Raw genomic sequence first — 54,232 nt, 5'->3', positions numbered from 1 at the left:
ACCCCCCCCCCCCCAAAACGCCCCCCCCCGCCCCCCGCCCGCCACTTTTCCTTGTCTCACGGTCACTTACGCTTGCGGATCTCCTCGGCGGCCTGCGGGACGATCTTGAACAGGTCGCCCACCACGCCGAAGTCGGCCAACTCGAAGATCGGGGCCTCGCCGTCCTTGTTGACAGCGACGATCGTCTTCGAGGTCTGCATGCCGGCCCGGTGCTGGATGGCGCCGGAGATGCCGAGCGCGACGTAGAGCTGCGGGGAGACCGTCTTGCCGGTCTGGCCCACCTGGAACTGGTGCGGGTAGAAGCCGGAGTCGACCGCCGCGCGGGACGCGCCGACGGCGCCGCCGAGCAGGTCGGCCAGCTCCTCCACCAGCTTGAAGTTGTCGGCGTTGCCGACACCACGGCCGCCGGAGACGACCACGCCGGCCTCGGTCAGCTCGGGGCGGGAGCCCTTCTGCTCGGCGACCCGCTCGACGACCTTGGCCAGCTTGTCGGTGTCGGTGACCGACACGGTGAGCTGCTCGATCGCCGGGCTCGCGGCGGCCGGGGCCGGGGTGACCGAGTTGGGCCGGACGGTGACCAGCGGCAGACCCTTGGTGACCTTGGACTTGACGATCGTGGAGCCGGCGAAGGCGACCTGGGTGGCGGTGCCGTCGGCGGCCAGGCCGACCACGTCGGTCAGGATGCCGTTGTCGAGCTTGACGGCGAGCCGGGCGGCGATCTCCTTGCCCTCCTGGGCGGACGCCAGCAGCACGGCGGCCGGCTGCACCCGCTTGACCAGCTCGGCCAGCACGGTGGCCTTGGGGGCCACCAGGTAGCCGTCGATCTCGTCACCCTCGGCGGCGTAGATCTTCTCCGCGCCGTACTCGCCCAGCTTGGCGCTCAGCGCCTCGGCGGCGCCGGCGCCACCGAGCACGACAGCGCTCGGGGTGCCCAGCTCACGGGCGAGGGTGAGCATCTCCAGGGTGACCTTCTTGACGCCGAATTCCTTGGTGGCTTCGACGACGACGAGAACCTCAGACATGTCCAGACCCGCTCTCACACGAACTTTTCGGTGGCGAGGAACTCGACCAGCTTGACGCCGCCCTCGCCCTCATCGGTGATCTTGGCGCCGCCGGAGCGCGGCGGACGCTTGGTGTGCTCGACGACGGCGCTGGTCGCACCGTCGAAGCCCACCTCGGTCGGTGCGACGCCGAGGTCGGCCAGGGAGAACGTCTGCACCGGCTTCTTCTTGGCCGCCATGATGCCCTTGAACGAGGGGTAGCGCGGCTCGTTGATGGTGTCCCACACGGAGACCACGGCCGGGGTGGAGGCGGTGACGACCTCGTAGCCCTCCTCGGTCTGCCGCTCGACGGTCAGCGTGGCGCCGTCGACGGTGAGCTTGCGGGCGCCGGTGAGCGCCGCGACGCCCAGCCGCTCGGCGATCATGTGCGGCATGACCTGCACCCGGCCGTCGGTGGACTCGGCGCCACAGATCACCAGGTCGGCGTTCAGCTGACCGAGGGCGGCGGCGAGCACCTTCGAGGTCGCCACGGCGCAGGAACCGTGCAGGGCGTCGTCCACCACATGCACGGCCTTGTCCGGGCCCATGGAGAGCGCCTTGCGGATCGACTCGGTCGCCCGGTCCGGACCCATGGTCAGGATGGTGACCTCGCCACCGTGCGCCTCCTTGATCTTCAGCGCCTCCTCGATGGCGTACTCGTCCATCTCGTTGATCACGTTGTTCGCCGAACCGCGGTCGACGGTGTTGTCGTCATTGCGCAGGTTGCGGTCCGCGCCCGAATCAGGCACCTGCTTGACGAGTACGACGATGTTCATCGCGCTTCGACGACCCTCCTGTGTGGTGTTGCGATTGGCTCGCCCGGTTGGGCCGCAGCCTCGCGCGTCGGTCGACGCCCGGTCAACCGCGGGCTGCTGTGCAGTTGCCCACGGCGCAATGTTACCTGCCAGTAGGTTGCGGCTACCGGGCACACAGAGTGACACAGCTCACCGACAGGCAGCGCGGTCAGGCCGGCTCGGCCAGCGCACCCCGGATCTGGTCGATGGCGGCGGCCTCCGCCGGGGCCACCCCGTCGTGCGCGCGGGCCACCCGGTCCGCCGCGGTCAACACCACCGAGCGGTACGCCTCGACGTCGGCCGGCGACTTCTCCCGCAGGATCCGCACCGCGCGGCCGAGCGCCGGCAACACCACCGACTCGATCTCCAGCTGGGAGTCCCGGGGCAGCCGGGGCAGCGGGCCGGTGGTCAGCGCCTCCTTGACCACCCCACTGGCATCGGCCAACGCGCCGGAGGCGGCGACGCTCTCCCGGATCACGCCCAGCATCCCCGGGTCGGCGTTCGAGACCAGGAAGACCGCGCCGAAGGCGCCCGTCTTGAGGGTCAGGCGCTCCTCGTCCGTCAACCGCTGCTCCATGATCACGGAGTGTAGACGTACGGGGTGGTGGTGGTGACCGGGACGAGGCCGAGTCGCTCCAGGATCGGCCGGCTGTCCTCGGAACAGTCGACCTGCAGCAGCGTCCGGCCTCGCTGGTCGGCCAGCCGGGCCCGGTAGGTGACCAGCGCCCGGTAGATGCCCCGGTGACGCCACTGCGGCAGGGTCGAGCCACCCCACAGGGTGGCGAAGCCGGTCTTCGCCGGGAAGCGCACCCAGCCGGCGCTCACCACCGTGCCGTCCGCCTCCGCCACCACGATGGTGATCGAGTGCGGGTCGGCGTCGATCTCCTTGGCCAGACCCCACACGAGGTGCGAGCGATCCTCCTGCCAGACCTCCTCCTCCATGGCGGCGATCCGCTCCAGGTCGGCGCGCGCGGTCACCTCACGAAGGCGTACCCCCTCGGGGATGACGGGCAGCGCGGCGGCCAGCGGCGCGACCGGCCCGACCACGACGGTCTCCCGGTCCTCCGGCACGAAGCCGGCGGCGCGCAGCCGGTCCGCCAGGTCCGCCGGTTCGTCGTGCCCGTTGAGCTTCCACTCGACCGACTGGCCGCGCTCGCGGAACAGCGCCACCTGCCGGGCGATCAGCTCGTCCAGCGCGTCGCCGGTCAACCCTCCCAGGTCGCGGTAGGTGAGGAACCCCCCGGCGTCGAGCCCGATGATCCGGACCAGCGGCCCGTCCCGCTCCACCGTCACCCCCGCCGGAACCGGGTCGGGGATATCCGGGCGGAGCTGGTTGTCGTAGGCGGTGCGCAGCGTGGTCACATCAAGATCCGTCACCACACCAGGCTAAGGCCCCGGGGAAGTGGATAATCTCCCAGCATGTGGGAGGTGATCAGGCGATGGTTCGACCCGGCCGAGGCGCGCGCCGTCGGTGAGACACCGGACTACCGGTTCTCGCTGGCCAACGAGCGAACCTTCCTGGCCTGGCTACGCACCAGCCTGGCGCTCGTCGGTGGCGGGCTGGCCGCCGCGCAGTTCCTGCCGCAGCTGCCGATGAGCCACCTGCGGGAGGTCATCGCGGTCGCGCTGCTGCTGCTCGGCGGCGCCGTCGCGATCCGCGCGGTGGACCACTGGGCGCGTACCGAACGGGCCATCCGGCTCGGCCAGGAGCTGCCCGCCTCCCGCTTCCCCGCCGTCCTCGCCCTCGCCGTGGGCGCCGGCGCGGTGCTGCTGGTCATCGCGGTGCTGGCGCGCGCGATCGGCGGACGGTGAGCGCCGGACGCGATCCCGGGCTGCAACCGGAGCGGACCCGGCTGGCCTGGCGGCGCACCCTGCTGACGCTGACCGTGGTGACCGCGCTCGCCGTCCGGTTGGCGTCGAACGGCGGCGGGTTCGGAGCGCTGATCGCCGGTGCGGCCGTCCTGGTCTGGGGCGGCGTGCTCGTGCTCTGCTGGCCCCGCGGCACCGGCACGGGGGCGGCCCGCACCGGCGGCCGGACGTTGCCGCTGGTCGCGCTGGGCACCGTCGGGCTCGCGCTGCTCGGCGTGCTGGCGACGGTTCGCGGACTGTGGTGACGCGACGCGGTGCGCCATGATGGGTGCATGGCCCGGCTGTACGTTCTCCTCTTCCTGGTGCAGATTGTCCTCGCCGTCTGCGCGCTGATCAGTTGCCTCTCCGCCGAGGAGGGTCAGATTCGCGCCCTGCCCCGGATCGCCTGGGTGCTGATCATCCTGTTCTTCCCCCTGGTCGGCTCGATCGCCTGGTTCGTCGCCGGCCGGGAGCCCGGCCCCGCGGCCCGCAGGGCGTGGCCGGCCGGCGGCGGCTCCACCGAACGGCAGCCGCGCCGCCCGCTCGCTCCCGACGACGACCCGGAGTTCCTCCGCTCCGTGCAGGACCGCGCGCGTCAGCAGGACCAGGAACTCTTCCGTCGCTGGGAGGAGGACCTGCGCCGGCGGGAGGACGACCTGCGCCGCCGCGACGGTGAGCCGCCCCGTGAGGGTGACCGGCCGGAGGTGTGAGACGCAGCCCGGCCGGTACGCCACTCAGACTCGACGTCTGAGGCCGCGTACGGCCAGCGGCGCGAAGATCACCGCGATCCCGGCGCCCCACAGCAGCGTCTGGAGCACCGGGCCGGCCACCGGCCCGCCGACCAGCAGACCCCGCAGCGCGTCGGCCACCACGGTCACCGGGTTGACCTCCACCCAGTTCTGCAACCAGCCCGGCATCCGGTCGGTCGGGACGAAGATGTTGCTGGTGAAGGTCAGCGGGAAGATCACCATGAAGCCGAAGATCTGCACCTTGTCCGGTTCGCTCACCAGCACCCCGACCAGCACCGAGATCCAGGACGCGGCCAGCGTGAACGCCAGCAGCAGCGCGAACGCCCCCACCACGCCGAGTACGCCGTTACCGACCCGGAAGCCGAGGATCGACCCGACGCCGAGCAGCAGCGCGATCGACCACGCCTGCTTGACGGTGTCGGCGAGGATCCGGCCGGCCAGCGGCGCCCACCGGGCGATGGGCAGCGCCCGCAGCCGGTCGAAGACGCCCTTGGTGAGGTCGTTGTTCAGCCCGAACCCCGTCGTCATCGTGGCGAAGAGCGCGTTCTGCACCATGATGCCGGGCAGCATGAAGGTGAGGTACTTGCCGGACGAGCCGGCGATGGCCGTGCCGAAGACGTAGGTGAACAGCAGCACGAACATCACCGGCTGGATGCTCAGGTCGAGCAGCTCCATCGGGTTGTGTTTGATCTGCACCAGGCTGCGCCAGGCCAGCGTGAAGGTGTGCCGCAGCCCGGCGGCGACGCTGAGTCGACGGGTCGGGGCGAGCGCGGGGCTGAGGGTCACGGCGCTCATGCCGGGGTCCTTTCCAGGTCGGTGTCGGCCGGGGCGTCCTCGGCCCGGTGGCCGGTGAGGGAGAGGAAGACCTCGTCCAGGCTCGCGCCGCGCAGCGCCAGCTCGGCGACCGGGATCTCGGCCGCGTCGAGGCGGCCCACCATGACGGGCAGCACGCGAGGGTCGTTCACCGCGACGGTGACCGCGCTCTGCGCGACCTCGGGGGTCACCCCGGCCACCTCGCCGGCGATGGCGACCACGGTGCCGAGATCGGCGACGTCGGCCGGGCGCACGGTGAGGGTCTGCCCGCCGATCTTCGCCTTCAGCTCCTCCGGCGTGCCCTGGGCGATTACCCGCCCGTGGTCGACCACGGCGATCTCGCCGGCGAGCTGGTCGGCCTCCTCCAGATACTGGGTGGTGAGCAGCACCGTCACCCCGTCCGCGACCAACGTGCGGACGATGTCCCACAGGTCGTTGCGGCTGCGCGGGTCCAGGCCCGTGGTCGGCTCGTCGAGGAACAGCACCTGCGGCCGGCCGACCAGGCTGGCGGCGAGGTCCAGTCGCCGCCGCATCCCGCCGGAGAACGTCTTCACGGCCCGATCGGCAGCATCGCTGAGCCCGAAGTCGTCGAGCAGTTGCCGGGCCCGCCGCTTGGCGTCGGCCCGGCTGAGGCCGAGCAACCGCCCGATCAGCAGCAGGTTCTCCGCGCCGGTCAGGGTCTCGTCGACCGAGGCGTACTGGCCGGTGAGGCCGATCAGCTGACGCACGCGGTGGGCGTCGCGGACCACGTCGAAGCCGCCCACCGTGGCATGTCCCTCGTCGGCGCGCAGCAGGGTGGCGAGCACCCGTACCGCAGTGGTCTTGCCGGCGCCGTTCGGCCCGAGCAGACCGAAGACCGTCCCTGTCGGGACCGCCAGGTCAACTCCGGCGAGGGCGGTGGTGGCGCCGAAACGCCGCACCAGACCCTCGGCGCGGATCGCGTGGTCCATCGCAACTCCTGTCGTCTGCGGGTGATGACACCACCATGGGCGACAGGTCTGACATCCCGCCGTTCCCGCGCTGACGTTACGTCGACCGACGCTGACATTCCGCGTATTTAACTGCGGGAAGACGCCGCACCGCCGCCGCCCGCGAGGGGCGACGGCGGCGGGTGCGACTCAGGCCAGGTTCGACGAGCGGGGGTACGCGTCGGTCGGGTCGGTGAGCACGTTGACGAGGTACGGCACTCCGGCGTCGAACGCCCGCTGCAGGGCCGGCTGAAGGTCGGCGGCCTTCGTGACCATCTCCCCCGCGCCGCCCAGCGCGCTGACCACCGTGTCGTAGCGCAGCTCGGGCTGGAGGTCGGCGGCGACGTCGTAGCCGTACATGGCCCGCATCGGGTGCTTCTCCAGCCCCCAGATGCCGTTGTTGCCGACGACGATCACCACCGGCAGCTTCTGCCGGACCAGCGACTCGACGTCCATCAGCGAGAACCCGGCCGCGCCGTCGCCCATCAGCACGCAGATCTGCCGGTCCGGGTGGCTGACCCGGGCGCCCATCGCGTAGCCCATGCCGGTACCCAGGCAGCCGTACGGGCCCGGGTCCAGCCAGGTGCCGGGCTGGGCCGGCTCCAGGTACCGACCGGCGTACGAGACGAAGTCGCCGCCGTCGCCGATGGTGATCGCGTCGCGGGCGAGCACCCGGCGCAGCTCGCCGTAGACGCGGGCCGGTCGGATCGGGTCGGTCTCGGCGGCCATCTCGGCGGCGTCGCGGGCGCGGGCCGCGTCCTCGGCGGTACGAAGGTCGGCGATCCATCCGCTGTGGTCGGCCCGGTCACCGGCGTGGTCGGCCAGCGCGGAGAGGATCAGGCGCAGGTCACCGGCGGGGGCGACGGCCGGCTGCACGTGCGTGGCGCGCTGACTGGGGGCGTCGACGATGTGCACGACCTTGGCGTCGCCGAAGTCGCCGAAGCTGAGCCGGAAGTCCAGCGGCGTACCGACCACCACGACGACGTCGGCGCCGGAGAGCGCGGCGCGGCGGGCCTTGGCGAAGGCGAGCGGGTGCTCCGGGGGCAGGGAGCCGCGGCCCATCCCGTTGGTGAAGACCGGCACCTGCAACGCCTCGGCGGCCTCGCGCAGGGCCGCCACCGCGTCGCCCGCGTACACGTCCGAGCCGGCGATGATGACCGGCCGCTGCGCGCCGGCGATCAGCGTCGCGGCCCGGCTGACCTCGTCCGGGTCCGGTTCGACGGCGTCGACGCCGGACGGCGCGGGCAGGTCGGTCTCGGTGACCGAGAAGACCGTCTCCAGCGGGAAGTCCAGGAAGACCGGGCCCCGGTGCGGGGTGAGCGCGGCGGTGAGGGCGGCGCCCACCGCACGCGGGATGTCGTCGGTGCTGAACACCGTCTCGGCGTGCTTGGTGACCGGGGCGACCAGCGGCAGGTGGTCCATCTCCTGGAGGCTGCCCGACCCCCACCGGAAGGCGGGTGCCCGGCCACCGAGCACCAGCACCGGGGACGCGTTGAAGAAGGCGCTGGTCATGCCCGAGATGCCGTTGGTGACACCGGGGCCGGCGGTGAGCACGGCGAGGCCGGGACGGCGCTGGAGCTTGGCCACCGCCTCGGCGGCGAAGACCGCGGACTGCTCGTGCCGGACGTCGTAGATCGGGAAGTCGGCCTTGTGCGCGGCGTCGTACAGCGGGAAGACGTGCCCGCCGGACAGCGTGAACATTTCCCGTACGCCGTGCGCGCGTAGTGCCGCGAGGGCCAGCTCTCCGCCGTGACCCTCGATCCGCTCCGTCATTCGCCGCTCCCCTTCGTCGCTCATGACCGAGGCCCCACGCTACTGGCCGGTAGGAACAATGTGAACCGTTCTCGGCTAATCGTCAGCGGCCGGTGAAGTCCGGCTTGCGCTTCTCGACGAACGCGGCCATGCCCTCGCGCCGGTCGTCGGTCGCGAACAGCGCCGCGAAGAGCTGACTCTCCCAGGCCAGACCGGAGTTCAGGTCCATGTCCAGGCCGCCGTCGACCGCCAGCTTCGCCGCGCGCAGCGCCTGCACCGGACCATTGAGGTACGGCGTGATGAGCGCGACCGCCGCGTCGTACACCTCGGCGGCCGGGGCGACCCGGTCGGCCAGGCCGATCCGCAGCGCCTCCTGGGCGTCCACCATCCGCCCGGACATGATCAGATCCTTCGCCCGCGCCGGCCCGACCAGGCGGGCCAGCCGCTGGGTGCCGCCCGCACCGGGGATGATGCCCAGCTTGATCTCCGGCTGGCCGAGCTTGGCGTCCTCGGCCACGACCCGCCAGTCGCAGGCCAGCGCCAGCTCGCAGCCCCCGCCGAGGGCGTACCCGGTGATCGCGGCGACCACCGGCTTGGGGATCCGCGCGATCGCGCCGAGCGCGCTGGACAGGGCAGCCGCCCGGTCGGCCATGTCCACGTAGGACATCTCGGCCATCTGCTTGATGTCCGCGCCCGCGGCGAAGACCTTCTCCCCGCCGTACACGATGACGGCACGGACCTCGGGGTCGGCGGTGGCCGCCGTGGCGGCGGCGCGCAACTCCTCCTGCACCTGGGTGTTGAGCGCGTTCATCGGCGGCCGCTCCAGCCGGATGGTGCCGATGCCGTCAGTGGTCTCCAGCCGAACGAACTCGCCCACGCTGCCCTCACTTCCTCGTCGAAGTCGCGTGCCAACCTTACGACCCGGCTCGTTGGGGTAAGTAGTGTGGTGTCAGCCCCGCGGGCGGGAGTCCAGCCATGATCACGTATTACGACGACAGGTCGGTGCAGGTCACCTCCACCGCCGTCCAGGTCGACGGCCGCAGCTACTCGCTGGCCGAGATCACCATGGTCTGGCACCGCCGGGGCAGCCGCTCCTGGCGGGTGCTGGTCGGGCGAGGCGCGCTCGGCGCCGCGCTGGCCGGCCCGCTGGTCGCGGCCGTGCTCGGCATCGGCCTGGCCGCCTGGCTGCACCGCTCCCCCACCGTGACGATCGCGATCGTCGGCGCCTCGGTGCTGGTCGGGCTGGCCGTCGGCCCGGTCGCCGACTTCCTCTTCGAACACCTGGACCGCTCGTACGCCAGGGGCAGCCGGCAGATGGAGATCTGGGCCCGCTGGCGGGGCCAGCCGGTGCGGTTGCTGCACACCGGCGACGCGCTGCGCTTCGGGCAGATCTACCGGGCGGTGCAGCGCGCGATGGAGCACACCCAGCCCGCCCGCCGCTAGCCCGCCTCGCCACCCCGCCCATCGCGGATCTTGGACAGTTTCCGTCAACCGCTGACGGAAACTGTCCAAGATCTCGTTCGGGATCGCGGCCGTTGTCGCCGCCGCGCAGGCGCGCGGGTTGCCTGTCGGTGGTTAGGCTTAGTGATGACCCTCTATTACCGGGACGACGCGGTGCAGGTGACCTCCGAGTCGATCCGGGCGGGCGGTCAGGTGATCGCCCTGCCCGACGTGACGTTCGTCTGGCACGAACGAGGGCAGAAGACCCTCGCCGTACGCGGCCGGGTGCTGGGTCGCGGTGTGCTGGTCCTGCTGCTGTCGCTGCCGCCCCTCGTCGCGCTGGTCTGCGTCGTCTCGCTGGCCTGGTCGGCACAGGATCGGGGCAACTGGCAGCTGGCGCTGATCATCCTGGCCGCCTGTGCGGTGGGGGCGCTGGCACTGGCCCCGTTCCTGGAGATTCCCCTCGGCTGGCTGGACCGCTCGTACGAGCGCGGCAGCCACGTGCACGAGCTGTGGGTGCAGCACCACGGTCAGGAGCACATGCTGCTGCGCACGCCGGACGCGCTACGGTTCGGGCAGATCTACCGGGCCGTGCAACGCGCCGTCGAACAGCAGGGGGACCATCGATGACCACCCGTCGCGGCGAGGCCGTCGCGCTCGCCGGGCTGCTCGCCACGGCCGGCGTCACCCACCTGCTGCGCCCCGGCTTCTACGACCCGATCGTGCCGCGTGCGCTGCCCGGGCCGGCCCGCTTCTGGACTTACGCCAGCGGGATCGCCGAGCTGACGGTGGCGGCGGCGGTGGCGCACCCCGCCACCCGACGGGCCGGCGGTCGGGCCGCCGCCGCGCTGTTCGTCGCCGTGCTGCCGGCCAACGTGAAGATGGCGGTGGACTGGCGGCACCGGCGGCCGTCGAAACGGGCCATCGCCTACGGCCGGGTGCCGATGCAGGTGCCACTGATCTGGTGGGCGCTGCGCGTCGCCCGCGCCGGCCGCTAGACCCCTCGCCGGGCGGAGCATCTGGTCAGCGCAACGGCAGGGTGGTGGCGATCGGCCAGCCCACCAGGACGGCGCCCACGAGGGCCGGCAGCCAGCGCGGGGTCGCGTACCGGCGCAGCACCGCCGCCCACAGCACGTGCCAGCCGAGCAGCACGGCGAACAACGGCACCACCAGCAGCACGAACCCGGGTGCCGGGCCGAGCACCGCCGACGTGCTCAACACGAGCACGGTGATCGCGACGACCAGCAGGCGACGCCAGGTCCGGCCGGCCGCGACCTGCTCGACGCCCAGCAGGAACAGCAGGCACGCGGCGATCACGACCGGGAGCAGCCACCAGCGGGCACCGACCGGCAGCGCCGAGGTCAGTCCGAGGTGGATCGGCAGCGCCACGGCGAGAATCGCGTACGCCGTCAGCGCCAGCGCCGCGACCGCGGTCCGTGCCGGCGTACGACGACCGGTCCCGTCGACGGCCACGCCGGGCGCTCGCGTCGCGGCGGGCAGCCAGCGTTGGCCACCGCCCACCAGTACCCCGCTGACCAGCAGGAAGCCCGTGACGTAACCGCCGACCGCGAGCGGGAGACGGTTGGTCGGCAGGACGGCCGCGACGGCCGCCGCGAGACCGCTCGCGAGGACGACCAGCCCGAGCAGGGCGAGACCACGCAGTGGCGCCCCGCCTCCCGCCGACGCCGTTCCTCCGCCGGCCCGCCGGCCCAGGAGCAGGGCCGCCAACGGGACGACGCCGACGGCGAACGCGAACACCAGCAGCGCCGCCCCGGCGAGCCGGACGAGCGGTCGGGGCGACGCGGCCCCGTCGACGCTGGGCAGCCAGTCGGCGATCTCCTCGTGGGTACGCGGGGCGAAGAGCACCGAGATGTGCTCCACACCGGGCACCACCACCGCTGGCCGTCGGCCCACCGCCGCCCCGCGCCGCACGGCGTCGTCGGCCGCGCGCCGGAACGCGGGGAACTCCGCGCCGCCGACGATGAGCAACAGCTCCGCCGGGTGGCCCGGAGGCAGTTCGCCGGCGTCGGGCAGCGAGATCGCCACCGTCCGGGCGATATCCGGGTGCCCGGCCGCGTACCGCGTCACCGCGCCCGCGCCCATCGAGTGTCCCACCAGCATGATCTGGGCCGGGTCCACATCCGGCTGGGCGCGCAGGTATCCGACCGCGGCGTCCAGGTCGGCGGCGAGCGTCGCGGGTGGCATGTCGGGGCCGAGTCGGGCCGGATTCGCGCCGTGCCCGGCGAAGTCGAACAGCAGCGCCACCGCTCCCCGGCGGGCCACGGTGTCGGCTATCGGGCGCATCAGCCGCGCCGAGCCGGCGAATCCGTGCGCGATCACCACGCCGGGCCGCCGCGCGTCAGGTGTCGGCGGGCCGGCGCGTACCTCGGTCATCGGCACGCCGCCGACGGTGACCTGCCGCACGGAGAGGCCGACGTCCGCGCGGACCAGCACCGCCGTGCCGAGCGCGGCGGCCATCGCCGCGAGCACGGCGAGCAGGACGGCCGCCCGGGTGCTCGGCGGGTGGTGCGGCGAGGGGGCCGACATGCCGGCACCCTACCGCCGCAGGCCGCGCCGACGGTCGCCCGCGAGCGGTTGTGGCGGGGCCGACGCACACTTGGTCCCATGGCGATTCCCCTCCCCACACCGACCGCCGTGGTCGGCCTGACCCGCTCCGCCCTCGACCAGGCGCTCGGCTCGGCAGCCTCGTTCGCCGCCGTGCCCGCCCGCGCGTTCGCGGTGCTGGACGGGGTGGAAGCGCTGCTGGCCAGGATCAACGGCGTGGTGGATCGGATCGAGACGACCCTGGACCGGACCGATGCGGTGCTCACCGACGCCGAGGCGGCGGTCCGCGAGGTCGCGGTGATCAGCGCCGCCGCGACCACCGCCATCGACACCGCCAGCGAGGTGGCGACGGCCGCCGCCGTGGTGGTCACCGAGGCCGAGAAGGTCGCGCACGTCGCCGGCACGGTGGTCACCGAGGCCGAGGCGGTGGCCGGCAGCGCCGCGGTCACCGTGGGCACCGCCGCGCAGGCGGCGACCACGGCGGCGGAGTTGCTGGCGGCGTACGAGCCGGCGCTGCGGCGGGCCGCGCCGATGACCGGGAGGTTCGTCGAGGAGCTGAGCCACGAGGAGATCACCGCGGCGATCCACCTGATCGACGAGTTGCCCAAGCTCAAGGAGCACCTGACCGCCGACATCCTGCCCATCCTCGCGACGCTGGACCGGGTCGGGCCCGACCTGCACGACCTGTTGGACGTCACCCGTGATCTCAAGCTCGCCGTGGCGGGCATCCCCGGCCTCGGCATGCTGCGGCGACGCGGCGAGAAGCTCAGCGACGAACCCGCCGGCTGAACCCACGCCCGGTCAGGGCAGGCCGGTAGCCGGATCAGCAGTCGCAGGTGATCGTCGCCCTCGGTGCGGTCAGATCGTCGACGGGACGCCGGGTCAGCCCGTTCTCCGTCTCCACCGGCAGCCCCTCCCGTACCCAGTACTCGAACCCGCCGAGCATCTCCTTGACCGGAATACCGAGCCGGGCGAACTCCAGCGCCGCCCGGGTCGCCCCGTTGCAGCCCGGCCCCCAGCAGTAGGTGACCACCGCCGTACCGGCGGGGATCAGGTCGGGCGCCCGGGCGGCGATCTCGGCGGTGGGCAGGTGCACCGCTCCCGGCAGGTGCCCCTGTGCCCAGCCGGTCACCCCCCGGGAGTCGACCACCACGAGCCCGGGGGTACGGGCGGCCAGGTCGGCGTGCACGTCACTGACATCGGTCTGGACGCTGAGTCGGGCGAGAAAGTGGGCGGCTGCGGCGTCCGGAGCGGCTGGCGGGACGGCGAAGGTGAAGGTCATGACACTGATCGTGGCCGTGCCCGGCGGCCGGGACGAGTGGCGGGAACGACGTCCTGCGCTAACATCCCGCCATGCCGAACAGCGCGCGCCGGCTGCCGACGCCGCGACAGCCGGCCGCCGGTCACCGCGTCGCCGTGCTCGCGTACCCGGGAATGTCGGTGTTCGAGACCGGCATCGTCACCGAGGTGTTCGGGCTGCCCCGCCCCGAGTTCGACGTCGACTGGTACGACCTGGTGATCTGCGCCGAGAAGCCGGGGCCGGTCCCGGTGGTCGGCGGAGTCAGCCTGCACACCCCGTACGGCCTGGCGGAGCTGGCGGCGGCGCGGACGGTGATCGTGCCCGGCGTGCCGGACGTGACCGCCGACCCGTCGCCCGCGCTGGTGGCCGCGCTGCGCAGGGCGCACACGCGCGGTGCCCGGATCATGTCGATCTGCTCGGGCGCGTTCGCGCTGGCCGGTGCCGGGCTGCTGGACGGTCGGCGGGCCACCACCCACTGGCGGTACGCGGAGCTGCTGGCGCGGCGGTACCCGCGCGTCGAGGTGGACCCGGACGTGCTCTACCTCGATGACGGCGACCTGCTCACCAGCGCCGGCAGTGCCGCCGGACTCGATCTCAGCGTGCACGTGGTGCGGCGTGACCATGGCGCGGCCATCGCCAACGCGGTCGCCCGCCGGTTGGTGATCCCTCCGCACCGCGACGGCGGACAGGCCCAGTTCGTCGAGGCGCCGGTGACCGCCGACCCGGGCGACGACCGGATCGCCGCCAGCATCGAGTGGGCGCTCGCGCACCTCGCCGAGCCGCTGAGCATCGCCCGGCTCGCCGGGCGGGCACACATGTCACCGCGCACCTATCTGCGGCACTTCACCCGAGCCACCGGGACCAGCCCGATCCGGTGGCTCATCGACCAGCGGGTCCGGGCCAGTCTGGCGCTGCTGGAGGAGACCGAAGCCCCGATCGAGCAGATCGCCGGCGCGGTGGGCTTCGACACCCCGGTCACCTACCGCCACCACTTCGGGCGGATCATGCTGACGTCACCGTCGGCGTACCGGCGGGCCTTCCGGACGGGAGCCGGCCGGCCGGCGTGACGTGGCCGGCGCGTCGACATCGCGGTGCTCGACGACGGGTCAGCCCGGGGCGTACAGCGCGTCGATCTCGGCGCGTTGCGGCAGTGCCACCGAGGCGCCGAGCTTGCGTACGCAGGCCGCGCCGGCCGCCGCCGCCCAGCGCACCGCGTCGACGACGTCCCGCCCCTCGCCCCAGCCGACCGCCAGCGCGGCCGTGAACGCGTCGCCGGCCGCTGTGGAGTCGACCACGTCGACCCGGACCGCGGGCACGTGCACCTCGGCGCCGTTGCGGTCGACGTACCAGGCGCCCGCGTCACCGAGGGTGAGCACGGCGCGGGGCACCAGGTCGAGCAGCGCACGGGGCTCCTCCCGGCCCCGACCGGTGAACGCCTGCGCCTCGCCCTCGTTGACGACCAGCAGGTCCACCGCCCCGAGCAGCTCCGGTGGGAGGTCCCGGGCCGGTGCGGCGTTGAGGATCACCCGGGTGCCGGCGGCCTGGGCGGCCAGCGCGGCGGCGGTCACCGTCTGCACCGGGATCTCCAGCTGGGCGACCAGGACGTCCGCCCCGCGTACCGTCGCCAGTTCCTCGTCGGTGAGGCCGACCAGCGCGTCGTTCGCGCCGGGGGTGACCAGGATGGCGTTCTCCCCCTGCGCGTTGACCATCACGAGCGCCACACCGGAGGTGCCGTAGACCACCCGCAGGTGGCCGGTGTCCACGCCGGCCGCCGTGATCCGGGCCCGCAGCGTCACGCCGAACGCGTCGGAGCCGATCGCGCCCAGGAAGGCGCAGGAGGCGCCGGCCCGGACCGCGGCGATGGCCTGGTTGGCGCCCTTGCCACCGGGCACCATCACGAATTCGGTGCCGAGCATGGTCTCGCCCGGTCGGGGCAGCGACGGCGCCATCGCGACCAGGTCCATGTTGGCGCTGCCGACCACCGCCACCCGGGTCTGCGACACGGTCACCCGCTCAGGCGGCGCGCGCGGTGTAGCGGTCGCCGGACCGCTCGACCACCAGCGGCAGACCGAAGGTCTTGGAGAGGTTGTCGCCGGTCACCGTCTCGGCGAGCAGACCCTGGGCGACGACGGCGCCCTCGCGCAGCAGCAGCGCGTGGGTGAACCCGGGCGGGATCTCCTCAACGTGGTGGGTGACGAGCACCATGGCGGGGGCGTCCGGGTCGTACGCCAGCTCGGCCAGCCGGGTGACCAGGTCCTCGCGGCCACCCAGGTCGAGCCCGGCGGTGGGCTCGTCGAGCAGCAGCAGCTCCGGATCGGTCATGAGTGCCCGGGCGATCTGGACGCGCTTGCGTTCGCCCTCGGAGAGGGTGCCGTAGCGGCGCTCGGCGAGGTTGCCGACGCCGAGCTGGCTGAGCAACGCCCGCGCCCGCGCCTCGTCGCCGCGGTCGTAGCTCTCCCGCCAGCGCCCGACCACCGACCAGGCGGCGGTCACCACCACGTCGCTTACCTGTTCGTCGGCGGGCACCCGCTCGGCGAGCGCGGCGGTGGAGAGCCCGATGCGGGTACGCAGCTCGTTGACGTCGGTGCGGCCGATCCGCTCACCGAGCACGTGCGCGACGCCGGTGGTGGGGTGCAGCCGGCCGGCGGCCAGGTTGAGCAGGGTGGTCTTGCCCGCGCCGTTGGGGCCGAGCACCACCCAGCGCTCGTCCAGCTCGACCCGCCAGGTCAGGTCCTGCAGCAGGGCGGTGCCGGAGCGGCGTACGCCGACGCTGTCGAGGCTGACCACCAGATCCGGGTCCACGGGTGCGGCGGCAGGCGCGGCGCCGGCAGCGCCGGGGATCAGGTCACCAGTCACCCGACCATCCAACCACGCAGCGCCGGGGCGCCCCCCATGGGCGGCGCCCCGGCCATAGGGTGAGGCACCGTGTCGTTGATCACCACAACCGGAGGACGACCCATGCCCGATCGACGTACGGAGCCGCGCGGATGAGCGCGGTCATCGAGATCGAGGGTCTGCGCAAGACCTTCCGCAGCGTGCGCCACGGCAGAAGGGTGGCGGTCGACGGGTTCGACCTGCTGGTCGAGGCCGGGCAGATCCACGGCTTCCTGGGGCCCAACGGCTCCGGCAAGACGACCACGCTGCGCGCCCTGCTCGGGCTGGTGCGGGCCGACGGCGGGCGGATGACGGTGTTCGGCGAGCCGTCGCCCGAGCTGCTGCCCCGGGTGGCCGGTCGGGTCGGCGCGATCGTGGAGAGTCCGCAGTTCTTCGGCAACTTCACTGGGCGCCGCACGCTGCGGCTGCTGGCGCGCGCCGGTGGGGTGTCGATCTCCCGCGTGGACGAGGCGCTGGAGCTGGTGGGCCTGCGCGACCGCGGCGACGAGCGGGTGAAGGGTTACTCGCTGGGCATGAAGCAGCGCCTCGCGGTGGCGTCCGCCCTGCTGAAGGATCCGCAGCTGCTCATCCTGGACGAGCCGGCGAACGGCCTCGACCCGGCGGGCATCCGCGAGATGCGCGACCTGATGCGGTCGCTCGCGGCGGCCGGGGTGACCGTGCTGGTGTCCAGCCACATCCTGGGCGAGATCCAACTGATCTGCGACCACGTCACGATCATCTCGCGCGGGCAGCGGGTGGCGGCCGGCCGGGTGGACGAGGTGCTGGCGGGTCACGACCGGCACGAGTTCCTGGTCCGGGTGGCCGAGCCGGTCCGTGCCGCCGAGCTGCTGCACGCGGCGGAGCTGACGGCTGCCGTCGAGGGTGACGCGCTGGTGGTGAGCGGGGCGACCGATCCGACGGTCATCAGCCGGGTGCTGGGCGAGCAGGGGCTGTGGGTGAGCGAGCTGACGCCGCTCCGGCCCGATCTGGAGAGCGTCTTCCTGGAGCTGACCGGCGCCGGCGAGCATCCGTCGGTGCCCCGCCAGGTCGACGACTGGGCGCCGCCGTCCGGCGCCGACGGCGCCGTGATCGATCTCGACGTACGGGGAGTGGACGCGTGAACCTGGTCCGGGCCGAATTGGAGCGGCTGTTCGCGCGCCGCTTCGTGCAGCTCATGGTCGTCCTGCTGGCGCTGGCGTTCGCCGTCACCGCAGCGACCACCCTGGCCGGCTCGCACCGGCCGACCGCCGACGAGCTCAGCTCGGCGCGGGCGCAGGCCATCGCGGCGCGGCGGAACATGGAGGCCACCCACCAGCAGTGCCTGGCCCGGCAGGACGCCGGGATCTCGCCCGACGACACGGGCGACTACTTCCCGGACGACTGCTCGGAGCTGGACCCCATCCGGCAGGACCGGTTGCCGATCGCGGCCGACTACCTGCCCGGGGTGTTCAGCTTCGCCCAGCAGGCCCGCCCGCTGCTGTATTTCCTCATCGCGTTCCTGGTGCTGTTCGGGTTTCTGGTGGGCGCCTCGTACATCGGGGCGGACCTGAACTCCGGTGGGGTGGTGAACCTGCTGCTGTGGCGGCCGCGTCGGCTGACGGTGCTCGCCACGAAGCTGGGCACCCTGCTCGGGACGGTGTTGGCGCTGGCCGTGGCGGCGTCGCTGGTCTACCTGGCCACCTTCTGGGTGATCGGGCAGACCGCCGGGCTGGCCGGTCAGCTCGGTGACGACTTCTGGCGCTCGCTGGCGGCCGTGCACGGCCGCGGCCTGGTGCTGGTGCTGTTGGCCACCGCCGTGGGCTTCGCGATCGCGACGCTGGGCCGGCACACCTCGGCGGCGCTCGGCGCGGCCGCCGCGTACGCGGTGGTCTGGGAGCTGGGCGCCCGGCTGGTGCTGGAGATCGTCGATGCCCGACGGCCGGACCAGCTGATGCTGTCCAGCCACATCGGAGCGTGGCTCAACGGCGAGGCCCGTTTCTGGGACGCGCAGCGCTGTCGGGGCAACAGCGGCAACGGCTACTGCGAGGGCTTCTACAGCCTGACCTGGGGGCCCGCGCTTGTGGTGCTGCTCGTGATCACCGGCGGGTTGACCGTGGCGGCGTTCGCCGTGTTCCGTCGCCGCGACCTGATCTAAAGGGGCCGGGCCGGGTCACCCGCACCGCGCCGGGTGACCCGGCGGCTCGCCGCGCGGGGCCCGGCGACAGCCGGCAAGAGCTTGCAGCTCGACGGGCTGCGGTGAAATATTCCTTCACATGACCGCCCCAGCGGGCTCAGCCGACGGTGGAGCCGAACACCTCGTCGCGAACGGCGTCCAAGGCGGTGCGCAGCGCGCCGCGCAGGATCGGCTCCTCGGTGAGGCCGGTGGGCACCACCCGTGGCCGGACCAGGGTGATCGCCGCGACCTCCCGCTGCACCCGGTCGGCGAGCGCCGCCCCGCCCGCCTGGCCAACCTCCCCGGCCAGCACGACCAACGGCGGGTCGAGCACCACGCAGGTGCTGGCCACGCCGAGCGCGAGCCGACGGGCCAGCTCGTCGAGCATCGGGCCGCCCGCAGCGCCGTCGGCGACGGCCGCGCGGACGGCCTCGGCGGCGTCGGTGTCCGGGTAGCCGTGCTCGCGGGCCACCGCGCGGACCGAGTCGCCGCCGATCACCTGCTGGAAGGCCGGCTTGGCACGCCGCGAGACGTCGCGCGGGATCGGCGCGCCGGGCACCGGCAGGTAGCCGATCTCGCCGGCCGCGCCGCTGCTGCCGTGGTGCAGGCGACCACCCAGCATGATCGCCAGGCCGACGCCGGCGCCCACCCAGACGAGGACGAAGTCGGCCACGCCCTGTGCCGCGCCGGACTGCGCCTCGGCCACCGCGGCCAGGTTGACGTCGTTCTCGAAGACCACAGGCGTGTGCAAATCGTCGCGCAGCGCGGCGAGCAGACCGCTGTGCCAGCGCGGCAGGTTGAAGGCGAAGGTGATGTCGCCGGTGTGCGGATCGACCAGGCCCGGCGTGCCGAGCACGATCCGGCGGACGCTGCTGAGCTGCGCCTGAGCGCTGCTGGCGGCCTGCACCACGGCGTTGTGCACCACGCCCACCGGATCGTCGGTGTCCCGCGTCGACTGCTCCACGCGGCCGATGACGGCGCCGGTGATGTCGGCGCAGGCGGCCACCACGCGGTCCGGCCCGACGTCCACCCCGACGACGTGGGCGCTGCTCGGACGCACCGCATAGAGCTGGGCGTTCGGCCCTCGCCCGCCGGCCTGCTCGCCGACCCGGCTGACCAGGCCGCGCTCCTCCAGCCGCTCGACGAGTTGCGAGGCGGTGACCTTGGACAGCCCGGTCAGCTCGCCGAGCCGGGCCCGGGTGAGCGGCCCACGCTCCAGGAGCAGTTCCAACGCCGCGCGGTCGTTGAGCGCCCGCAACAGGCGGGGGGTGCCGGGCAGCCGGGTCGCACTCATGCCACGTCCTCTAGTTTTAGTAAACTTTGCTAACTGTAAACCGACCTGCGAACGGGTAGCCGTAGCGTAACGGCCACCCCGAGGCAGAGTGCTCGGCCGACCCGGCAGGGCGACGACCACCGCCGGTACGACGTTCGTGCCCGGGGGACCGAAGGGGGAGATCACGTGGGGCTCGATCCAGGACTGCGTCGGCTCGCGCTGGGCACGCTGCTCGCCGCGTACCCGGGACCGGTCCCGCCGGACTGGGCGGTCGACCTGGTGGCCGACGGGCTGGCCGGGCACACCCTGTTCGGCACGAACGTGCACGACCCCGCGCAGGTGGCGGCGGGCACCGCCGCGCTGCGCGCCGGCCGGGCGGACGTGCTGATCGCCATCGACGAGGAGGGTGGCGACGTAACCCGGCTGGCACATGCCACCGGCAGCCCGTACCCCGGCAACGCCGCACTCGGCGCGGTCGGCGACGTGGCGCTGACCCGACAGGTCTACCAGTCGATCGGCGCCGACCTGGCCGCGCTCGGCATCACCGTCAACCTCGCCCCCACCGTCGACGTGAACACCGCCGACGACAACCCCGTGATCGGCACCCGCTCCTTCGGCGCCGACCCCGTGCGGGTGGCCGCCCACTCGGCCGCCGCCGTGATCGGCCTGCAGTCCGCCGGCGTCGCGGCCTGCGCCAAGCACTTTCCCGGCCACGGCGCCACCAGCACCGACTCCCACCACGAACTCCCCACTGTGGACGTACCGCTGGAGTTGCTACGCCAGCGCGACCTGCCGCCGTTCGCCGCGGTCGTCGCCGCCGGGGCGCGTGCCGTGATGACCGCGCACATCCGGGTGCCGGCGCTGACCGGGGACGACCCGGCCACCTTCAGCCGGGCCGTCCTGGTCGACCTGCTGCGTACCGAGTACGGCTTCACCGGCACCGTGATCACCGACGCGCTGGAGATGAAGGGTGCCGCGGTGGCCGCCGGAGGTGTCGGGCCGGCTGCGGTCCGGGCCCTGGCGGCCGGCGCCGACCTGCTCTGTATCGGCGCGAAGGTCGACGCCGCGCTGGTCGAGCGGGTGGCCGCCGAGATCGTCGAGGCGACCGCCGACGGTCGACTGCCGATCGCCCGGGTCGAGGAGGCCGCCGGCCGCGCCGCCGCGCTCGCCGCCTGGACCCGGGCCGCCGGCGGGTCACCGACCGCCGCGGACTCCGATCTGGGGTACGCGGTGGCACGCCGGGCGGTGCAGGTGGAGGGGGTGCTCACCGGCCTGGATGAGCCGCTGGTGGTGCAGTTGCACACCGAGTCCACCATCGCCGAGGGACGGGTGCCGTGGGGCCTCGGCCCGCACCTCGACGGCAGGCGGGAAATCCGGGTGATCGCCAGCGAGACCGACCCGGCCACGCTGCGCGGGTTGGCCGGGGATCGTCCCATCGTGCTGGTCGGACGGCACCTGCACCGGCTGTCCGGCGGCCCGGAACTGATCGCCGACCTGGCGGCCCAGCACCCGGTGACCGTGGTGGAGATGGGCTGGCCGGCCCAGTGGCGCCCAGTGGGCGTACGCGCCTTCGTCACCACCTACGGCGCGAGCCACGCCAACGGCCGCGCGGCGGCCGAGGCCCTCGGCCTGGCTCACTGAGCCTCGACGCCGTCCGGTCGGGCTCCAGGGCTCGACCGGACGGCGCGCGCCCAGCGCCGCGCCACAGTGTCCACAGTCACTGATCGCCACTTCTTGAACATGTTCAATACCCGCTCTAGGCTGACGTCGTCGGTAGTTGAACACGTTCAAGGAAGGCGTCCACATGGACATCAAGGTCTGGATGTACGTGATCTACCTCGCGGTCAGCGTCGGCCTGACCATCTGGGTGGCGCGGGCGCTGTCCCGCAACGGGCAGGTCTTCCTGGAGGAGGTGTTCGCCGACGAACGACTCGCCCGAGCGGTCAACAGCCTCCTGGTGGTCGGCTTCTATCTGCTCAACCTCGGCTACGTCACGGTGGCCATGAAGCACCCCGACCCGGTGCTCACCACAAGTGAGGCCATGGAGGAGCTGTCCCTCAAGATCGGCCTGGTGCTGCTGGTGCTCGGCGCGCTGCACTTCTTCAACGTCTTCGCACTGGGCCGCTACCGGCGCAACCGACTCCGCCAGCTCGCCACGCACCCGCCCATCGCACCGATCGGCCGGCTCCCCATGCCGCCCGCACCGCACGGCGCACACCCGACCGCGCCCTACCCGGTCGGAGCGCAGCCGGTCGGGCCCTACCCGACCGGACCCCAGCCGGTGGCACCACAGCCGGTGGGACCACAGCCGGGCACCGCACAGGCCCGCCCGGCGCAGCCCGGCGCCGACGGGCCGGGGACCAACCCCGTGACCCGATGACCGCCGGACCGGTCGGCGGGCCCGCCGGGCCTCCGGATCCCACCGCGTTCTCCGGCGGTGGGGTCCGGGGGTTCACCGTCCTGTTCGACGCGAACTGCCCGATCTGCCGGGCCGCCCGCCGGTGGCTCGCGTCCCGCGCCCAGCTCGTACCCCTGGAGTTCGTGCCGGCCGGCTCGACCGAGGCCCGGCGGCGCTTCCCCGGCCTGGACCACGACGCGACGCTGCGTGACCTGACCGTCGTGGCCGACACCGGCGAGGTGTACGCGGGCGACGGCGCCTGGTTCGCCTGCCTCTGGGCGTTGGCCGACCACCGGTCGGCGGCCGAGCGGCTGTCCCGGCCGCATCTGCTGCCGCTGGCCCGGCAGGTGGTGGCGACCGCCTCCGCGATCCGGGAGCGGGTTCGCGATCCGTGGGCCGAGCCGATGGACGAACCGGCGGGATACCGTGACCCCGATGACCGAGCAACCTGCGCCGACGACCACTGCGGGTGAACCTGCGACCGCCCGGGGCGAGCAGACCCGGCAGCTGATCCGGGACACCGCGATGCGACTGTTCCGCGAGCGCGGCTACGCCCAGACCACGATGCGGGCGATCGCGCAGGAAGCCGGCGTCGCGGTGGGCAACGCCTACTACTACTTCGGCTCGAAGGACCACCTGATCCAGGAGTTCTACGCCCAGTCCCAGGTCGAGCACCGGGCGAAGGCCCAACCGGTGCTCGACCGGAAGGAGGCGTTCGCCGACCGGCTGGCCGGGGTGCTGCATGCCGGGATCGACGTGCTGACCCCGTCACACGCGTTCGCGGCGACCTTCTTCAAGACCGCGGCCGAGCCAACCTCTCCGCTCAGTCCCTTCTCCGCCGAGTCGTCCGGCCCCCGGCAGGCGGCGATCGACCTGTTCGCCGAGGTGCTGACCGGCTCGACCGCCAAGGTCGACGCGGAGTTGCGCCCGCAGCTGCCCGAGCTGCTCTGGCTGGCGTACATGGGCGTCGTCCTCTACTGGGTGCACGACCGGTCACCCGGTCAGGTCAAGACCCGGCAGTTGATCGACGGCGTGGTGCCGCTGATCGACCGGCTGGTCGCGTTGTCGCGGCTGCGGGTGCTCCGCCCGGTGACCCGACAGGTGCTCGACCTCATCCGCACGCTGCGTCACTGACCGGTTCACACCCGCGACCCGGCTCCGCCGCAGGTCAAGTCCGCTATTCGACACTCCGACCCAACAGCTCGCACCTTGCACCGGGCAGATTCGATACGTAGCGTGATCGACATCGGATCGACCCGTCAGCGACGCGGCCGATCGCCCGAGAACCGGGGCCTGGGGGCAGGTTGCGGACCGTGGATCCGGCCCGGGATCCACGGTCCGCGCACTGAGACCGGCGCCCGACGGCTGCCCGTCTCACCGCGGATAGACCCCGTACGCCCGCCAGCCCCGGTCCGGGAAGCCCGCCGCCTCCGCGACCCGGGCCGAGGCGTGGTTGTCCTTCTCGTGCAGGTACGTCGGCACCGCGCCCTCGTCCAGGACCCGCCGTGCCGCCTGCGCCACCAGCCGACGCGCGAGGCCCCGACCCCGAGCGGCCGGCGCGGTGCCGATGGCCAGTTCGTGCCCGTACGCGTCGTGGCGTTTTATCCCGGCTCCGGCGAGGTAGGTGCCGTCCACGTCGCGGACCACGAGCACCGGCCGGTCGAACAGCCGCAGCCAGGCCGGCAGGCCAGGGGCGGTCGACTCGGTCCACTCCCCCACGTCGGGCAGTGGCGCGGGAGCCAGACTCCAGCGGAACGGGCCGTCGTGCACACAGAAGGTGGGCAGTCCGACGGCCTCCGGCAGCGCCGCGAGCATGCGCTCCGGAGCGCGCTTGACCAACGCCCGGATCGCCGCCACCCGGTCCGGCGCGACGGAGAGCACCGCGCTCCGACCGGTGTCGACGGCGAGGGCCGGACGCAGCCGGCCGTCCCAGGCCGGCTGGAGCCGGCGATGCGAGGCGACCACATGCAGCCCCGGGCCGGCCGGCCACTGGCCGAGCCAGGAGGCCAGGTGCAGCTGCAGCAGCCGGTTGAGCATGCGTACCTCCCGTCACCGGACACGTCGTGGATCACCGTACGCGCAGCGGCCCGACCGGGCGGGCCTTCCCGTCGGGGCCGGATGGCCCGGGGTCACGAATGCGCCGGGCGCCGTGCTGCCCGAGATGCGGGAACCGGGTAGCGAGATCGACCGTCATAGGTATTTCCATACATGGACACCTTTCTTTGGGACGGTATGGTCATGCCGATTCAGCCGAACGACCGCTTCCACCAGGACCCCACGCGACTCTGGCGAGCAGCGGAGGCCGCCGGAGCCCTTCCGGCCCAACCGCGCTACCGGGTGACCCGCACGACGGGCGCCCTGTCCTGGGCGAAACTGAACAAGCTGCCGGCCGGCAGCTCCAGCCGGCACGGCCTCAACACCCGCTGAGGCGCCGGCCAGGCCCGGACTGCGCCGAAGGCGGCCTCTGCCGGTGGTCGGGGACGACACACCGCAGGAGGACCAGCGGCGGTATTCGCACACCTGTCGGGTAATTTCTTCCAGGTCCGGCACCCCGGCCTACGACAGGAGAAGCTCCGCGCATGGGCAAGAAGACGATCCAGGTCTCCGACTTCACCGGCACCGTTCTGCAGCAGGACGACGAGGTGGTTCGTGTCGTCGTCCTGGAGCACCCGGACCTGGTCGCCGGGCCCGTGCAGCTCGACGCCACCCCGGGCGAGGTGGAGAGCATCGACGACGCCGCGCTGGACGTGGCGGTGGTGGAGATCCACGACCGGCACGGCGGCGGCGAGCCTCGACGGGTGGTCCTCACCGCCAGCGAGTTCGACGCGATGGCCACCGACGTCCCGATGGCGCAGTTGCTGAAGACGGCCGAGCGGGTCCGCCCGCCCAAGGCCCGCAAGAGCGTCGAGAAGATCGACTACGGCACGCTGGAGCACGCCGGCAGGCCGCACCGGGGCCGGGTCACCGAGGAGGAGGCCCGACTGGTCCGCGAGCAGCTCGACGAGGTCAACAAGCGACTCGCCGACGCGGGCGTACGCCAGATCGACCCGACCGATCCGGAGCACGCCCTGCGTTACGGCTTCCCCGAGGCGTCCTGACCCCGGGTTCTCACTTCTTACCGACGGCGGCGGCGAGGGCGGCGGACAGGTCGGCCTCGACCGCCGCCTTGTCCAGGCCGAGGTTGGTGAGCACGCCGGCGCCGTCCTCCTGCTCCAGCAGGGCGAGCAGGATGTGCTCGGTGCCGATGTAGTTGTGCCCGAGGCGCAGCGCCTCCCGGAAGGTCAGCTCCAACGCCTTCTTGCCGCGCGCGTCGTACGGGATGAGTTCCGGAACCTGCTCCGCCCGCGGTGAGAGGACGGCACCGACCGCCTCCCGCACCGCCTCGGGGGTGGCGCCCCGACCAGCCATCACCCTGGCGGCAAGACCCTCCGGCTCGGCCAGCAGGCCCAGCACCAGGTGCTCGGGGCCGATCTCGGCGTTACCGCTGGCACGGGCCTCCTCCTGCGAGGCCACCACCACGTTGCGGGCCCGGGGGGTGAACCGTGCGAAGCCGGCGTTCGGGTCGAGCGCCGCCGCCTCGGTGGAGCCCTTCGCGACGAAGCGCTTCTGCGCGGCCTGCTTGCTGACCCCCATGCTGCGGCCGATGTCGGTCCAGGAGGCGCCGGAGCGCCGGGCCTGATCGACGAAGTGCCCGATCAGGTGGTCGGCGACCTCACCGAGGTGATCGGCGGCGATCACCGCGTCGGTGAGCTGGTCGAGCGCGTCGGTGTGCGCCTTCTTGATCGCCTGGATCAGGTCGTCGAGCTTGACTTGGCTGTTCATCTGGAAAGGCTCGGTCATGCGTCAACCATAGGTTGACGCCCCCTCCCCGTCAACCCTGAGTTGACGACGAATGTGAACGACGACGACCCCTGCGGGGCCGCGGTCGGCCGCCGCACAGACGGGTGTCCCGAGCTGCCACGGGGCGCGTATACGGTGGGCGCGGTTTCACGAAAGGAGGGCGGTCATGCGGCTGCACGTGGGATGCGCGATGTGGACCCACCGGTCGTGGCCTGGTCGCCTGCTGCCGCCAGCGGAGCGCCTGCGGCACTATGCGAGCTGGTGCGACGCCGTCGAGGGCAACACGACGTTCTACGCGACACCGGCCCGGGACACCGTCGCGTCCTGGGCGGCGCAGACCGATCCCAGCTTTCGGTTCGTCCTCAAACTTCCCAAGGTCGTCACGCACGAACGCCGGCTCACCGATGTCGGCGACCCGCTGCGCGCCTTCCTGGACGCGATCGAGCCCCTCGGCCCACGCGCCCACGCTCTCTGGATCCAGCTGCCGGGGTCGTTCTCGCCCGCCGACGTGCCCGCCCTCGATCGGTTCCTCGGCCAACTCCCGCGCTCCCACCGGTACGCCGTGGAGGTCCGCCATCCCGCGTTCTTCACCGACCCGCACGCGATCCGGCTGCTCGAGGCGACCCTCACCGCGGCCTCGGCCGAATGGATCCCCTTCGACACCACCGCGTTCTTCACCAGTCCGCCGACCAGCGACGCGGAACGCGACGCCTGGACCAAGAAGCCACGGGTGCCGCTGCGGTCGGTCGCGCTGACCGACCGCCCGATCGTCCGTTACCTGGGCCGCGACGACAGCGCCCGGACGGTCCAGGGGTGGCAACGCTGGGTCGAGGTCACCGCCGACTGGCTGCGCGAGGGCCGCTCCCCCACCGTGTTCGTCCACACGCCGGACAACGCCGACGCGCCGCGGCTCGCCCGCCGCTTTCACGACGAGGTACGCGCCCGCGTGCCCGGCCTCGCCGCACTGCCCGCACCGATACCGGTCGAACCACTGACCCTCTTCTGACGGGTACGCCCGCGGTCACCCCTTTCCGTCGAGGAGGGCGTTGAGGTGGTGGGCCGTGCTGATCAGCGAGAGGTGGCTGAACGCCTGCGGGAAGTTACCGATCTGCTCACCGGTGGGCGCGATCTCCTCCGAGTAGAGCCCCAGCGGCGTGCTGTACGTCAGCATCTTCTCGAACGTCAGCTGGGCGTCGTCGAGCCGGCCGGACTGGGCGAGGGCCTGGACGTACCAGAAGGTGCACATGCTGAAGGTGCCCTCGGAGCCGGCGAGCCCGTCGGGCGAGGCGTTCGGGTCGTAGCGGTAGACGAGGCTGTCCGAGACCAGCTCGTTGTCTATCGCCCGCAACGTCGACAGCCACATCGGATCGTTCGGCGCGATGAAGCCCACCCCGGGCATCGCGAGCAGCGAGGCGTCGGTGATGTCGGTGCGGTAGTGCTGCACGAAGGCCTGTCGTTCCGGATGGAATCCCCGAGCGATGACCTGCTCGTAGACGGCGTTGCGTTCGTCCGCCCAGCGGGTGATGCTCGCGGGACGCCCACGTGCGTGCGCGATGCGGATCGCGCGGTCGAACGCGAGCCAGCACATCATCCGCCCGTAGGTGAAGTCCTGCCGCCCGGAGCGGGTCTCCCAGATGCCGTCCTCGGGCTGGTCCCAGTGGTCGCAGAGCCAGTCCATCAGGCCGGCCGTCTTGCGCCACCCGTCGTACGACGTCATCAACCCGCTCTGGTCGGCGAGATGCAGCGAGTTGAGCGCCTCGCCGTAGATGTCCAGTTGCACCTGGCCCGCCGCGCCGTTGCCGATCCGCACCGGCGCCGAGCCGCGGTATCCCTCCAGGTGGCCCAGCACCTCCTCGGGGAGGTCCGGCGAGCCGTCGATGCGGTACATGATCTGCAGAGGCACGTTGCCGTCGCGGGCGTCCCGGATGCGCGCTTCGAGCCAGGTCAGATACTTTTGGGCCTCCTCGGTGAAACCGACGCTGAGCAGCGCGTGGACCGAGAACGAGGCATCACGGATCCAGGTGTAGCGGTAGTCCCAGTTCCGTGGTCCACCGATCTGCTCCGGCAACCCCGCCGTCGGGGCGGCGACCACGGCGCCCGTCGGGGCGTACGTCATGAGCTTGAGCGTCATCGCCGACCTGTCGACCATCTCCCGCCAGCGGCCGGTGTAGGAGGAACGGCCCACCCACCGACGCCAGTGGTCCCGTGTCTCGGCCAGCAGTTCGCACGCCTCCTGCGTGCTGAGGGCCCGGGGTGGGTGGGGGCAGGCCGTCTCCAGGACGACTCCGCCGATGTCGCCGACGTGCAGCTCGTTGCGAAAGCAGACGCCCTCGGTGTCGCGCTGGATCGTCCGCTTGTCGACGAGCCGATCCGCGTCCGAGAAGGGGGCCAGGGTGAGGCTGAGGGTCGAGCTGCGGAAGACGTCGCCCTCCGGGTACACCTCCAGTTCGTACGGATCCCGCCCGTAGTTGAACCGCGGCCGGCAGTCGAAGCGGAACGGCATGTGTCCCCGGACCATCCGGATCAGCCGGATCAACCGGTGCCGGTCGGTGGCCTGCTCGCCCGTGACGGGCATGAAGTCCAACAGCTCCCCCACCCCGTCGGCGCTGTGGAAACGGGTGATCAGGATCGGCGTGCCGGGTAGGTAGAGCTGTTTGCTCGAATACTCGATGCCGTCGGGTGAGAGCTGGAAGTGGCCACCTTTTCGACGGTCCAGCAGGGCGGCGAAGACGCTCGGCGAGTCGAAGCGCGGCGCGCAGAACCAGTCGATCGTGCCGTCCTTGCTGATCAGCGCGGCGGTCTGCAGGTCACCGATCAGGCCGTGCTCCTCCACCCCCGGGTACGTCGTCTCCACGTTGGCTCCCGCCGCTCGTCGGGCTGACGGCGGCGACTACCCGGGATACCGCGCGCTACACGGCTGGCCGCCTCCGTGTCGGGACGAAGCTGTCGGTGCCCGCCGATAGCGTGACCACCGGACGACATCGACGAGAGGACACCAGGTGAGCCTGCGCGGATTCGCCACCCTGAACATCTGGGCCGACGACGTGGCGGCGGCCACCGACTTGTACGCCCGATTCCTGGGCCAGGAGGCGTACTTCTCGCGGCCCGGCCCCGACGGGCGTCCGGCCTACACCGAGTTCCGCCTCGGCGACTACCAGGCGGAGCTGGGCATCATCGACCGCAGGTACGCCCCGCCCGACGCGACGGCCGGGCCCGGTGGCGCTGTGATGCACTGGCACGTCGACGACCTCGACGCCACCGTGGAACGGCTCCTCGCGATGGGTGCCACGGAATACCAGCCGATCACGCCCCACGGGGACGCGGGGTTCGTCACCGCGGCGGTGGTGGACCCATTCGGCAACGTGCTGGGTGTCATGACCAACCCGCACTACCTCGACATTCTCGCGTCTTCCAGGCCGGCCTGAGGCGGTTGTCGACGTCTGCTGTACTCGACAGCGAGGATTCCCCCTCGGCGAAGGAGGCCCACTGGCATGTCCACCTCCGAGTTCAGCCCCGACGCTCTGCGTACGCTGATCCGCGCCGGCGCCTGGATCGACCGCCCGGACACCAAGAAGGCCGCCGTACACCTGCTGACCTTCACCAAGCTGCCGGAGCAACCAGGCTTCGCCGAACTGGTCGAGGTCGTACAGATCCCCGAGTACGACGACGGTCACGACATCCAGGTGGCGGTCATCCGCGACTGGCCGGCGCTGCTCGCGCTACCGGCGGTCGAGCAACTCTCCGACGACGACCAGCGGCTGGTCGCCCTTGCCGGCAGCCTCGCCACCGGGCAACCGGTCGACCTGGCCGCCAACGCCGCCGTCAAGGGCCACGAGCACGCGGCGAAGGTCGCCGAGGCGATGGTGATCGCCGCCGGCTACCACCTGAAGTACACGGTCAACCCGACCGAGCGGCTCACCACGAGGTTCACCAAAGCCTGAGTAAGCGCTCAGTGTCGGCGCTGCGGCAGGACGAGCAGCGTCACGGAGTTCGCCGGGTACGTCGCGCTGACGCCGCCCCCGGCCACCCGGAGATCCTCACCCCGGACGATCGAGGTGAGATCGGCCGGGCCGTAGGTGAACCGCTGCGCCCTGTCCCCGCCCTGGAATCCGGAGAGCGCCAACCGTGAGGTCAGATCGCCGCCCGTCTTGTTGACCACCATGACGGTGAGTGCCTTGTCGGACGAGCGTTGCGCGGCGTAGACCGAGAGCTGCCCCTGGTCGCCGCTGACCGCCGACACGCTCACGTCGCCGAACCTGCTCCCGGCCCCGTCGTAGTTCCGGTACATCCGGAACGCGTACGCGCCGGGGTCGGTCGGCTTAGGTTCGCCCCAGATGGTGGCCAGGTCCAGACCCTCGCGCCCGAAGATGCCGAGTACGTCGGCCTGCGCGAGCGCGCCGTTGATGTCGTCCAGGGCGCCCCAGTTGTATTCGGTGATGGCGACCTTGGTGCCGGGGTAGTACTGCGCGACCCATGCCTTCATCTGGCGGATGAACTGCAACGGCGGAGCGTTCACCCCGCCGGGGCCGATCCACGACTCGTCGACGTACGTCGGATCCCACAGCGACCGGGTCGACCGCAGCCGCAGCGCGTTGGCGTCCGCGTCCTTGCCGCCACTGATCTGCGGGTAGTAGTGCTGATCGAAGTAGTCGAGGAAACGCTTCCCACCGTGGGCGTCGCTGAAGTCCTTCATGTTCTTCAGATACCACTGGGACAGGTTGAGCCCGCCGTGCGCCGCCGCGTCGGCACCCGGCGCGCATCCGTCCACACCGGACGCCACCCACTCGCAGTAGCCCCAGCCGGACGGGCCGAGCACCGCCGCGCGCGGGTCAGCGGCCTTGATCGCCGCGGCGGTCGCCGTGCCCTTGCCGCCCAACTCGTCGTAGCTCACCGGGTCGGGATGCACATCGCGGTGGGTGGAGTTCCACAGCACCGGCTCGTTGTCGAGTTCGTAGATCGGCACGCCGCCGCGTGACGCCGGGCCGAACTGGTTCACCAGATGGGACACCATCTCGCCGGCGAACCACGCGTCGGCCGGGATCGAGGTGTCCGTGGGGACCGCCCCGGTCAGGTTCGCGTCGGCGTGCCGGCCGTTGCCACAATTGGGGTCCCACTGGTCGAACGAGTCCTGCTCGGGGAAGCGGGTGGCCGGGAAGCCGCAGGCGAACGGGTGTGACGAGGGCGAGTCCTTCGCCACCCATCCGATCAACGGCACGGTGACCACCTGCCTGGTCCCGTGGTCCCGGTTTCGCTGGACGAACGCCTCGACCGTGTTGTCGGGCCCGGCCACGATGTTCTCGAAGTACCAGTCGCTGCCGGTGTTGTAGGTGTGGTTCTTGAAGTTGTAGCGGCTGCTCGCGTTACCGCCCCAGCGCGCCACCGGGGTGCCGAGTTCGGCGACGAGCGCGGGGTCGCCGCCGTTCATGCCGTAGATGTCGGGGCTGATCTTGTGGCGGGCGGCGGACACGTCCACGGTCAGGGCGAGCCCGGCGGCGGCCGCCGCCGGGCCGGCGACGGCCTGGGTGGTCAGCAGCCCCGCCACGAGAGAACCGACCACACCGATCGCCGTGGCCGGACGTGGCTTGCGCCGTCGTTGCACACCCATCAGAAACTCCTGCCGCCGATCAGCCCGGGACGGACCGAACCCGCACATATATTACTGCCCGTCTATATTAAATCAATCCATTGACGTCGATAGTTGCAGTTCTATTCGTCCCCGTGGCCGCGACCGTCGGGTGCTCTACGGGTACGCGACGTTCGGCAGCAGGTCGTCGTCGCGCCCGGTCTGGGGCAGTCCGGCAGCAGCCGCGATGACCTCGACGGCCTCGTCCAGCCCTGTGGTCTCGGGGAGGACGAGTTCGTCGGGCCAGCCCAGGACGTCGTGGGCGGCGTACCAGCCGCTCATGTGCTCGGCGGTGAACTCACTGACCTGCGGACGGGTGAGATGTCGGCGCAGCGTCTCGGCCAGGGACACGTCGAGGTAGCAGAACAGTGACCGGCCGCGGTGGCCGTCCCGCAGTGCGGTCAGCATGCTCCGATAGCGGCTGGCGTGCATGATGCCCTCCATCACCACGTGGTAGCCGTGGTCCAGTGCGAACCGAACGGTCTGCCCGATCAGCGCGGGTGCCGCACGGCCGGGTGTGTCCCGCTCGCGCAGCACGATACGGCGCAGGTAGTCCTGCTCCACCAGGGCGCAGCCCCGACCGTGCCGGCGTCGAAGCTCCCGGGCGATGCTGCTCTTCCCCGAGCCGGAATTGCCCCGGATGCAGACGAGGATCGTGGCCGGGCTGCCGGTGGGTTCAGCGACCACGATGCCTCCTCGGCTTCAATCGCCGCGGACGGTGAGGTCGTAGCCAGCGGCGGCAGAGAAGCACGTCATGTCACTCCCGGATCCCCATCTCGGCCACCAAACCCCTGTCGAGGCGGTACACCTGCGTGACGGTGTGGTCGGCGAGTTCGCTCTGGTCTTGTCGTGGACCACCTGACCGGAAGGCGAACAGTCCACCCAACGACCTGTTCACCTCATCTCGGCAATTCGGCTTGATCATGGCTAGAGCGGGCTGGCCCATCGGCGACGGATACTCATAACGGTTGCACAGCGCGTGTGCACAGTGATCCGTTGGACCCCCGCTAGCTTGGCGGCACCCGCCATCCAAGAACTTGGCCTGTCAAGTGGCTGCGGCTGGTTGCTTCTGCGCATAGGTGAGGCTCTGCCGGTATTCCAGTGCCTCGGGGGTCTCCTCGTACTGAAGTAGGCTGCCAGCCAACTTCAGCAGGTGCTCCTTGGCCTCTTCGGGAGTGGCGTAGAAAAACTCGCGGCGGTGGTTGACCAGGTTGACACGTCGGTCGGCCAAACGAGCGTGCATCTGCGCCTCGATGCCGACAGCGTCCTCGGAGAAGAACAGGGCGTGGACGTCAAAGTTGAAGGGCACCGAGGCGTCACTGAGTTCGCGCACCCGGTCCAGCGGATCCAAGCGACGGGTCATGCCGACCTTGACCATCTTCTCGCCGAACGCACCGAGATTGGAGATCACATACACGTAGCCAGCCCTGACGTTGGCGGCCCGCCGGTCGACATCCTGGAGCGCAGTGTCAATCTGGCTCAACCGATCCTGCATCTGGGCTGCCCCATCGATATCACCCTTGGCCTGAAGGACCGTCATGGCATTGGCGTAGTGCTGGCGTTCCTTGTCCAGCCGAGCGCGTTCGCGCTCGATCTCCTGCTGAGCACGTCGCTCTTCCCGGAGCCGAGCCTTCTCCTCGCGTTCTCTCTCCTTCTCCTCAGCCAGTTTCTCCTGGTAGTCGGCGGTGAGTTCAAGCTCCTCCACCCGCAGCCGGTGGTACCCCTCGGCGATACGAATGTCCATCGTCTTGCCGAGCTTGGCGATGGTCGCAGCCACCTTCCCCAGCCGCTCGACGGCCGAGGCGAGCTTGTACGGCTTCAACCCCCGTACCAGGTTGTCCGCCTCGGCGTTGTAGGCGCGAAGCATGAGCTTGGAGAAATCCCGAATCATAGCCCGGCCCTCGGCAGCCGAGCCGTTGACCGTCCACCCGGTGGCGGCCTTGACCGCGCCCCCGTCCTTCCTGGTCATCGCCTTGATCCGCTCCTGAAGGCGGCTTAGCTGGCTCTGGTAGGCGACCGCGTCCGACAGGGGGTGCCGGTACTGATATACACCTGCCTCCTGGAGTAGCGCAGTCTCCTCGGTGACCACGATCTGCTGCCGGAGACCACCCAAGTGCCGATCGAGTTCGGCCTTTTGTGCTTCACCCTTCGCAGCCTGGTCGGCGACCTCGCGGCCAAGTCGAGCCCGATGCTGCTCAAGCTCGATCGCAGACAGCACGCCAAGCCGTGACATCTCTGCCCGCAGACCGGTCAGCTCCACCGTTACCTGGTCCAACTCGCGGCGAAGATGCTCATTCTCCGCAGCGAGTTCGCGTGCCTTGCCACGGGCACCGAACAGGGGAATCTCGGGAGTTTCGGTGCGCTGCTGGGAGACGACGACAGGGGCCGCAGCAACCTGCCGAGCGACCGCAACAGGCGCTGCCGCAGCCGGAGCTGACGAGTCGGGGATCCATAATTGCCACCCGGATGGAGGAGGACCCCACGCGGGATCCGGCTTCCAGCCCGATGGCGGGATCCATCCAACAGGTGGAGCCGGCCAGTTCGGTGGTGCATTGAAGCGGTATCCCATCATTACCCCCAAGGCTTCACCACGGCCCGACGAAGGTAGCGCCGCAGTCCTCAAGGCAAAATCGACAACTCGGATCGGCAGTTCCAGCCATCCAGGCGGCCACCATTAACCGACCGGGGACTTCAGTCCGGTTACCGACAGGAACGAGCGTCGGCGACTCTTCCGTCTCAGGCGGGCCTGTGGCTAGAGACGGCCCGACGCGTGGAGGGCTCGCAGCCCACCGATGAGGACCTGAGTGTCAAAGCACGGGCGGCCACAAGCAAGGAGCCGCGATCATGGGCAACGTCACCCCCCGTAAACTCCAAAGAGCCATTTGAAGGCGAGAGACTAGCGACGGGTTCGCTCGTTCGGCGCACTGCAATGTCCGATAGTCCGATTATTCTGACACGTGCAGCGACATAGCGTTGCCCACACTCCAGTGACGACGCGAGGTTACTCATGGGCTTCTACCTACGGACCACTCTCAAGGCGGGTCCGTTTCGGTTCAACCTGTCACCATCGGGCGTCGGTGTCTCCGCCGGCGTCCCCGGCTTTCGGGTCGGCACCGGACCTCGCGGCAACTACATCCGCGTCGCAGGTCTCGGTACGACCTACTTCGGCAGCCCGGCACCTATCCCGACCTCGCCTGGCCCACAACCGTCGAGGCCACCCGTAGCTCGAACTGACGAAATTGTTATGCAGGAGTTGTCTGGTACTCCGGTGCAACATCTAGTCGCAGCACATCCCGCCGATTTGATCAATCAGATCCAGACTGCGGCCCAACGGCGATTACTGTGGCCGTGGATCGCCGCCGCCGTCGCGATGTTGGCGTTGATCTCCGCGCCGTACGGCCTCGCACTGCTCGTGCCTGGCCTGCCCGCCGTGTGGTGGTTTAGGCAACGAGATATCGCGCGCCGGTCAGTCGTCGTCTTCTACCAGGTTGACGACGCACCCGCAGTAAAGTACGAACGCTTCGCCGCGAGCAACGGTTTTGTGAGCCGCATCCAGCGTGTTTGGCATGTCGAAGCCGAGGGCGCCCTGAGTACTCCGTACCAGCGGAAAGTTAATGCCGGGGCCGGAGCGCTGATACGCCGTAGCACGGGTTCTCTGGACTTGGCCGGCCCGCCCGTGCTCGTGACGAACATCGCCGTCCCGAGCCTGCACGGTAAAGAACACTCTATCTACTTTCTTCCGGACCGGCTGATCGTCCGCCACGGCAGACGGTACGCCGACCTCCCCTATGCCGCAGTAAATGCCCATGCGCAGCCACAGCGCTTCATCGAGTCGGAAGCTCCACCGGCCGATGCTCAATGCGTCGGGACAACCTGGCAGTACACCAACAAGTCGGGCGGTCCGGATCGCCGCTTCAAGCACAATAGACAACTACCGATCATGCTGTACGGACGACTCACCCTCACCAGTTCGGACGGGCTGCTGACGGTCTGGGACTTCTCTCAGCCTGACGTCGCGGCATCATTGGCCGAAGCGCTCAACCGAATGCGGTAATCGCTGGTGCCGAAGCGGTCGATGACTCGGCCAGTGATGTTCCAGATCCCGCGAAGCACGGTCAAGGCAGCGAACACCATCATCAGGTGCGCCTCCGTCCCCTGGTACTCGAACTGAGCGTGTGAACAAGCGGCATGAGCTGGCCAGTGCCACGCGGGGGATGGTCGGGTTCCTCGGGCGACCGTCAGGCGTCGGTTCCGCGCGCCAGAGCCTGTCGGTCGGGTACGAGGAAGTGTTTGTTGGTGCGCCGCCAGGGACTCGAACCCCGAACCCGCGGATTAAGAGTCCGCTGCTCTGCCAGTTGAGCTAGCGGCGCTCGCTGACAACGACGAGCACGCTAACACGCCTCTGATCCGGCCCTCGGACCCGCCCGGGGCCGGACGTGGCGCGCTCAATGTGCGGGGTTCGGCGTGTGCGGCAGTTTGCCGAGTTGGCGCCAGTCCGTCTCCGCGACGTCGACGCCGTAGTGCTTCGCAGCGGCGAGGATGTTCTGGAACGCCAGGTCGCGCTCCTTGTCGGTGACGCCCTGCACCTGGTCGAAGCGGGCGATGGCGTTCCGGACGTGGCTCGCGTCGGTCATCGGCTCCTTGCGCTTGTCGGGGAACGCGAAAACGCTCTCCGGCAACTCCCGCTTGTCCTTCTCCGACAGGCCGCCGTGCTTCTCGTAAGGCTTCCAGGTTGTCGTCATCACCCACCATTACCCACTTGTTGTCCGGTAGCACATGCTGCCTCGAGGAGGGGTGGGCGGGGACGCGGACGGCCCGGGGCCGTGCCGTCATCGGCCCGGCCCCGGTGTGGTCGGTCGGTCAGCTCCGCAGGCTCCACTGCTGGTTCGGGCCACCGTTGCACGACCAGAGGATGATCTTCGTGCCGTTGGCGCTGGCGGCGCCGTTGGCATCAAGGCAGAGCCCGGACTGGCCGTTCGTGATGGTGCCGTTGGCGTTGACGTTCCACTGCTGGTTGAGCCCGCCGTGGCAGTCCCAGATGATGACCTGGGTGCCGTTGGCCGTACCGGCCCCGGAGGCGTCCAGGCACTTGTTGCCGTACACCATCAGTTGCTTGCTGGCGGTGGAGGTCCACCGCTGGTTCGTGCCCCCGCCGCAGTCCCACAGCTGCACCTGGGTGCCGTTGGTGGTGGAGGAGTTGGGGACCTCGACGCAGCGGCCGGACTGGCCGCCCACGAGCTGCCCGCCCTGCTGGCTGCCGCCGCCGCTCTGCTGCCGAACGATCGAGGTCGATTCGGCCGATCGGTTGCCCTGTGCGTCGACGACGTAGAGCCGGTACTCGCCCTGACTCGTCGGCACGGCGATGGACGTGGCGGTGCCGGAAGCCCTGGTCATCGTCGGCCCGGCGGTGAAGGTGGTCGTGCCGTACGGAGCCAGCCAGACCGACTTGGTGGCGTCGCCGGTGCTCCGGATCGGGATCGACGCCGTGGCACTGGTGACGAACGTGCTGGCCGGCAGCACGTAGTTCGGTGCGGAGAAACTGCTCGCCGGGATGATGTCCCGGTAGGCGTCCTCCAGGCCGGAGTTGGCCGCGATGCCGTACGCCGCCGCCGGCCAGACGTAGTCGGAGGACACGATGATGTCGCCGATCGTGCTGTTCGGCAGGTTCTTGTTCGAGACCTTGTTGATCGGGCCGTAGATCTGCGTGATGGACAGATCGTGCTTCCGCCCGAAGTCGTCCGAGTTGATCATCCAGGTGACGTTCTTGTCGATGCTCAGGACGTTGTCCCGGAAGGTGATGTACGCCGACCCCTCGTCCGGGTGCAGTCCGTACTTGTGGCCCGAGGGCACGCCCTGGAGGTAGTTGTTGGTGATCGTGGTCCCGGGCTGGCTGCCCAGCGTGTAGATCGGCGCCGTGTCGCTGAGGCGCTGGACCGTGTCGATGATGTGGTTGTAGCTGATGGTGTTGTTCCGCGCCGTCGTGGTCGGCCGGTTGGGCACGATCGAGCCCGATGACCCGTCGAAGTTCCACCAGCCCCAGCCCATCGTGATGCCCGACCAGGGGGCCTTCTCGATCCGGTTGCGCGAGATGGTGAGGGTGTCGGCGAAGTACGCCGAGATGGGGCTGTGCCCGTTGAACAGGACGGCGCTGTCGTAGATGTAGTTGTTCTTGATGTCGATGTTCTTCGGCAGCCCCTCGACCTGCGGGGAGTATTTCTCCCGGTTGGTCGACGTGCCGTCTCCGATGTAGACGTGCTGGGGATGGCCGACGTTGACGGCCGACCCCGCGATGTCGTTGGTGTAGTTCCCGATCAACTGCGTGCCCTGCACGTCGTTGACCATGCTGATGCCGTCGGCGCCGGTGTGTTGGATCCGGTTGCGTTGCAGGAGGATGCCGTCGGCGTTCTGCACCTGGACGATGCCGGGAGTGACGTCCACGTTGCGGTAGTAGTAGACGTGGAAGTTGCCCTTGGCGTACACCTGGGCGCCGAGGTTGCCCTGCTGCGCCTGCTTGAAGGACGAGCCGGCGACGTTGAACAGGTTCCAGTCGGAGTGTTGCACCGTCAGGCCGGAGAACGTGATGTTGCGCGCGTGGCTGCTCGTCGAGGTGCCGGCGACCCGCAGCAGGGTGGTGACGTTGTTCGGCGCGTAGACCGCGGCGGTCGACATGTTCTCGGCGCTGGCCTTGTAGTAGTAGACCGTCTTGGCGCCCTTGTCGAAGTAGAACTCACCGGGCGTGTCCAGGAACTCGTACGCGTTCATGACCTTGTGGCTGCCACCCACCTGGGCGTTGCCGTTGAACGCGCCCTGCGCGATGGCCGCGCCCGGTTGCTGGAACAGGGCCACCCGGTTCGCGCCGTCGGAACTCGTGGTCACCTGGCGGACTCCCACGATGGCCGTGGTCCAGGTCGTTCCCGTCTCGATCTCCAGGTCGTCCTGGTTGCGGGCGATGGCCGGGAAGTCGTTCAGGTTGTACTTGGCACCGTCGCACTGCGAGCCCGACTCCCACGCCCAGGCGGCCTGGCCGGCCGTGATGGTGTAGGTGCCGTAGCACCCGCCCGAGCTGATCGTCTTCGACGCCATGTACGCCCGCTTGTCGTTGACGTAGAGCGCCCGCAGCTTGGTGGAGCGGTCCAGCGGCGCCTTCCAGATGTTGCCGCTGTGCTGGGTCCAGCCGGTCACCTGGACGCCACCGTCCAGGACCGGGGTCTCGCCGGGATAGGCGGCGTAACTGATCCGGTACCCGTTGGTGCCGGAGTCGCTGGCGCCGAACTCGACGGTGCTGGTGACGGGATATCTGCCGCCGCGCAGGTACACGTTGATGTCGCCGGTCATGTTCGCGTTCACAGTGCGAACGGCGTCCCGTGCGCGTTGCACCGTCTTGAACGGAGACGCCAGCGTGCCGGCGTTGGAGTCGTTACCGTCCGGGGCGACGTAGTAGGTCTCCTGAACCGCGGCCGAGGCGGGCGATTGACTGATCACCACGGCCGGCAGCGTGGCGGCGACGAGCGCCGCCGCGAGCAGTGCCGTGCGGGTGGTGGTGGTTACGGCTGATCTCACGTGCTGTCCTTTCTCACTTGTCGTCGATGTGGTGCGTGATACGTGCATCGAGCGACAAGCAGGGAACAGCGACGCCACCAAGGATCGGCGGGGGGCGGGTGGTGCAGCCCGACCGCACTCTTTTGCCAATCGCTACGAAGTCTCTCGCGGAGCGTATGTCAGACGTGTGACGAATGCAATACAAGATTGGGTCTCATCTATGTTTAAATGCCTATGAAAGTTGCAAAAGACGCGGGTAAGACGAGGTGCGGTCGGGCATCATCCGATGAATCGGGCCGGGGTGCACCAGCACCCCGGCCCGAGCCGATCGGTGGCTGCTCAGCAGCGCGCCGCTCGGCGTGTCGTGTCGCCCAGCCGCCAACGATCACGAAGCACCGGGCGCATTCGTCACCGCAGCGAGAAGTCCACCACCCGCAGCGCGGAGTCGAACACCAGGTACACGTCGTGGGTGCCGGCGGTCCGGGCCACCTCGGCGCTGACGTTCACGTACCGGTAGTCGTCGCCGGTGCTGGGCACGGTGGCCGTACCGAGCAGCCGGCCGGTGGGCGAGCCCAGCCGGACCTGGATCGTTCCGGCGCCCGCCGCCGCCCTGGCGACCTTCGCCGTGAACGTGTGAGCGCCGGGGCGCAGCGCGGAACCGGCGAAGGAGATCCATTGACCGGCGGCGGTGGCACCGACAGCCGTACCCTGTGCCTTCGTCTCGTCGACGAGCCGGACCCCCGCGTACCGGTCGAAGTTCTCGGCCCGGGTGGTCCGCGAGAGGTCCCGGGCCGGGATCGTCTCACCGCGCACCGCGACCGCCGTCCGGGCCCGAATGTCCTCGGCGTTCGCGCCGACCAGCAGGTCGTACGTGGACGACTCGACCACCCACCGGCTGCGGGTGACGTCCCAGTTCGCCAGGTCGGCGACGGGCAGCCGGAGCGTCACGGCCCGGGTCTGCCCCGGTGCGAGCTGCACCCGCTGGAACGCCTTGAGCGCCCGGATCGGGGTCTTCAACCGGGAGGTGCGCTGGTGGGTGTAGAGCTGGACGACCTCGGACCCGGCTCGGCTGCCGGTGTTGGTCACGTCGACGCTGACAGTGATGGTGCCGTCGGCCGCGACCGAGCGGGCGTCGGTGCGGGGCTGGCCGTACCGGAACCGGGTGTACGACAGCCCGTGGCCGAACGGGTAGAGCGGCTTCGCGGTGCCGTAGAGGTAGGTCTGCCCGGACGAGATGATGTCGTAGTCCAGCAGGTCCGGCGGTAGTTGCCGATCCGAGCGGTACCAGGTCTGGGTGAGCCTGCCGGACGGGTTGCGGTCACCGAACAGGACGTCGGCGACGGCGTGCCCGGTCTCGGCGCCCGCGTGGGTGGTCCAGACGATGGCCGGGACGTGCTCCTGCTCCCATCCGATGGTGACCGGGTAGCTGGTCTGCAGCACCAGCACGGTGTGCGGGTTGGCCTTGGTCACGGCCTTGACCAGCGCTTCCTGGCCGGCGCTCAACGCCATCGAGGTGCGGTCGTGCGCCTCGCGCCCGTTGATGAACGGGTTGCTGCCGACGACCAGGACGGCGGTGTCGGCCGCCTTGGCCGCCGCGACGGCACGGTCGACCCCGCTACTGATCACCTCACGCTGGAAGTGGGTTGCGTCCGCCGCCGAGGACGCCCCGAGCTTGAGGGCACCGTCGTCGCCGACCGTGACGTAGGTGTTGACGCCGAACCAGCTCTCCGTCGTTTCGTAGCCGGCGTAGCGCAACGCGACCGTCCCGTCGGCCTGCGGCTCCAGCGTGAACTGCTGCTGGACGTACCAGCCGTTCGGCTGCTCGTCGCGGGTGATGAAGGGCCCCCAGTTATAGCCGAGGTAGCGGCCGTTGGCGGCGTTGCGCAGCGTCACCACACCCTGGCCCCAGTCCACCGCGTCGAACTGGGCGGCGAGCGAGGCGGTGGCACCGGTCGCGGCGACCGGGTCGGCGTCGGTGGTGCCGGTGGCCGTGACGTACCGGCCGGTCGCCGGGTCCTTCAGGGCGATCCGGTCCGCGCCGTCGAGCCCGCTGACGCTGGCGGAGCCGCCCAGCCGCTCGCGGATGCCGTCGAGCGCGGTCACCTCGTACGGCAGGTCGCCGCCGTACCAGTCGGAGTAGAGGGTGTCGGCCAGCGGACCGAGCACGGCCACCTTGCGGGTCCGGGACGGGTCCAGCGGAAGAGCCTGTCGGGAGTTCTTCAGCAGCACCATCGCCTCGCCGGCGGCCTGACGCGCCAGCCGCTGGTGCTCGGGGCTGTTGATGACGTCCGGGGTGATACCGCCGTAGCGACCGCCGCCCGGGTCGAACTCACCGAGGCGGAACCGGACGTTCAGGGTCTCGGAGATCCGGGCGTCGATGTCCGCCTCGGTGAGCAGGCCGCTGGCGAGGGCCTGCTTGATGGCGGTGACGGTCGGCTGGGCGTTGGTGTCGTCGGTGATGAAGCTGTTGAGGCCGGCCTTGACGATCGCGGCGTTCCCCTCGGCCTGGTTGGGGTAGTACCCCTGCGAGGCGACGAGGTTGTTCGGTGCCCACGCGTCCGTGACGTTCATCAGGGGCTTGTCGGTCCAGCTCCGTACCACCGTCGCCAGGTCCGGGTCCACGGTCGCGGGACGGCCGTTGACCAGGTTGTACGAGGCCATCACGCCGGTCGCCGCGTCGGCGGCGATGGCCGGTTTGAAGGCGGCCCGGTCGTACTCGTTGAGCACCCGTGGAGGCACGTTCGACGAGGTGACGTCGCGCCGGACCTCGTTGTTGTAGGCCAGGTAGTGCTTGAGGGTCGGCGCGCTCTTGAGGTGGTCCGGGTCCCCGCCGGACATCCCCGAGCCGTACGCGGTGGAGATCTTCGCGGTGAGCAGCGGATCCTCGGAGTAGCCCTCCTCGTTGCGGCCCCACCGAGGATCGCGGAGCAGGTTGACCACCGGCGCCCAGAGGTTGAGACCCCAGACCCTCGGGTTCTGCGCGTGGTAGCCGCGCGCCTCGTCGCCCACGGCCGAGCCGACCCGCTGGATCAGGTCGGTGTCCCAGGTGCTCGCCATGCCCACCGGCTGCGGGAAGGACGTGCCGCGAGCCTTCACGACCGCGCCGTTGTTGTCGATGTCGGTCGACCAGGCGACCCCGTGCAGCGCCTCGGTACCGGTCTTGAACAGGCCGATACCCAACCGGGGGACGGCCGGCTGGTACTGGTGCAGCCACGAGATCTTCTCGTCCTGGGTGAGCCGGCCGAGCAGGTCGTCGACCCGGGCCTGCACGGGCAGGTGTGGATCTCGGAACGGGTAGGTGGGTTCGGCGTGCGCCGCGCCGGGGACGGCCGGTAGGACGAGCAGTGCGAGCGCGAGCGCGGTGATTCCGCGCCGAAGGCGCCTGTTCCGCATGCGGTTCTCCTCATGTCGTACGACAGGCGCCAGGGGGCGCCGAGACCGGCGTGGCCAGGCTCGACACCCGGCTGACGGGCCTGAACGACGAATCGTCGAAGCGCTTCGACGACCCGGCCGCGTTGACCACGGCCATGAATGTGGTGATCGCCAGACTATAGACGTACACCTATGGGCGAGCAATACCGGCCAGCGGACCCGGCCGGGTCACCCCCAACGCCGACCGGGGCTGGGTTGATCTAGCGGGTACGCTCGTCACTGCTGGTGCGGCCCGCGCCGCGCGCCGATCCAGGGGGACGTCACCAGGTGAGCGCCCATTCGATGGTGTTGTTCGTGCTCGCTGCCGTCGCGGTCATCGTCGCCGTGCGGTGGGTGGCGTCGCGCACCGGCCTGCCGGCGGCGGCGCTGCTGCCGCTCATCGGCATCGCGTACGCGCTGCTCCCCGGCCCCAACGTCAGCCTCGACCCCGAGCTGGTGCTCATGGTCGTGCTGCCGCCGCTGCTCTACAGCGCCGCACTGGACTCCTCGCTGCTGGACATCCGGCGGAACCTGCGCATCGTGGTCAGCCTGTCCGTCGTCCTGGTGCTTCTCACCGGAGTACTCGTCGGCATCGGGTTCCACCTGTTCGTCGCCGGGGCGACGCTCGCCGCCGGAATCGCGGTCGGCGCCGCGATAGCTCCGCCCGACCCGGTGGCCGCCCTGGCGGTGGGCCGGCGCGTCAACCTGCCCCCGAAGATGGTCACGATCATTCAGGGCGAGGGGCTGCTGAACGACGCGACGGCGCTGACGATGCTCAGCGTGGCGGTGGCCGCCGCCGTCGGCGGGACGTTCTCGTTCCCCGCCGCCGTCGCGCAGTTCGTGCTGGCGGCAGTCGGTGGCGTCGCTGTGGGTGCGGCCGTCGCCTGGGCGAAACGGCTGGCCCGACCTCTCACCGCGGACCCGCTGCTGTCCAACGCGATCTCGCTGGCGACACCGTTCGTGGCCTACCTGCTGGGCGAGGCGCTGCACGTCTCCGGCGTGCTCGCCGTGGTGATCGCCGGGCTGATCGTCGGTCACCAGACGCCGCAGGTCGGGTCCGGGGCCGCCCGGCTGCAGACCAGCGCCGTGTGGCGGCTGGTCGACTTCCTCCTCGAAGGCTTCGTCTTCCTGCTGATCGGCCAGCAGCTTCCGGAGGTCGTCAAGGGACTGCGCCAGTACGACACGTCGACCATCGTCATCGCCGTCGCGGTGTCCGTGGGCGTGGTGCTGCTCCTGCGCCCCGCCTGGCTGGTGATGACGCAGTCGCTCCCCCGCTCCCTGCACACCCGCCTGGGTGGCATCTCCGAGCAGGACGACACCGACGAGCCGAGCACCGCACGGCAGATAGCCCGGGCCGACCGCAACGCCCGCCGCCTCACCTCCCGGGAGGTGGTGGCGCTGAGCTGGTCCGGTACGCGCGGCGTCATCAGCCTGGCTGCGATCTTCACACTGCCGCTGACCACCGACGACGGGTCACCCTTCCCCGACCGCGACCTCCTGCTGTTCTGCACCTTCGTGGTCGTGCTCGTCACGCTCGTCGGGCAGGGCCTGACCTTCGCACCGCTCGTGCGGATGCTCGGCCTGCGCGCCAACGAGACGGACCAGGCCCGCGTACGCAACGAGGCCCGTTCGGCGGCGGTGGAGGCCGCCCTGGCCCGCCTCGACGAGGTCGCCGCCGCCGAGCCGGACAGCACGGTGGCCGTCAACACCACCCGGACCCAGTTGCTGGCCCGCCTGGCGCGTTACCGCGGGCGACTCGACCTGCTCGAGCAGAGCGGGTCAGAAGAGCTACCCACCTCCCCGCAGTACGAGACGGCGCTGCGGGTCCGCCGCACGGCCCTCGACGCGCAGCGCGAGGAGTTGGTGCGCTGGCGGGACTCCGGTCGGCTGCCGGACGAGGAACTGCGGGTCCTGGAGCGGGAACTCGACCACGAAGAGTTGCTGCTCCCGAAGCGGCAGTAGCCATCCCGGCCGGTCGGTTCGCCGGCATTCGTTCCACCTTCCACCCCGGGGGTAGGGCCTGCCCCACCGGCGACCTTCCCGCTCACCGGCTGTCACCTGGACAGGCCGTTTCATAGCGTCACAGAGGAGCCATCGAAACGATCTCCTGTTCGCCACGGGTTGGTCGCGTGACGTTCTCCATCGAAGACCCGCCAGTCGTGGATGACGGGTCGCCCGGGACGTTCTCCCGGATCGCCGACGTCGACGCGCTGCGCGCCGTGGCGCTGCTCCTCATCCTGGTTGTCAACATCGCCTTCTTCGCCTCCGGCTACCCCTTCCATCTGGTCCCCGATCCCGCCCACGACTCGTGGGGCGACCAGGCGGCCCGGTGGGTGGTTGAGGCGCTCCTCGCGATGAAGGCGTACCTGCTCTTCTCCTTCCTGTTCGGCTACAGCTTCACGCTTCAGCTCGACTCCGCCGCTCGGCGGGGCGTCGACTTCGCTCCCCGGTTCCGGCGACGGCTGGCCGGGCTCTTCGTGCTCGGGATCCTGCACGCGGTGCTGTTGTTCCAGAGCGACATCCTGACCACGTACGCACTGCTCGGCCTGGTCCTGCTCGCCATGCGAAGAGTCGCCGTCGGGACCGCCCTGCGCGCCGCCGTACTGCTGACCGGCGGAATCGGTTTCGTCCTCGCGCTCGCCGGCTCCTCACCGACGTCGTCGGGAACCGGCGGCTCCTGCGTCGGGTGCAGCAGCTGGGCTATCCGATAGGCCTGGCCGGTGCGGTGGTCTTCGCCTCGGGTGGGGGCACCGCCAACCTGACCGGACTGACGGTGGGCATACTCACCGCGCCGCTGCTCGCGGCCGCGTACGCCGCCACCCTCCTGGAGTTCTTTCAGACCGACCGGGGACGGCGGGTGGTCGCCGTCCTCGCGCCGGCCGGACGGATGTCCCTGTCGAACTACCGGGGCCAGTCGCTGCTCTGCGTACTGGTCTTCACCGGCGTCGGGTTGGGTCTCGCCGGTGCCGTCGCACCTCCGGTCGTCCTCCTCATCGCGGTCGCGATCTACGGCGTGCAGCTCGCCGCCAGCGCGGTGTGGCTGGTCCGGTTCCGGTACGGACCGGTGGAGTGGCTGTTGCGGGCCTGGACCGAGCAGCGGTGGCCACGACTGCGGGCCACGGACCCGGCCTGACGGGCCCGCCCTGGCCGTCCGGACAGGACGGTCGGGGCCGTCTGTCGGTCGTCTGCGCTGGCTGTGCGGCGTCGGCGAGAGGCTGGGACGACGAGGGGAACGTGATGGCGAACAGCGTGCCGCGGTCGAGGCGGCTCGTGACGTCGATCGTGCCGCCGTGCGCCCCCCGTCACTGCCCCTCGCGCTGGGTGGCGCGCCGCCGGTTCAGCCTCGCAGGGCGTCGTCGACGCCTGTCTCGTACCGGCCCAGGTACACCGGGTCACGCCCGGACAGCACGTCCCACGCCGCCTTGTCGGCGGCGCCGTACTCGCGCGCGACGCCCCGGCGCCACAGCGGCGCGTACCGCTTGGCCGTCTCGTCGCCCACGCCGTTGGCCTCGACGCCGAGGGCCCGGCAGAGCGTGACAGCCCGGTCCAGGTGGAAGGACTGGGTGACTACGGTGGCCTGGCGCACCCCGAAGATCTGCCTGGCCCGGGCGCAGGAGTCGTACGTGTCGAAGCCGGCGTGGTCGAGCACCACCTTCTGGTCGGGCACCCCCCGGTCGACCAGCCACTGCCGCATTGCGCCCGGCTCGTCGTACCCCCAGTTCATGTGGTCACCGGAGACCAGGATGGCATGGACCTTGCCGGCCGTGAGCAGTTGCCGCGCGATCTCCAGCCGGGCGGCCAGGAACGCCGACGGCTGCCCGCCGGGGTCGACCTGGGCGCCCAGCACCAGGGCCACCGGCGCCTCGGGAACGTCCTCGACGGTGAAGGTCCGGCCCTCCGCGCCAGAGCGGACCCACACCACGCTGCCCCCGGTGACCGCGCCGGCCAACACCGCCCCGAGCGCCGCCACCAGCAGGGCGCGGCGCAGCCAGCGTGCCCGGTGGGCGCCACGAATCGCACTGAGCACTCGACGAAGACTCGACACGGCCCCAGTATCGCGGCTCGGGCAAGGACGGTGGGTGTCCATCCACGGCCGACGCGGAGTCGGACCCGACCGGTACGGTAACCGGATCGAATCCCGTCGGTCCCACGGGCCGGCTCGGGTGTGGGGAGGGTGCGTGACGTCCAGGGCTGCCGAGATCGCCGCCGAGCAGGCGTACTTCGATGCGGCGGCGGCGCACCGGAACCGACGTCGCGATGACCTGCGGCACCTGCCGTCCGCCGCGGCCCACTCCGGCGCCGCCGCGCACCTGCGGCGGTACGCCGACGCGGCGCAGCGGGCGTTGGGTGCGACGGACGAAGCGGTGGCGTTCGGCCGGGTGGACGCAGAGACGGGCGACACCTGGTACGTCGGGCGGCACCTGATCCGGGACGCCGAGGGCGAGGTGCTGGTGGTCAACTGGCAAGCGCCGGCCGCCGCAGGCTGGTTCGAGGCCACCCCGGAAAACCCAGCGGGGGTACGTCGCAAGCGCGCCTTCATCTGCGCCGGGAACACGATCGAGGAGGTCGCCGACACCATCCTCGCCGAGATCGCCGAGGCGGTGGACGCGCAACTGCTGGCCGATCTGGCCCGGGGGCGTACCGGCACCATGCGGGACATCGTGGCCACCATTCAGGCCGCCCAGTTCGCCCTGATCCGCGCCCCGCGCGACCAGGTGCTGGTGATCGAGGGTGGTCCCGGCACCGGCAAGAGCGCCGTGGCACTGCACCGGGTGTCCTGGCTGCTGTTCCAGCACCGGGACGACATGTCGGCGCAGGATGTGCTGGTGGTCGGGCCGCACCCGACCTTCGTCCGGTACATCGGCCAGGTGCTGCCGACGCTGGGCGACGACGGGGTGGAACTGCGCGACGTCGGCCGGCTCGGCCCGGATGTGCCGCGGGGCCGCACCGAGCCCGACGCGGTCGCCCGGATCAAGGGCGAGGCCCGGATGGCGGGTCTACTGGCCCGCGCGCTGGACGCCCGGATCGGCGCCCCGGACCCGGCCGAGCGGCTGCTGGTCGGCGGCCGTTTCGTCACCCTGCCCGGTGTCGAAGTGGCCGAGGCGCTCGCCGCGGCACGGGCGGCGACCCTGCCGTACGGGGGCCGCCGTGGGCTGCTGCGCGACCGGCTCACCGCCCTGGTCGCCGCCCGGACCGGGCTGGACCCGGCCCGTTCGGAGGCGGTCGGCAATCTCACCGACCGGCTCTGGCCACCGCAGACCCCGGCCGGCTTCCTGCGTGACCTGCTGGGCTCCACCGCGCGGCTGCGGGCAGCCGCCGGGGACGAGTTCACCCCGGCGGAGGTGGCTGCGCTGCACCGGCGTGGCGCGGACCGGTTGTCCCGGGAGACCTGGTCGGCAGCGGACCTGCCGCTGTTGGACGAGCTGGCGCACCTGATCGACGGGCCGGGCCGGCGGTACGCGCACGTGGTGGTCGACGAGGCACAGGACCTGTCCCCAATGCAGTTGCGCGCGGTGGCCCGACGCAGCGCCACCGGGTCGCTGACGGTCGTCGGTGACCTCGCCCAGTCCACCGGCAACTGGGCGCGCGACTCGTGGGACGAGGTGCTCACCCACCTGCCGACCGTGCACCCGGCGAGGATCACCCCCCTGCGGTACGGCTACCGCGTACCCCGCCAGGCGTACGAGACGGCGGCGCCGCTGCTGCCGGTGGCCGCGCCGGGCGTGACACCGGTGGAAGTGGTCCGGGACGGGCCGGCGGACACCGGCGTGCACCGGGTGGGCCTGGCCGAGCTGGCCGGCCGGGCGGTCACGGTGGCGCGGGGGCACGCCGAAGCCGGCCGGTTCGTCGGCATCGTCTGCCCGCCCCGGCAGCGGCGACCGGTCGAGGCGGCGCTGGCCGCGAACGGGATGACCTGGAGCAGCGCCGACCGGGGCGAGTTGGGCGGCGCGGTCAACCTGATCAGCCCGCAGGAGGCCAAGGGCCTGGAGTTCGACGCGGTGGTGGTGGTCGAACCGGTGGAGATCGTGGCCAGTGACGAACGCGGCCACCGGCTGCTGTACGTGGCGCTGACTCGCACGACCGGGCACCTGGACATCGTCTGCACGGGCGACCCGGTGCCGCTGGACGCGCCAGTCCGGCCCCGGCCGTCGATGGACGACCCGGCGGACGCGACGTTCACCCGGCGGGAGGCTCACCGGCTTGCCGAACATCTCGCCGGTCAGCTCCGCGGCGCGGCGCCGCCGGCGTTCTGGGCCGACGTGCTGGCCGAGCTGCGGGCCAGCCTGCTGCCGGAGGACGCGGTCAGTTCCGGGCGGCCGACGGACGGCTGATGGCGGCCGAATCCAGCCGTCGGCCCACCGTCCACTGCAGGATGTCCTGCTCGATGTCGGCCTTCTTGGCCTTGCTGGGCACCGCGATGCCCAGCTCCCTGGCCAGCGCCCGCAGCTTCACCACGGTGAGCTTCAGGTCGGCGAGGTAGCGGGCGCCGGCCGCCCGGTCGCCGATCGCCGCGAGGTCGGTGCGGACCCGGTTGGTGTCCACGCCGGCCGAAGCCGCCGTCGTCGTCCGGACGGCGGGCCGGGCCTTGTCGACGACGGCGAGCTTCGCCGCGCCGTCGGCCAGGGCGGCGAGCTGGTCGGCGGGCAGCGCGCGGACGAACTCCGCCACCCGCAGGAGTACGGCGTGGGCGAGGTCGGCGGGGTCGGACACCGGTGGCTCTCCTTCTAGGGGCGGGTGCGGGCCAGGAACTCGCTGGCCAGCTGCTGGAGCTCGTACTGCACCTTGTCGTTGGCGTTCGGCACCAGCACGGCGGGCAGGTGCCGTTCACCGGCCGTGCCGAACAGGGTCTTGTTCTCCCGGATGGTCTGCCGGAACACCGGGACCTCCAGGTTGTCGGTGAGCCGCATGTAGTTGCGGGACGCGGTGATCGGACCACCCGCGGCGTACTGGATCATAGTGAACACCACGCCCAGGTACTGCGGGTCGATGGTCGGGCCGGGGGCGGCCACCCGGTTGAAATCGCGGACCAGCTCGGAGACCTTGCTGCGCAGGTAGTCGATGCCGAGTGTGGACAGGTAGTCGGGCTTCGCCGGGGTCAGGATGTGTTCACTGGCCACGATGGCCGTCCGGGTGACCATGGTGAAGTTGGGCGCGCAGTCGATCAGGATGTCGTCGTACCCGGCGAACTCGTCGGTGGCGAGCGCGTCGGCGAGCGCTCGGTGCAGCGGCAGGAAATGCGGGCTGCCGTGCTGAAAGCGTGACCCGCCGAGGGCCGCGGCGAGGTCCAGATCTACGTCGACGAGCTGAAGGTGGGAGGCGATCAGGTCGAGCCGGCCGCCGTCGGGCAGCAGCGCGTTGACCGGCTCCGGGGTGAGCACGTACGGGTGCAGCGCGCCGGTGGGCTCGTCGGCAAGCACCGAGCCGAACCACTGCAGGATGGTCCTCTCGTACGCGAGGTCGGTCTCCCACTCGGCGGCCGGATAGAACGAGAAGGTGAGGCTGGCCTGCGGGTCCAAGTCGATCAGCAGCACCTTGCGGCCACGGGCGGCGAGCTCGGCGCCGAGGTTCATGGTGATCGTGGTCTTACCGACCCCGCCCTTGTAGTTGATGACGGACGTGATGCTCATGCCGGTCCCCGCATCGCGACATGATCTCAGGAACGGGTAGCCCCGGTCGAGGTGAGCACCGGCGTCTCCGAGCAGGACGACACCGACGGGCCCGGTTGCGCCCGGCAGGTCGCCCGCGCCGACCGCAACGTACGCGAAAAAGGCCCCGGCCTGGTGTGAACACCAGATCAGGGCCTTGCTCGTTGGTGCGCCGCCAGGGACTCGAACCCCGAACCCGCGGATTAAGAGTCCGCTGCTCTGCCAGTTGAGCTAGCGGCGCTCGTCGGCAACGGAGAGAACATTAGCACCCCGCCAACTCGGGCTCCAATCCGGTTACCCGACTCCCCCCTTCGGTCGAGCTTAAGGGACATACAGTCATAAACCGACCGCCAGCTCCGGGGCAGGGGCATGGGTCGGGGCACTGATGGGGCACGATGTCCGCCAGGTACGCGAGAACAGAGGTGGGGATGGCACGGTTCACGCGAGCCGGGGCGGTGGTGGGCGCTCTGACCTTGGCGGCGTCGCTGGCACTGACCGGGTGCGGCGACGAGCAGAAGAAGCCGGAATTCGTCGGCGGGACGTCGACAGATGCAAGTGCCGTACCCGAATCGGCTGCGCCGTCAGCCCCGGGTGCGTCGAACGCGCCCAGCGGGCCGGCACTGACGCTGAGCCCGGCCAACGGCACGAAGAACAAGCCCGTGAGCACGGAGATCAGCGCCAAGCTCCCGGACGGTGGCAAGGTCGCCTCAGTCACCCTGGCCGCGGCCGGCGGGGGTGCGGTGGAGGGCAAGCTGCGCACCGACGGCTCCGCCTGGGTGCCGTCCGCTCCCCTGAAGTACGGCACCAACTACACCGCCACGGTGAACGCTACCGGGCCCGACGGCACGACCAGCCAGGGCACCAGCACCTTCACCACGATGGCCAAGCCGAAGTCGACCATCGGGTCCGGCCTGTACCTCTTCGACGACAAGAGCTACGGGGTCGCCATGCCGGTGGTCACCGAGTTCCACCCGGGCATCCCGAAGAAGGACCGGGCCGCGGTCCAGAAGCGGATGTTCGTCAAGACCGACCCGCCGCAGCCGGGCGCCTGGCACTGGGTCGACAACGGCACCCAGGCCTACTACCGCGCACCGGAGTACTGGCAGCCGGGCACCACCATCACCGTGCGGATCGCGCTGGCCGGCGTGCCGCTGAGCAACGGCAAGTACGGCGACGTCGACCGCAAGGCCACCGCCAAGATCGGCCGGTCGTTCGTGATGAAGGTCGACAACGCCACGAAGAAGATGTCGGTGTACGAGAACGGTGCGCTGTCGCGCACCATCCCGGTGAGCCTGGGCAAGAAGAGCACCCCGTCGTCGAGCGGGACGATGGTCGTGATGGAGAAGAAGGAGTCCACGGTCTTCGACACCCGCGACGACCCGGACCCGGCCAACCGCTACGTCACCGAGATCGACTTCGCTCAGCGGCTCACCTGGGGTGGCGAGTACATCCACGCCGCGCCCTGGTCGGAGCATGTGCAGGGGCGGTCCAACGTCTCGCACGGCTGCGTGAACGTGTCGACGGCGAACGCCAAGTGGCTGTTCGACAAGACGCGGATCGGCGATCCGATCACGATCAAGGGCACCGAGCGCAAGATCGTCGCCGGCAACGGCTGGACGGCATGGAGCCTGAGCTGGTCGGAGTTCGTGAAGGGCAGCGCTCTGCCGGTGCCCAAGGGTGGGTCCGGCCCGGCGCTCTGACGGTTCGGCTCCTTTGCGCCGGCCCTGCCGATGGCACAGGCCGGCGCGTACCCTTGCACTGCCCGCGCCGTGACGACGGCGGCGGCGACCCTCAGTCCCGGCACAAAGACGAGCCCGAATCACGAAACGCCGGATGGTACCAAGATTCCGGCATCCTGATCGGCGTGTTCCGGTTCACCCTCGGCAACCGAGGCCGGTTCTGGCGCGTCATTAGGAGACGATGGGTCAGGGACCACGACTGTGAGGACATCATGCGAGCTAGCCAGGACCAGCTGATCCGGCCCCGTGGGCGACGCCGCGTGCTCGCGGCGGGGCTGCTCGCCGTGGCGCTGGCCTTCACCTCCGCCTGCACCAACGGCGACGGCGGCAAGCCGTCCTCGTGGCAGGGCGGCGACGAGAGCCCGGCCCCCAAGGCGGCGGCGACCATCAGCGAGCCGGCGGCGGACGCCAAGGACGTGCCGGCGTCCACCGGCATCACCTTCACCACGAAGGACGCCGAGGAGACCACCGTCGACCTCAAGGACGCGTCCGGCAAGGCGGTCGAGGGCACCCTCGCCAAGGATGGCAAGACGTGGCTTCCGAACGGGGCGCTGGAGTACGCCACCAGCTACACCGCCACGGTCACCGCCACCGGCGACGACGGCCGGCCGGCCACCGCGACCAGCACCTTCACCACGATGGCCAAGCCCGACAAGCAGGTACGGGTGAGCAGCTTCCTCGGCGACAACCAGGTGGTCGGCGTCGGGATGCCGCTGATCGTGAAGTTCAGCCGTGCCGTTCCGGAGGACTACCGCGACGACGTGCAGCGCCGGATGACGGTGACCTCGACGCCGGCCCAGGAGGGCATCTGGCACTGGGTCAGCCCCACCGAGATCCGGTACCGGCCGAAGGAGTTCTGGAAGGCGAACAGCAAGGTCTCCTACCGCGTTCAGGCCGGCGGCCTGCCGATGGGTGACGGCTACTACGGCCGCTCGGACCTCTCCGTGGACGTCAAGATCGGCTCGTCGCTGATCATGACCGTGGACAACAAGACCAAGCGGATGACGGTGACCCGCGACGGCTCGGTGATCAAGACCATCCCGGTCAGCCTGGGCAAGAAGAGCACCCCCTCGTCCAGCGGGACGATGGTCGTGATCGAGAAACTGCGCAAGACCGTGTTCGACACGATGGAGGAGCTGGGCCCCGAGGAGGGCTACCGCACCAAGATCGACTTCGCGCAGCGGCTCACCTGGGGTGGCGAGTTCATCCACGCGGCCCCCTGGTCCGAGGGGCAGCAGGGCAGCGTCAACGTCTCGCACGGCTGCGTGAACGTGTCGATGGCCAACGGCGACTGGCTGTTCAAGAACACCCAGATCGGCGACCCGATCACGGTCAAGGGCACCGAGCGCAAGCTCCAGAACGGCAACGGCTGGACCGACTGGAACATGAGCTGGGACGAGTACGTCAAGGGCAGCGCCCTGCCGTACGAGCCGCCGGCCGACCCGGACGCTTCGCCGACCCCGGACGGCGCCGTCACCCCGTCCGCCACGCCGACCGCCTGAGCTGCCAGAACGACGAAAGCCCCCTCCACGGAGGGGGCTTTCGCGTGCGACTCCCCGACCCAGCGGTTGATCCACTCCAGGTCGGCGAGGTTGGGGTGTCCGGACGGCCGAACACCCCCAGATCGGCGACCTGGAGTCGATCACCCAGTCGCGTGACAGAAAAACAACTCAGGCCCCCTCGTGGAGGGGGCCTGAGTTGGAACTGGGGTGACTGATGGGAATTGAACCCACGACAACCGGGACCACAACCCGGTGCTCTGCCAACTGAGCTACAGCCACCACGCCTCCGACGCCCGGTCGATCGCCCCGGGCGGGGTGCGGACCAATAATAGCCACACCACCGCTCACGGCGTCCAGCGGGTTCCCCGCCGACCGCGCCGAGCACCGACAGCAGGGGCCGGCGAGCGCCGTCCGGGGCAGGCGCCGTCAGAGGTCGGCGGCGATGGCCTTGGCGGTCTCGACGTCCGGGCCGGGCAGCGGGACGAAGATGGTGCGCCGGTAGTACTCCAGCTCCCGGATGCTCTCCCGGATGTCGGCGAGCGCCCGGTGCGCCAGGCCCTTCTGCGGCTGACCGAAGTACACCCGGGGGTACCAGCGGCGGCAGAGTTCCTTGATCGACGAGACGTCGATCATGCGGTAGTGCAGGTGCGCGTCGAGGCGGGGCATGTCCCGGGCGATGAAGCCACGGTCGGTGGCGATCGAGTTGCCGCACAGTGGCGCGGTACGCGGGTCCTTGACGAAGGTGCTGATGTACTCCAGCACCCGGTCCTCGGCCTCGGCCAGGGTGACCGCCGAGCGGCGGACCTCCTCGGTGAGGCCGGACTTGGCGTGCATGGTCTGGACGATCTCCGGCATCGCCTCCAGCGCGGCCTCGTCGGCGTGGATCACCACGTCGACACCATCACCCAGCACGTTGAGGTCGGGGTCGGTGACCAGTGCCGCGACCTCGATCAGCTTGTCACTGCC

At 70.8% G+C, this 54,232-nt stretch carries 52 protein-coding genes and 3 tRNA genes (1 of these 55 running past the window's edge); 26 read left to right on the top strand and 29 right to left on the bottom strand.

What is annotated here, in order from left to right; all coding sequences use genetic code 11:
* Window positions 1–62 precede the first annotated feature (62 nt).
* From ABZU46_RS05310 to ABZU46_RS05295, 4 genes are all read right to left on the bottom strand, one after another.
* Window positions 63–1,022 (bottom strand): electron transfer flavoprotein subunit alpha/FixB family protein, encoded by a 960-nt coding sequence (locus tag ABZU46_RS05310; RefSeq protein WP_354855214.1) that lies wholly within the window; start codon window positions 1,020–1,022, stop codon window positions 63–65.
* A 14-nt stretch (window positions 1,023–1,036) separates the two neighbouring features.
* Complete coding sequence (locus ABZU46_RS05305; protein ID WP_344357351.1) at window positions 1,037–1,816, bottom strand: electron transfer flavoprotein subunit beta/FixA family protein; 780 nt, start codon at window positions 1,814–1,816, stop codon at window positions 1,037–1,039.
* A 187-nt stretch (window positions 1,817–2,003) separates the two neighbouring features.
* Window positions 2,004–2,417 carry a hypothetical protein gene (locus tag ABZU46_RS05300; RefSeq protein WP_354855213.1) on the bottom strand — a complete coding sequence of 138 codons (414 nt, stop codon included), beginning with the start codon at window positions 2,415–2,417 and terminating at the stop codon, window positions 2,004–2,006.
* The gene (locus ABZU46_RS05295; RefSeq protein WP_354855212.1) at window positions 2,414–3,211 is read right to left on the bottom strand and encodes a GNAT family N-acetyltransferase; all 798 of its coding nucleotides are present in this window, start codon (window positions 3,209–3,211) and stop codon (window positions 2,414–2,416) included. The genes ABZU46_RS05300 and ABZU46_RS05295 overlap by 4 nt, the downstream gene beginning before the upstream one ends.
* 42 nt (window positions 3,212–3,253) lie before the next feature.
* Here ABZU46_RS05295 and ABZU46_RS05290 point away from each other — a divergent pair, with 42 nt between their 5' ends.
* From ABZU46_RS05290 to ABZU46_RS05280, 3 genes are read left to right on the top strand one after another with little or no spacing between them, the layout of a single operon-like run.
* The gene (locus ABZU46_RS05290; RefSeq protein ID WP_354855211.1) at window positions 3,254–3,646 is read left to right on the top strand and encodes a DUF202 domain-containing protein; all 393 of its coding nucleotides are present in this window, start codon (window positions 3,254–3,256) and stop codon (window positions 3,644–3,646) included.
* The gene (locus tag ABZU46_RS05285) at window positions 3,643–3,948 is read left to right on the top strand and encodes a DUF202 domain-containing protein (protein WP_354855210.1); all 306 of its coding nucleotides are present in this window, start codon (window positions 3,643–3,645) and stop codon (window positions 3,946–3,948) included. The genes ABZU46_RS05290 and ABZU46_RS05285 overlap by 4 nt, the downstream gene beginning before the upstream one ends.
* 27 nt (window positions 3,949–3,975) lie before the next feature.
* Window positions 3,976–4,392 (top strand): PLD nuclease N-terminal domain-containing protein, encoded by a 417-nt coding sequence (locus ABZU46_RS05280; RefSeq protein ID WP_354855209.1) that lies wholly within the window; start codon window positions 3,976–3,978, stop codon window positions 4,390–4,392.
* A 24-nt stretch (window positions 4,393–4,416) separates the two neighbouring features.
* On the opposite strand, the gene ABZU46_RS05275 is transcribed toward ABZU46_RS05280, so the two are convergent.
* From ABZU46_RS05275 to ABZU46_RS05260, 4 genes are all read right to left on the bottom strand, one after another.
* Window positions 4,417–5,226 carry an ABC transporter permease gene (locus ABZU46_RS05275; protein ID WP_354855208.1) on the bottom strand — a complete coding sequence of 270 codons (810 nt, stop codon included), beginning with the start codon at window positions 5,224–5,226 and terminating at the stop codon, window positions 4,417–4,419.
* On the bottom strand, window positions 5,223–6,194 hold the full coding sequence (locus ABZU46_RS05270; protein ID WP_354855207.1) for an ATP-binding cassette domain-containing protein: 972 nt from the start codon (window positions 6,192–6,194) through the stop codon (window positions 5,223–5,225). Before ABZU46_RS05270 ends, ABZU46_RS05275 begins: the two co-directional genes overlap by 4 nt.
* Window positions 6,195–6,362: 168 nt before the next feature.
* A complete protein-coding gene (locus ABZU46_RS05265) occupies window positions 6,363–7,985 on the bottom strand; it encodes an acetolactate synthase (RefSeq protein WP_354855206.1) in 1,623 nt (540 codons plus the stop codon).
* Window positions 7,986–8,067: 82 nt separating this feature from the next.
* Window positions 8,068–8,841 (bottom strand): enoyl-CoA hydratase-related protein, encoded by a 774-nt coding sequence (locus ABZU46_RS05260; RefSeq protein WP_354855205.1) that lies wholly within the window; start codon window positions 8,839–8,841, stop codon window positions 8,068–8,070.
* A gap of 98 nt (window positions 8,842–8,939) precedes the next feature.
* Between ABZU46_RS05260 and ABZU46_RS05255 the strand changes: the two genes are divergently transcribed.
* The 3 genes from ABZU46_RS05255 (at window position 8,940) to ABZU46_RS05245 (ending at window position 10,402) form a co-directional block, all read left to right on the top strand.
* The gene (locus ABZU46_RS05255; protein WP_354855204.1) at window positions 8,940–9,407 is read left to right on the top strand and encodes a DUF6232 family protein; all 468 of its coding nucleotides are present in this window, start codon (window positions 8,940–8,942) and stop codon (window positions 9,405–9,407) included.
* A 144-nt stretch (window positions 9,408–9,551) separates the two neighbouring features.
* Window positions 9,552–10,034, top strand: coding sequence for a DUF6232 family protein (locus ABZU46_RS05250; protein WP_234581355.1), 483 nt, complete (start codon window positions 9,552–9,554; stop codon window positions 10,032–10,034).
* Window positions 10,031–10,402, top strand: a complete 372-nt coding sequence (locus ABZU46_RS05245) for a hypothetical protein (protein ID WP_354855203.1) — start codon at window positions 10,031–10,033, stop codon at window positions 10,400–10,402. Before ABZU46_RS05250 ends, ABZU46_RS05245 begins: the two co-directional genes overlap by 4 nt.
* Window positions 10,403–10,427: 25 nt before the next feature.
* Here ABZU46_RS05245 and ABZU46_RS05240 read toward each other — a convergent pair whose 3' ends face one another.
* On the bottom strand, window positions 10,428–11,951 hold the full coding sequence (locus ABZU46_RS05240) for an alpha/beta fold hydrolase (RefSeq protein WP_354855202.1): 1,524 nt from the start codon (window positions 11,949–11,951) through the stop codon (window positions 10,428–10,430).
* A gap of 78 nt (window positions 11,952–12,029) precedes the next feature.
* Here ABZU46_RS05240 and ABZU46_RS05235 point away from each other — a divergent pair, with 78 nt between their 5' ends.
* Window positions 12,030–12,758 (top strand): hypothetical protein, encoded by a 729-nt coding sequence (locus tag ABZU46_RS05235; protein ID WP_354855201.1) that lies wholly within the window; start codon window positions 12,030–12,032, stop codon window positions 12,756–12,758.
* Between the two features lie 34 nt (window positions 12,759–12,792).
* Here the strand turns inward: ABZU46_RS05235 and ABZU46_RS05230 are convergent, their stop codons facing one another.
* On the bottom strand, window positions 12,793–13,251 hold the full coding sequence (locus ABZU46_RS05230; protein ID WP_354855200.1) for a rhodanese-like domain-containing protein: 459 nt from the start codon (window positions 13,249–13,251) through the stop codon (window positions 12,793–12,795).
* A 71-nt stretch (window positions 13,252–13,322) separates the two neighbouring features.
* On the opposite strand from ABZU46_RS05230, the gene ftrA reads away from it, so the two are divergent.
* The gene (gene ftrA / locus ABZU46_RS05225; RefSeq protein ID WP_354855199.1) at window positions 13,323–14,336 is read left to right on the top strand and encodes a transcriptional regulator FtrA; all 1,014 of its coding nucleotides are present in this window, start codon (window positions 13,323–13,325) and stop codon (window positions 14,334–14,336) included.
* A 39-nt stretch (window positions 14,337–14,375) separates the two neighbouring features.
* Here ftrA and ABZU46_RS05220 read toward each other — a convergent pair whose 3' ends face one another.
* Together ABZU46_RS05220 and ABZU46_RS05215 are read right to left on the bottom strand one after the other, a co-directional pair.
* On the bottom strand, window positions 14,376–15,272 hold the full coding sequence (locus ABZU46_RS05220; protein WP_354855218.1) for a ribokinase: 897 nt from the start codon (window positions 15,270–15,272) through the stop codon (window positions 14,376–14,378).
* 10 nt (window positions 15,273–15,282) lie between these two features.
* Entirely contained in the window at window positions 15,283–16,125 is an 843-nt protein-coding gene (locus ABZU46_RS05215; protein WP_234581363.1) for an ABC transporter ATP-binding protein, read from the bottom strand.
* A gap of 131 nt (window positions 16,126–16,256) precedes the next feature.
* Here ABZU46_RS05215 and ABZU46_RS05210 point away from each other — a divergent pair, with 131 nt between their 5' ends.
* Window positions 16,257–17,264 carry an ATP-binding cassette domain-containing protein gene (locus tag ABZU46_RS05210; RefSeq protein WP_354855198.1) on the top strand — a complete coding sequence of 336 codons (1,008 nt, stop codon included), beginning with the start codon at window positions 16,257–16,259 and terminating at the stop codon, window positions 17,262–17,264.
* Window positions 17,261–18,277 carry an ABC transporter permease subunit gene (locus tag ABZU46_RS05205; protein ID WP_354855197.1) on the top strand — a complete coding sequence of 339 codons (1,017 nt, stop codon included), beginning with the start codon at window positions 17,261–17,263 and terminating at the stop codon, window positions 18,275–18,277. Before ABZU46_RS05210 ends, ABZU46_RS05205 begins: the two co-directional genes overlap by 4 nt.
* 136 nt (window positions 18,278–18,413) lie before the next feature.
* On the opposite strand, the gene ABZU46_RS05200 is transcribed toward ABZU46_RS05205, so the two are convergent.
* Window positions 18,414–19,589: an ROK family transcriptional regulator gene (locus ABZU46_RS05200; protein WP_354855196.1), complete on the bottom strand. Its 1,176-nt coding sequence runs from the start codon at window positions 19,587–19,589 to the stop codon at window positions 18,414–18,416.
* A 165-nt stretch (window positions 19,590–19,754) separates the two neighbouring features.
* Here ABZU46_RS05200 and ABZU46_RS05195 point away from each other — a divergent pair, with 165 nt between their 5' ends.
* The 4 genes from ABZU46_RS05195 (at window position 19,755) to ABZU46_RS05180 (ending at window position 23,100) form a co-directional block, all read left to right on the top strand.
* The gene (locus ABZU46_RS05195; RefSeq protein WP_354855195.1) at window positions 19,755–21,209 is read left to right on the top strand and encodes a glycoside hydrolase family 3 N-terminal domain-containing protein; all 1,455 of its coding nucleotides are present in this window, start codon (window positions 19,755–19,757) and stop codon (window positions 21,207–21,209) included.
* 136 nt (window positions 21,210–21,345) lie between these two features.
* On the top strand, window positions 21,346–21,948 hold the full coding sequence (locus ABZU46_RS05190) for a hypothetical protein (RefSeq protein ID WP_354855194.1): 603 nt from the start codon (window positions 21,346–21,348) through the stop codon (window positions 21,946–21,948).
* Window positions 21,945–22,439, top strand: coding sequence for a DCC1-like thiol-disulfide oxidoreductase family protein (locus ABZU46_RS05185; protein ID WP_354855193.1), 495 nt, complete (start codon window positions 21,945–21,947; stop codon window positions 22,437–22,439). The genes ABZU46_RS05190 and ABZU46_RS05185 overlap by 4 nt, the downstream gene beginning before the upstream one ends.
* Complete coding sequence (locus ABZU46_RS05180) at window positions 22,402–23,100, top strand: TetR family transcriptional regulator (RefSeq protein ID WP_354855192.1); 699 nt, start codon at window positions 22,402–22,404, stop codon at window positions 23,098–23,100. The genes ABZU46_RS05185 and ABZU46_RS05180 overlap by 38 nt, the downstream gene beginning before the upstream one ends.
* 240 nt (window positions 23,101–23,340) lie before the next feature.
* Here ABZU46_RS05180 and ABZU46_RS05175 read toward each other — a convergent pair whose 3' ends face one another.
* On the bottom strand, window positions 23,341–24,003 hold the full coding sequence (locus tag ABZU46_RS05175) for a GNAT family N-acetyltransferase (protein WP_354855191.1): 663 nt from the start codon (window positions 24,001–24,003) through the stop codon (window positions 23,341–23,343).
* Between the two features lie 201 nt (window positions 24,004–24,204).
* Between ABZU46_RS05175 and ABZU46_RS05170 the strand changes: the two genes are divergently transcribed.
* Both ABZU46_RS05170 and ABZU46_RS05165 read left to right on the top strand, forming a co-directional pair.
* A complete protein-coding gene (locus ABZU46_RS05170; protein WP_354855190.1) occupies window positions 24,205–24,393 on the top strand; it encodes a DNA repair protein in 189 nt (62 codons plus the stop codon).
* Between the two features lie 152 nt (window positions 24,394–24,545).
* Window positions 24,546–25,064 (top strand): hypothetical protein, encoded by a 519-nt coding sequence (locus ABZU46_RS05165; protein WP_354855189.1) that lies wholly within the window; start codon window positions 24,546–24,548, stop codon window positions 25,062–25,064.
* 10 nt (window positions 25,065–25,074) lie between these two features.
* On the opposite strand, the gene ABZU46_RS05160 is transcribed toward ABZU46_RS05165, so the two are convergent.
* Entirely contained in the window at window positions 25,075–25,806 is a 732-nt protein-coding gene (locus ABZU46_RS05160) for a Clp protease N-terminal domain-containing protein (protein WP_354855188.1), read from the bottom strand.
* A 190-nt stretch (window positions 25,807–25,996) separates the two neighbouring features.
* Between ABZU46_RS05160 and ABZU46_RS05155 the strand changes: the two genes are divergently transcribed.
* Entirely contained in the window at window positions 25,997–26,812 is an 816-nt protein-coding gene (locus tag ABZU46_RS05155; protein ID WP_354855217.1) for a DUF72 domain-containing protein, read from the top strand.
* A 15-nt stretch (window positions 26,813–26,827) separates the two neighbouring features.
* Here the strand turns inward: ABZU46_RS05155 and ABZU46_RS05150 are convergent, their stop codons facing one another.
* The gene (locus ABZU46_RS05150) at window positions 26,828–28,660 is read right to left on the bottom strand and encodes a glycoside hydrolase family 15 protein (protein WP_354855187.1); all 1,833 of its coding nucleotides are present in this window, start codon (window positions 28,658–28,660) and stop codon (window positions 26,828–26,830) included.
* A 145-nt stretch (window positions 28,661–28,805) separates the two neighbouring features.
* On the opposite strand from ABZU46_RS05150, the gene ABZU46_RS05145 reads away from it, so the two are divergent.
* Entirely contained in the window at window positions 28,806–29,231 is a 426-nt protein-coding gene (locus tag ABZU46_RS05145) for a VOC family protein (protein ID WP_354855186.1), read from the top strand.
* A 66-nt stretch (window positions 29,232–29,297) separates the two neighbouring features.
* Complete coding sequence (locus ABZU46_RS05140) at window positions 29,298–29,747, top strand: hypothetical protein (RefSeq protein ID WP_354855185.1); 450 nt, start codon at window positions 29,298–29,300, stop codon at window positions 29,745–29,747.
* Window positions 29,748–29,755: 8 nt separating this feature from the next.
* Here ABZU46_RS05140 and ABZU46_RS05135 read toward each other — a convergent pair whose 3' ends face one another.
* The 3 genes from ABZU46_RS05135 to ABZU46_RS05125 all read right to left on the bottom strand — a co-directional run bounded on the left by ABZU46_RS05135 (window position 29,756) and on the right by ABZU46_RS05125 (window position 33,689).
* Window positions 29,756–31,411, bottom strand: a complete 1,656-nt coding sequence (locus ABZU46_RS05135) for a glycoside hydrolase family 44 protein (protein ID WP_354855184.1) — start codon at window positions 31,409–31,411, stop codon at window positions 29,756–29,758.
* Window positions 31,412–31,546: 135 nt separating this feature from the next.
* Window positions 31,547–32,116, bottom strand: a complete 570-nt coding sequence (locus tag ABZU46_RS05130) for a kinase (protein ID WP_354855183.1) — start codon at window positions 32,114–32,116, stop codon at window positions 31,547–31,549.
* 358 nt (window positions 32,117–32,474) lie between these two features.
* On the bottom strand, window positions 32,475–33,689 hold the full coding sequence (locus ABZU46_RS05125; protein WP_354855182.1) for a DUF4041 domain-containing protein: 1,215 nt from the start codon (window positions 33,687–33,689) through the stop codon (window positions 32,475–32,477).
* Between the two features lie 747 nt (window positions 33,690–34,436).
* Here ABZU46_RS05125 and ABZU46_RS05120 point away from each other — a divergent pair.
* Entirely contained in the window at window positions 34,437–35,483 is a 1,047-nt protein-coding gene (locus ABZU46_RS05120; protein WP_354855181.1) for a DUF4236 domain-containing protein, read from the top strand.
* A 240-nt stretch (window positions 35,484–35,723) separates the two neighbouring features.
* On the opposite strand, the gene ABZU46_RS05115 is transcribed toward ABZU46_RS05120, so the two are convergent.
* The 4 genes from ABZU46_RS05115 to ABZU46_RS05100 form a co-directional block, all read right to left on the bottom strand.
* Window positions 35,724–35,799: transfer RNA gene (locus tag ABZU46_RS05115), tRNA-Lys, on the bottom strand.
* Between the two features lie 75 nt (window positions 35,800–35,874).
* The gene (locus ABZU46_RS05110) at window positions 35,875–36,171 is read right to left on the bottom strand and encodes a DUF6582 domain-containing protein (protein ID WP_354855180.1); all 297 of its coding nucleotides are present in this window, start codon (window positions 36,169–36,171) and stop codon (window positions 35,875–35,877) included.
* A 118-nt stretch (window positions 36,172–36,289) separates the two neighbouring features.
* A complete protein-coding gene (locus tag ABZU46_RS05105; protein ID WP_354855179.1) occupies window positions 36,290–38,989 on the bottom strand; it encodes an RICIN domain-containing protein in 2,700 nt (899 codons plus the stop codon).
* Window positions 38,990–39,376: 387 nt separating this feature from the next.
* Window positions 39,377–42,361, bottom strand: a complete 2,985-nt coding sequence (locus tag ABZU46_RS05100; RefSeq protein ID WP_354855178.1) for a glycoside hydrolase family 3 C-terminal domain-containing protein — start codon at window positions 42,359–42,361, stop codon at window positions 39,377–39,379.
* Between the two features lie 321 nt (window positions 42,362–42,682).
* Here ABZU46_RS05100 and ABZU46_RS05095 point away from each other — a divergent pair, with 321 nt between their 5' ends.
* The 3 genes from ABZU46_RS05095 to ABZU46_RS05085 all read left to right on the top strand — a co-directional run bounded on the left by ABZU46_RS05095 (window position 42,683) and on the right by ABZU46_RS05085 (window position 45,512).
* Entirely contained in the window at window positions 42,683–44,341 is a 1,659-nt protein-coding gene (locus tag ABZU46_RS05095; protein WP_354855216.1) for a Na+/H+ antiporter, read from the top strand.
* A gap of 167 nt (window positions 44,342–44,508) precedes the next feature.
* Entirely contained in the window at window positions 44,509–45,090 is a 582-nt protein-coding gene (locus ABZU46_RS05090) for a hypothetical protein (protein WP_354855177.1), read from the top strand.
* Window positions 45,066–45,512: a DUF418 domain-containing protein gene (locus ABZU46_RS05085; RefSeq protein WP_354855176.1), complete on the top strand. Its 447-nt coding sequence runs from the start codon at window positions 45,066–45,068 to the stop codon at window positions 45,510–45,512. Before ABZU46_RS05090 ends, ABZU46_RS05085 begins: the two co-directional genes overlap by 25 nt.
* Window positions 45,513–45,716: 204 nt before the next feature.
* On the opposite strand, the gene ABZU46_RS05080 is transcribed toward ABZU46_RS05085, so the two are convergent.
* Window positions 45,717–46,406 carry an ElyC/SanA/YdcF family protein gene (locus ABZU46_RS05080; RefSeq protein WP_354855175.1) on the bottom strand — a complete coding sequence of 230 codons (690 nt, stop codon included), beginning with the start codon at window positions 46,404–46,406 and terminating at the stop codon, window positions 45,717–45,719.
* A 151-nt stretch (window positions 46,407–46,557) separates the two neighbouring features.
* Between ABZU46_RS05080 and ABZU46_RS05075 the strand changes: the two genes are divergently transcribed.
* Window positions 46,558–48,711 (top strand): UvrD-helicase domain-containing protein, encoded by a 2,154-nt coding sequence (locus ABZU46_RS05075; protein WP_354855174.1) that lies wholly within the window; start codon window positions 46,558–46,560, stop codon window positions 48,709–48,711.
* Here ABZU46_RS05075 and ABZU46_RS05070 read toward each other — a convergent pair.
* From ABZU46_RS05070 to ABZU46_RS05060, 3 genes are all read right to left on the bottom strand, one after another.
* Entirely contained in the window at window positions 48,683–49,090 is a 408-nt protein-coding gene (locus tag ABZU46_RS05070) for a hypothetical protein (protein ID WP_354855173.1), read from the bottom strand. The two genes, ABZU46_RS05075 and ABZU46_RS05070, sit on opposite strands and share 29 nt — an antisense overlap.
* Before the next feature lie 14 nt (window positions 49,091–49,104).
* Entirely contained in the window at window positions 49,105–50,007 is a 903-nt protein-coding gene (locus ABZU46_RS05065; RefSeq protein ID WP_354855172.1) for a ParA family protein, read from the bottom strand.
* A gap of 183 nt (window positions 50,008–50,190) precedes the next feature.
* A tRNA-Lys gene (locus ABZU46_RS05060) sits at window positions 50,191–50,266 on the bottom strand.
* Between the two features lie 187 nt (window positions 50,267–50,453).
* Between ABZU46_RS05060 and ABZU46_RS05055 the strand changes: the two genes are divergently transcribed.
* Window positions 50,454–51,725: an Ig-like domain-containing protein gene (locus tag ABZU46_RS05055; RefSeq protein ID WP_354855171.1), complete on the top strand. Its 1,272-nt coding sequence runs from the start codon at window positions 50,454–50,456 to the stop codon at window positions 51,723–51,725.
* 251 nt (window positions 51,726–51,976) lie between these two features.
* Window positions 51,977–53,266, top strand: coding sequence for an Ig-like domain-containing protein (locus ABZU46_RS05050; protein WP_354855170.1), 1,290 nt, complete (start codon window positions 51,977–51,979; stop codon window positions 53,264–53,266).
* Between the two features lie 203 nt (window positions 53,267–53,469).
* Here ABZU46_RS05050 and ABZU46_RS05045 read toward each other — a convergent pair.
* Window positions 53,470–53,545 (bottom strand) — tRNA-His (locus ABZU46_RS05045).
* Between the two features lie 147 nt (window positions 53,546–53,692).
* Window positions 53,693–54,232, bottom strand: partial view of an oligoribonuclease gene (gene orn, locus ABZU46_RS05040; RefSeq protein WP_354855169.1) — the 3' portion only. The gene runs 51 nt beyond the window's last position; the window shows 540 of its 591 coding nt (coding positions 52–591); its start codon lies off the right edge, out of view; its stop codon occupies window positions 53,693–53,695.

Source organism: Micromonospora sp. NPDC005197 (assembly GCF_040608295.1).
In the GTDB taxonomy this organism is placed as follows: domain Bacteria; phylum Actinomycetota; class Actinomycetes; order Mycobacteriales; family Micromonosporaceae; genus Micromonospora.
This window is presented reverse-complemented; position numbering and strand designations above follow the sequence as displayed.

Excerpts from the sequence above, each read along its gene's own strand:
- ABZU46_RS05175 (WP_354855191.1), bottom strand. The coding sequence starts at position 24,003 with ATGCTCAACCGGCTGCTGCAGCTGCACCTGGCCTCCTGGCTCGGCCAG.
- ABZU46_RS05240 (WP_354855202.1), bottom strand. The coding sequence starts at position 11,951 with ATGTCGGCCCCCTCGCCGCACCACCCGCCGAGCACCCGGGCGGCCGTC.
- ABZU46_RS05270 (WP_354855207.1), bottom strand. The coding sequence starts at position 6,194 with ATGGACCACGCGATCCGCGCCGAGGGTCTGGTGCGGCGTTTCGGCGCC.
- ABZU46_RS05155 (WP_354855217.1), top strand. The coding sequence starts at position 25,997 with ATGTGGACCCACCGGTCGTGGCCTGGTCGCCTGCTGCCGCCAGCGGAG.
- ABZU46_RS05210 (WP_354855198.1), top strand. The coding sequence starts at position 16,257 with ATGAGCGCGGTCATCGAGATCGAGGGTCTGCGCAAGACCTTCCGCAGC.
- ABZU46_RS05250 (WP_234581355.1), top strand. The coding sequence starts at position 9,552 with ATGACCCTCTATTACCGGGACGACGCGGTGCAGGTGACCTCCGAGTCG.
- ABZU46_RS05055 (WP_354855171.1), top strand. The coding sequence starts at position 50,454 with ATGGCACGGTTCACGCGAGCCGGGGCGGTGGTGGGCGCTCTGACCTTG.
- ABZU46_RS05185 (WP_354855193.1), top strand. The coding sequence starts at position 21,945 with ATGACCGCCGGACCGGTCGGCGGGCCCGCCGGGCCTCCGGATCCCACC.
- ABZU46_RS05050 (WP_354855170.1), top strand. The coding sequence starts at position 51,977 with ATGCGAGCTAGCCAGGACCAGCTGATCCGGCCCCGTGGGCGACGCCGC.
- ABZU46_RS05120 (WP_354855181.1), top strand. The coding sequence starts at position 34,437 with ATGGGCTTCTACCTACGGACCACTCTCAAGGCGGGTCCGTTTCGGTTC.
- ABZU46_RS05140 (WP_354855185.1), top strand. The coding sequence starts at position 29,298 with ATGTCCACCTCCGAGTTCAGCCCCGACGCTCTGCGTACGCTGATCCGC.
- ABZU46_RS05095 (WP_354855216.1), top strand. The coding sequence starts at position 42,683 with ATGGTGTTGTTCGTGCTCGCTGCCGTCGCGGTCATCGTCGCCGTGCGG.
- ABZU46_RS05180 (WP_354855192.1), top strand. The coding sequence starts at position 22,402 with ATGACCGAGCAACCTGCGCCGACGACCACTGCGGGTGAACCTGCGACC.
- ABZU46_RS05255 (WP_354855204.1), top strand. The coding sequence starts at position 8,940 with ATGATCACGTATTACGACGACAGGTCGGTGCAGGTCACCTCCACCGCC.
- ABZU46_RS05265 (WP_354855206.1), bottom strand. The coding sequence starts at position 7,985 with ATGACGGAGCGGATCGAGGGTCACGGCGGAGAGCTGGCCCTCGCGGCA.
- ABZU46_RS05110 (WP_354855180.1), bottom strand. The coding sequence starts at position 36,171 with ATGACGACAACCTGGAAGCCTTACGAGAAGCACGGCGGCCTGTCGGAG.
- ABZU46_RS05290 (WP_354855211.1), top strand. The coding sequence starts at position 3,254 with ATGTGGGAGGTGATCAGGCGATGGTTCGACCCGGCCGAGGCGCGCGCC.
- ABZU46_RS05065 (WP_354855172.1), bottom strand. The coding sequence starts at position 50,007 with ATGAGCATCACGTCCGTCATCAACTACAAGGGCGGGGTCGGTAAGACC.
- ABZU46_RS05160 (WP_354855188.1), bottom strand. The coding sequence starts at position 25,806 with ATGACCGAGCCTTTCCAGATGAACAGCCAAGTCAAGCTCGACGACCTG.
- ABZU46_RS05245 (WP_354855203.1), top strand. The coding sequence starts at position 10,031 with ATGACCACCCGTCGCGGCGAGGCCGTCGCGCTCGCCGGGCTGCTCGCC.
- ABZU46_RS05275 (WP_354855208.1), bottom strand. The coding sequence starts at position 5,226 with ATGAGCGCCGTGACCCTCAGCCCCGCGCTCGCCCCGACCCGTCGACTC.
- ABZU46_RS05135 (WP_354855184.1), bottom strand. The coding sequence starts at position 31,411 with ATGGGTGTGCAACGACGGCGCAAGCCACGTCCGGCCACGGCGATCGGT.
- ABZU46_RS05230 (WP_354855200.1), bottom strand. The coding sequence starts at position 13,251 with ATGACCTTCACCTTCGCCGTCCCGCCAGCCGCTCCGGACGCCGCAGCC.
- ftrA (WP_354855199.1), top strand. The coding sequence starts at position 13,323 with ATGCCGAACAGCGCGCGCCGGCTGCCGACGCCGCGACAGCCGGCCGCC.
- ABZU46_RS05280 (WP_354855209.1), top strand. The coding sequence starts at position 3,976 with ATGGCCCGGCTGTACGTTCTCCTCTTCCTGGTGCAGATTGTCCTCGCC.
- ABZU46_RS05170 (WP_354855190.1), top strand. The coding sequence starts at position 24,205 with ATGCCGATTCAGCCGAACGACCGCTTCCACCAGGACCCCACGCGACTC.
- ABZU46_RS05165 (WP_354855189.1), top strand. The coding sequence starts at position 24,546 with ATGGGCAAGAAGACGATCCAGGTCTCCGACTTCACCGGCACCGTTCTG.
- ABZU46_RS05305 (WP_344357351.1), bottom strand. The coding sequence starts at position 1,816 with ATGAACATCGTCGTACTCGTCAAGCAGGTGCCTGATTCGGGCGCGGAC.
- ABZU46_RS05100 (WP_354855178.1), bottom strand. The coding sequence starts at position 42,361 with ATGCGGAACAGGCGCCTTCGGCGCGGAATCACCGCGCTCGCGCTCGCA.
- ABZU46_RS05310 (WP_354855214.1), bottom strand. The coding sequence starts at position 1,022 with ATGTCTGAGGTTCTCGTCGTCGTCGAAGCCACCAAGGAATTCGGCGTC.
- ABZU46_RS05200 (WP_354855196.1), bottom strand. The coding sequence starts at position 19,589 with ATGAGTGCGACCCGGCTGCCCGGCACCCCCCGCCTGTTGCGGGCGCTC.
- ABZU46_RS05235 (WP_354855201.1), top strand. The coding sequence starts at position 12,030 with ATGGCGATTCCCCTCCCCACACCGACCGCCGTGGTCGGCCTGACCCGC.